Source organism: Capilliphycus salinus ALCB114379 (assembly GCF_047276495.1).
GTDB lineage: Bacteria > Cyanobacteriota > Cyanobacteriia > Cyanobacteriales > Microcoleaceae > Capilliphycus > Capilliphycus salinus.
Map to the genome: position 1 here is coordinate 5923811 of NZ_CP178543.1, position 57671 is coordinate 5981481.

Genomic DNA, 57671 nt, shown 5'->3' on the forward strand with positions numbered 1-57671 from the left:
GCCAACCTCAGCGAAGCGAACTTGAGCGAAGCCAACCTCTGGAAAGCCGATTTTCGGGGGGTTTACCTCAAAGGTACGATCGTCGATCTCGAAACCAGTTGGGACTCAAAATGGAAATTGGTTTGGCAGATCCTCAACCAACGGGTGACGGGTCTCGATCTCGGAGAAGCCGATCTGCGAGAAAGCAATTTATGGAAAGCCGATCTGAGTACGGCGAATTTGATCAATGCCGATCTCTGGGGGGCTGACCTGCGAGAAGCTAATCTCAGCGGAGCCGATCTGTGGGGGGTGAACCTGGGTGAAGCCGATCTCAGCCAAGCGAATTTGGAGGGAGCCGATCTCTGGAGGGCGAACTTGGGCGGTGCCGATCTCAGTTATGCGAATTTCACTCAAGCCAACCTCACCGAAGCCAACCTGCGGGGGACTCAAATTTTGGGGACGAATTTTGAGGGTTCAACCCTGACCGCAGCTTGTATTGAAGATTGGGATCTCAATAGTGCAACAAATCTTAATCAGGTGAGTTGTGAGTATGTTTATTTAAAAGACGATCGACAAGAGCGGTGTCCCCGCGATCTCAATAAAACCTTTGCCGTTGGAGAATTTACTAAACTCTTTCAACCGAGCTTAGAAACCGTTGACCTCACCTTTCAAGCCGGAATTGATTGGCAAGCTTTTTACCTGTCGTTTGAAGCGTTACAAAATGAATATGGAAGCGAAAACCTCTCAATTTTCGCCCTGGAGATGAATCGAGACCACCAGTTAATTATCCGTTTTAAAGTCTCACCTTTTATCGATAAATCCGAGTTTGATATTATTGCTAATCAATTATATAATCAACGGTTAAGTTCTATCGAAAAAAAACATCACGCCCATCAAAAGTTGGAAGCAAAACAGCGAGAACAAGCTCTCAAAAAAAATGCAAATCTTGTAGAAGTGATCCGTAAACTTGCATCAGATGCAGATAATATGAGTATAATAGAATTAAAGGAAGCGCAATGATAAAAATTTAAAGATTTTGTCAAGGGGGTAACAGTTCGGACAATCCAACCCCTTGACTGACCAGGGTTTTAATCCTCTATTTATTCGGAGAATCACAAAAGCCTCAACTTCAACCCAATCATTAGAAAGAGGCAATAGAAGTTTTATCCGGATAGGTGAAACAAATAGCACTATTCCCAGTTAGGGGGAAATCTCAACCATAGAGATTTAATCCGGATAATCGGAGCAAGCATCTTACCATTTTTTATTACCAATTGACTCTAAGGAGGACAAGAGTTTGAGTGCTGAATCCGCGAAACTAGAGATCTTAACTCAACAATTAGAAACCCTCTGTCAGCAATTTGCGAGCGGTGATGTCATTCTCAGCAATTCAGCTAAAGAAGGAAAACTGCACATCTGTAACGGTCATCTCCTTTATGCCACGAGTGATTTTCATCGGGTGCGACGTTGGCATCGGGCGCTCAAGAAAAATAGCCCCAACTGGAAACCCCAACCCCACTCCGTCTCGTTTGATAGCGAGAAACCTTGGGAATATCAACTTCTCTATCAAGGGGTTGCTAACGAACAGCTTACTCTGACTCAAGCTAAAAGCATTATCGGCTATGTCACCTTAGAAATCTTATTTTCTCTGCTGCACTGCACGGATATGGTTTCTAAAGCCCAACCCTCCCCGGAAGCGACATCAAACGTCTCCTTGGGTTTGGGGTTGTCTTACAGCGAACTTGAACCCGTACTCAGCAAAGGATCGCAACTGCGCGCGCAGTGGGAAGCGGCCGGCTTGGGTTCAATGAACCCAACAGAAGCGCCGATTTTGAGAAAACCGGTTCACTCCCAAACCCTATCGGGATGGGATAAATACCTCAACGGCAAATTTACCCTGTGGGATATCTCCCTGCGTCTGGGAAAATCGATCACTTCGGTGACTCGCGCCTTACTCCCGTTGATCAAAAAAGGGTTGGTGCAGTTGCGTGCAGTTCCCGATCTCCCCGCTCCCACCTTCAACCTGAGAACCGCCAGTTGGGAGTCTACTCCGGGTGAGTCGGAAACCGGATCTATCCAACCCAATCAACAAAAGCCTTTAATTGCTTGTATTGATGATAGTCCGGTGGTGTTTCAGGTGATGAAAAATATCCTCGAACCTGCGGGCTATCAAGTGGTGGGACTCCAAGATCCGGTGCAGGCGATCGCCCAAGTCGCAAGGTACAAACCCGACTTAATTTTTCTGGATTTGGTGATGCCGGATGCGAATGGTTATACAATCTGTCAGTTTTTGCGGAAGGCCCCCATATTCAAAAACACGCCCGTGATTATTCTCACCAGCCGAGATAATGTCATCGATCGCAGTCGCACAAAACTGATTGGTGCATCGGGATTTTTAGGTAAACCACCCGATCCGGAGGAAACTTTAAAAACCGTTCGTCGATTTCTCTTGCGATCTTCTGATTCAGTTGAGGAGGAAAATAACTACGGACTGGAAATTAGCAATAACTTTGAACTGGGAGTCGGTGAATTTTAGATCGGATCAATCTGCGAAAAAGGCGTAACATCGGACGACCAGTAAATGAGAGATTTTTCAAATGCCAGCCAGCATCAACACAACAATAAAATCCGTCTGGGCGATCTTTAATTTAATCTTCAATATCCACCGATATTCTCATAACTGACCTCCCTTGTTTTGAGTCGATTTAGGGTAAACAACTGACTGCATCTACTCAATTCTTTAGAGTTAGGGCAGCAAAACTTAGGAGAGATTGGGCGAGGGAAACTCGTGTCTAAATCACCGATTAAGCCGAAAGAGCTACAGGGGTTGCTCTATCAACTTTGTGCGAACATTTGTGTTCTAGCAGTTCTCTAGCGGCGAGTGGATTTTCCATCCTCCTGAGACGAGACTACATCAGAACTAATTTTTAGCAAAAAATAGGTCATACGAGGTTCAAAAATGGCTCACATTTTAGTTGTAGAAGATAGCAACACCGAAGCAAAAATTTTAACTGAATGTTTACAAAAATCCGGCTTTAATGTTTTGAGTGTTACCACCGCCGAAGCCGCCAAAGCCGTTTTAGCCAAACAGAATTTTGATGCGATTCTTTTGGATGTTGTTTTACCCGGACAAAGTGGCTTTGGTTTGTGCCGCGAACTGAAAAAACAGGAAAAAACCGCAGAAATTCCGATTATCATCTGCTCCAGCAAATCCGAAAATTTTGATAAAAACTGGGGCTTAAAACAGGGCGCATCCGCCTATATTTGTAAGCCAATTAACCGGGAAGAAATTATCAGCACCCTCAAAAAACTGATCCGATAGGGCGAAATTTTTTTAAAGAATATCAAGTGAGAAAATCCGAAAAATTTGTGTTTCATTCTGACTTCTTATGGCGGAAATCTCTACTTTTCTAGAAACTGAAAACTTTCTCAGTTTCTCGATCGCACCCAATTTCAAAGCGATGTTACCCACCAAACAATTAGTTGAAATTATCAACATCGCCCCCCATGAAATTGTACCGATTCCTCAAATGTCCGAGGCGGTGGTTGGTGTTTTTCCCTGGCAAGGGGAAGTATTATGGGCGCTCGATCTCAGCTATTGGATGGGATTCGACCCCTTGCTAACATCCAAGTTGAAATCATCGAGTTGTAGCATATTAAAAGTCAAAATTCAAGGAAAAAATATAGGCTTTTTAATTGAACAAGTCGGGCAAATTATCAGTTGTGAACCTCAAAAAATCCAATCCTATCCCGTAGATTTACCCCAATCGGTTGCCAACAATCCGGCTAGAACAAGCTGTATAAAAGGCTCTTGGATCAATTCTCAGGGCGAACGTTTATTCGTCTTCGATGCGGCTTCATTTCCCGGTTTATAAAATTGAATAACCCGAAAACTTCTTGATTTTTAACGTCTTTGTTTGAATTCCCCCTATTAACCCATTAACCATGACAGCTTCACCTTTATATCCAACCAATTCTAACAACTCCTCAAATAATAACTCCAACTCCTTATACTCCGAAAACGGACTCTCATCCAAGTCTCAATCCAACGGAAAAGATAACTCAGCCATTATACCCGTTGTCATCGATACAGAAGCCCAATCGGTTTATGCTCCCCAACAGCGGGGACTCAAAGCCAAAACCACCGCCCTATCGCAAGAATTAAGCACCTTACGCTCAAATATCGAGTATCGGATCAATCAACTCCAAGGCCTGATCGAAAAAGAAGGGGCCGCGGCCGAACGCGCCGAACTGATCAACCTGATCACCTCGCGAATGCGGGAATTTCTCAGCGTCGAAAGCATTTGTCAAACCGTCGTAGAAGACGCCCGCGCCGCCCTGCAAAGCGATCGCGTCGTCGTCTATCGCTTCGATCCGTCCTGGAAAGGCACCATTACTGCCGAATCCGTCGATCCCCAATGGCCTTCAGCAATTGGGGCGGAAATCGCCGATCCCTGTTTTGCCGATCGCTATGTAGAATTCTACCAGAAAGGCCGGGTCAAAGCCACCCCGAACATCTACGAGGCGGGACTCACCGACTGTCATATCGCCCAACTCGAACCCTTCGCCGTCCAAGCCAACCTCGTCGCCCCCATCCTCGTCAAAACCGCAGACAACCCCACCGGCTACCTCTACGGCTTATTTATCGCCCATCAATGCAGCCAGCCTCGGGTGTGGGTAGAAGCGGAAATCGAATTTTTCCGGCAACTGGCGACTCAAATCGGTTACGCCATTGACCAAGCCCTGCTGCTGCAAAAACAACAATCCATCACCCGACAAGCCCAACAACTCAACTATATTAACGCTCAAATCCGCAAATCCTTTGAAGTTGAGGAGATTTTAGCCACTGCTGTCGAAGAAACCCGGGCGGCTTTGGCCAGCGATCGCGTTTTAGTCTACGAATTCGATCCCAACTGGAAAGGCACCGTGATCGCCGAGTCTGTCGATAGTAAATGGCCCACCGCCTTGGGCGCTTTAATCGACGATCCTTGCTTTGCCCAACGCTATATTCAGCCCTATCTGCGGGGACGGGTTGCCGCCACCGAAAACATTTTTGAGGCGGGATTAACCGAATGTTACCTCAATCAACTCGCCCCCTTTGGGGTGAAAGCCAATCTGGTAGCCCCGATTTTGGTCAACCGGAAGTTAATGGGATTGCTGATCGCTCACCAGTGTTCGGCGCCGAGAGCCTGGACAGAATTGGAAATTGATCTGATGCAGAAAGTGGCGGTACAGTTGGGATATGCGCTCGATCAAGCTTATCTCCTCGAACAACAACAAGCCACCGCCAAAAAAGCCCGACTGCTCAACGAAATCACCACTCAATTTCGCAACTCCTACAGCCCGGAAGAAGTTTTTGATTTACTGGTTGAAGAAACGCGAGATGCACTGAAAGCCGATCGGGTGATTATTTACCAATTTAGTCCGGATTGGGAAGGGAAAGTTGTTGCCGAATCGGTTGAGAGTAAATGGCCGATTATTTTAGGGAAACAAATTGCCGATCCTTGCTTTGCCAAAAGCTACGTTAAGCCCTATTTTCGAGGTCGGGTCAGCACGGTTGAAGATTTTCAAGACTCGGGACACGCCGAATGTTATGCTCAAATGCTCGAACCTTGGGGAGTGAAAGCAAATATTGTTGCTCCGATTATTGCCGAAACTAAACTGCACGGATTGTTGATCGTTCATCAGTGTTCCGGGCCGCGCAAATGGAGCGAGTCAGATATTAATTTTACCAAACAATTGGCGATTCAAGTCGGTCTGGCGCTCGACCAAGCTTTATTATTACAAAAACAGCAGGATGCGGCTGAACAAGCCCGCCGTTTAAATATCATTAGTTCTCGAATTCGCGAGTCTCTCAATTACAATGATATTTTGAGTACGGCTGTTGAAGAAACTAAAGAGACGCTTGGGGTGGATCGGGTAGTTGTTAATCAATTTAATCCGAATTGGACGGGAACAATTGTCGCTGAATCGGTGAATGCGGAACTAACAAAAACGATTGGATTACCCGTTGATGATTTTTGTTTGGCAGAAAACTACATTAAACCTTATTATCGAGGACGGGTTAAAGTTGTCAATGATGTTCATGCGGGCGAATTGAGCGAATGTCAAGTCGGCCAGATGGAAACCTACGAAGTCAAAGCGATGGTTGTCGCGCCGATTATTGCCAAACAAAAATTACACGGGTTATTAATTGTTCATCAATGTTCGGAGACTCGTCAGTGGAAGTCTCACGAAATTGAGCTAGTTCGGCAGATTGCGATTCAAATTGGCTACGCTTTGGATCAGGCTTTCTTACTGGAAGAACAACGGGCTGCGACTCAACAAGCACGGGTTTTGAGTCAGATTAGTTCTCGGATTCGGGAATCACTCAATTCCGAACAAATTTTTCGGACAACCGTTGAAGAATCTTTATCTTTGATGCAAGCCGATCGCGTGGTTGTCTATCGGTTTGATGAAAATTGGGAGGGGGAAATTTCTCACGAAGCGGTTAAACCGGGTTGGTTGAAAATCATTGAAATGGAAACGGATGTTCCTTGTTTTCCGGCTGAATATGTCGAATCTTACCGCAAAGGCAGAATACAAGTTACCGAAAATATTGCGACGGCTCAATTGAGTCATTGTCATAAAGAACAGCTTCAAAAATGGCAAGTTCAAGCGAATATTGTGGCGCCGATTGTTGTCAATCAAAAACTTTATGGTTTGTTGGGTGTGCATGAATGTTCTCATCCGAGACAATGGACGGCAGCCGAAGTTGAAGCGTTTAAACAAGTGGCGTTGCAAGTCGGTTATGCACTCGAACAAGCGCAATTGTTGACTCAAATTCAACAAGCCAGTCAGTTTGCAGAAGCGGCGCGAATTCAACAACAACAGGAAAAAGAACAGTTACAAGAACAAATTGAGGCGTTTTTGAGTGATATTGAAGAATCGTTTAATGGAGATTTGACGGTTCGGGCGCGAGTTTCTGAAGGGGTAATGGGAACGGTTGCTGACTTTTTTAATGCTACCATTGAGAGTTTACAACGCTTGGTTTTACAAGTTCAATCTGGGGCGAATGTGGTGACGTCTACCGCAGTTGGAAGCGAACAGGATATTCAACAGCTTTCTAATGATGCCCTGCGCCAAGCTGAGGCGATTAATAATGCTCTCAATCAAATTCAAATTATGGCTAATTCGATTCGCGCTGTGGCTGAAAATGCTCAGTCCGCTCAAACAAAAGTGCGTTCGGCTTCTGAGATTTTGCGCCAGGGTGATGCGGCGATGAATGACACCGTTGAGAGTATTTTATCGATTCAAAAAACGGTTTATATTACCGCTCGAAAAGTTAAGAATTTGGGAGAGGCGAGTACCAAGATTTCTCGGGTGGTAAATTTGATTAATGAGTTTGCCAATCAAACGCATATTTTAGCCTTGAATGCTTCCGTTGAAAGTACGCGGGTTGCTGAGGATGGTCAGGGTTTTGCAACGGTGGCGACTGAGGTGAGAACGTTGGCGGAACAATCGGCGGGAGCGACTCAAGAAATTGAACAAATTGTTGAGGAAATTCAAGCCGAAACGAATGAAGTTGTTCGGGCGATGAAAGTCGGTTTAAAGCGGGTAATGATGGGAACTCAGTTGGTGAAAGAAACTCGTCAAACGTTGACAGAATTGGTTGAGGTGAGTCATTCAATTCGCGAGTTAGTTGAACAAATTGCTGATTCTTCTAATCAACAAGCTCAAACTTCTGGAGAACTTTCTGAGACGATTAAAGAAGTTGCTGGAATTGCGCGTTCGACTTCCGAACAATCCCTGCAAGTGGCGAATTCTTTTACTCGTTTGTTGAATGTTGCGGGTGAATTACAAACTGGGGTTTCTCAGTTTAAAGTCGAAAGCAACATCGGGAATAGTTAACTTTTGGTTTCCGGGAAATATCCTGTAAGAGCGGGTTGATTACAGTTTACAGTTATCAGTTAACAGTGACCAAGTACCGTGCTACTGATAACTGTAATTCCGTTCTTTTTATAAATCGTCAATCCGTCTAATTTTAATCTATTTAAACTTAAAATGTCAACGATTACCCAAGATCAATCTTACGAATTTTTTGTTCAAGAATCCTTAGAACTGTTACAAAGTCTTGAACAGGGATTAATGACCCTTTCTCAATCCCACGATATTCAAAAACTTCACGGACTGATGCGTGCGGCTCATTCAATTAAAGGCGGCGCCGCTTGTGTTGGGTTGATGGGAATTCAAGAAATTGCTCATCAATTGGAAAATGGAATTCGAGCGTTATATCCAGAAGATACGGTTTTTGATCTGGAATTAGAAGATTTACTTTTACAAGCTTTTGATTGTTTACGAGAGCCAATTCTTGAACAAATTGAAACCGGTTCCTGCGACGAAGAAACGGCAATAAATCGTGCCAAACCGATTTTTGAAAACCTCGAAGCAAAACTCGGAATTCCCCTCGAAGAAGCGGTAGAACTTCCCGAAGTTCCGATGGAAAGTGATATGACGCTGTTTATTTTTGACAAAGAAGTTCCCGCCAGTTTGCGTCGTATTCAAGAGATTTTAGCTTCTCCTCCGGCTAATTTGCAAGAAGAACTTCAAGCTCAATTTGAGGTTTTAGCAACGCTTGGGAGTATGTTAAACTTATCTGGATTTACGGAAATCGCTCAAACGACTATCGAGGCGTTACAACGTTATCCAGATTTATATTCAGAGATTACAAAACTTGCGTTAACTGACCTTTGGAGCGGACAAAAAGCTGTTTTAGAAGGCGACCGCATTGAAGGTGGAAAAGTCAGTCAGGCGTTAATTGAGTTTAGCAAAAATCAAACCCCAAAAGAAAAGATTAAAACCGAAGAAGTTCAACAGTTAAATGAGGTTGATTTTCCAGAATCTTCGCTAACCGAACTTCCAGACGTTCCCGAAGAAGATATTTTTGTCGAAGAAATTCCAGAGTTGAATCCTTCCGAATTCCGCGAAGTTTTATTACAAGCGTTTGATAGTTTGCGAGTTCCGCTTTTAGAGCAAGTAGAATCCGGTACTTTACCGAATTTAGATGCTATCAATCAGATTAAACCGATTTTACAAAAACTCGAAATTCAACTCGGATTTTCTCTAGAAAATACCTCAGAATTGAGCGAAGTTTCTGTTTTATATCGTCACCTGGAGACTGAAACAAACGACGAAGAACAACTTGATTCAAACGGTTCTCAAGTTACACCTAAATCTAATTTTACCGCCGAACTACAAACCCAGATCGAAATGTTTGCTACTCTGGGGAATATGTTAAATTTACCTCGGTTTAATGCGATCGCAGAAACCGCTTTAGAAGCTTTGGAAACCGATCCCTTATCTCATCTAAAAATTGGTGTATTCGCCTTAGCTGAGTTTTGGAGAGAACAAAAAGTTATACTGACGAATAGAAGTTCAAAAGTTGCAGAAGTTGAAGAAGTTGCAGAAGTTGCAGAAATTGAAGAAGTTGAAGAAGTTGCAGAAGTTGAAGAAGTTGCAGAAGTTGAAGAAATTAAAGAAGTTAAAGAAGTTTCAAAAGAAGTCTCTCGCACTCCCGTTGCTTCTCCTGTTTCTCCTCAAATTTCCTTGGGGGTGCGTGTAGATGTCAGTCGGTTAGATTTAATTAACAATTTAGTGGGGGAACTCGCCACCCAAGACAATAGTTTTCTCTTGCATAATCAAAAATCTCAAACCGCTTTAGAACGCTTAGAAACCCTGCGGGAACAGTTGCGAAAGTCTTTGGTAAAATCCCAAAATTATACGGATTTTTATCGTTCTAATTCGCGAGAAAATCCCGAAGAATACCGACAAGTCTCTAAATCAATTAACCTGTTAGTTCAAAAGACTTTAGAAGAACTCGATCAAGTGCGAGAGGTTCTGTATGATATGAAATGGTTGACCCTTCAAAGTCAGCAAATCATTAAAAAACGACAACAAACCCTACAAAAAGTACAAAAACATCTCACAGAAACTCGAATGTTACCTGTGGAATCACTTTTAAATCGATTTCCCCGGATGATTCGAGATTTATCAATTCGCAAGCAAAAACAAGTCAAACTCGAACTAACCGGGAAAAATACATTAGTTGATAAAGCCGTTTTAGAGAAGTTATACGATCCGTTAGTTCACCTGGTCAGAAATGCGTTCGATCATGGAATTGAAGAAGCAGAAGTTCGTCAGTCTCAAGGAAAACCTGAGGAGGGAAAAATAGAAATTAAAGCCTATCAACAGGGAAACTATACCTATGTAGAAGTTAAAGATGATGGTCAAGGAATTAATTTAGAAAAAATCCGTTCAAAAGCCATTGCTAAAGGGATTATTTCCAGTAAAGAAGCCGAACGACTTTCTAAAAATCAAATCTATGAATTTTTGTTTTATCCTGATTTTTCAACTCGGGAAAAAGTGAGTGATTTATCCGGTCGAGGAGTCGGTTTGGAAGCGGTTCGGACTCAAATTGAATCTTTAAAAGGATTTATTAGCATTCAGTCAGAACTCGGAAAAGGAACAACATTTACCCTTCGTTTACCTTGGACGTTAACAATTACCAAGTTATTAGTTTTTGAAATTTCAGAACGTTTATTTGCGATTCCTCTAGATACCTTAGCCGGAATTGTTTCCGCTACTCCCCAAGAAATTATCACGGAAAATCAACAATCCTTTTATAACTGGTACGGTCAGAAAATACCGTTAGTTCAGTCAATTTTCTTGAATTACAATTATTCAAGCCAACTAAGAATTTCAGAAAAATACAATCAGTTAAACGATTCAAAAACAAGTAATTTCAGCGCAAATAAAAACTCAATTCTATTATTAATCTCCCAAGGACTGGAGACGGTTTGTTTAAAAATAGACCAAGTTTTAATGGAACAAAACTTAACAATTAAACCCTTTGGAAAAATCTTGACACCGCCCTCCTATTTCTACGGTTGTACAATTTTGGGGGATGGTCGTTTAGTTCCTGTAATTGATAGTCCAGAGTTATTAACCTATTGGAATCAACGACAATCTTCGATTAGTCAGCTTAAAATCTTACCCCACAGACAAGCATCTAAACCCGCTAAAAAATCAACAGTCTTGGTGATTGATGATTCGATTACAACCCGTCAATCCTTGTCTAGAATGTTAGAAAAAGAAGGATATGAAGTTCTACAAGCCAACAATGGAAAAGAAGGATTAATTCGACTCGAACAGCATCAGAAAGTCAAGATTGTTATCTGTGATTTAGAAATGCCAGAAATGAACGGATTTGAATTTTTAACTCACTGTCGCCGCCAATTTAACACCGATGTCCTTCCGGTTTTAATTCTCACTTCTCGGAATAATGACCGTCACCGTCAACTCGCCAAACAACTCGGCTCAAATGACTATATTACTAAACCCTGGAATGAAAAAGAATTAATGCTAATTTTGCAGAAACACCTAGAAATGAGTCAAGTTTAATCAATTAAACTTTCAGCAATTCTTTTTCTAGCTTTTACAGCTTGAAAATTGAGTAGTTTTCAGCAGTCGCGATCGCGCTCACATCAACAAACCCCTTTAACAAAAATTACGGGGTTTCTAGCGTCTTTAGACTCTAACACCATTTCTTTATAATCATGCAACTTTTTATGATCCCCCCGGCTTCGCCACCCATCCACCCCCCTTTTTAAGGGGGGATCAAGGGGGGATTGGGGGATTAAGGGGGGATCAATTAGATGCAGCTTCATAAAGAATTGGTATAACACGGGGGAAGGGACCAAAAAAACCCTTCACCCCTATATATTCATCTGCCAAAATGTGATACACTAAGCTGAATTCCTGAAACTTGAGTTTATAAAAAACAGACTTGATGTCAGGGAATATCCAATTCTCAGGAATACCCGCTCACAAAAAAACGTGACGGGATTGAGATCCGTCATTATTCATCATCAGTTGTGATTGAAAAATGTTCTCTAGATATAAGTTATTTACAGGGACTCGGCATCGATATCTGGTGATTTTTTTAGCAATTGCCATTATTTTGGGTGTCGTTTTTCGTTTTCTAGAACTGGATCGGAAGGTTTTCTGGCACGATGAAGTCTTCACAAACCTGAGAACTTCTGGCTACACTCTCAGCCAAATTTATCCCCAATTTTTCAACAATCAAATTATTGCAGCCCCCGAACTTTTAAAGTATCAAACGATTAAACCCGAAAGCACCTTTCAAGATACGATTAATTCTTTAATCACCGACGATCCTCAGCATTCGCCGCTTTACTATCTTCTCGCTCGGGGTTGGATGTCAATCTTTGGAAGTTCGGTGACAGCCTCTCGTTTTTTACCCGCATTATTGAGTTTATTTTCCTTGCCTTTAATGTATGCTTTAGCGTGGGAACTTTTTGGTTCTCATTTCACCGCTTTACTCGCCACAGCCTTTTTATCTTTATCTCCCGTTGAAATTCTCTACGCTCAAACCGCACGACAATATAGTTTACTCACTGTTTTTATTCTTTGTAGCAGTTATTTACTCCTGAAATCAATTCGTTCGACCGGTTGGTTTTTTTGGGGACTTTATAGTTTAGCTTGCGCGTTAGGATTCTATACTCATCCTTTTTTTGGTTTAACTTTTATCGCTCAAGGCGCTTATATTTTGCTTCTGAGTTCTTCAATTCAGTCGAAAAAATACCCCCCCCGTTTACTTTTAAAATTTATCCTCGCTTCGGCGATCAGTTTTATTTTATTTAGTCCTTGGATTTATGTCATTCTCTCCAATCTTCAAAGAGCATTAAACACAACCAGTTGGACAAAAAGTCCAATGACATTTTTAAACTTGAGCAAATATTGGATGCTGAGTTTTACGTCAGTTTTTATCGATATTGATTTTGGATTTAATAACCCCTGGACTTACCTATTAAGATTCCCTTTTCTCATTCTAATACTCGTCAGTTTGTATCAAGTTTGTCTCAAAACACCCCCCCTGACTCGACAATTTATCCTCACCTGTATTTTCGTACCTTTTATCATTTTAGTTTTACCCGATTTGTTACTCGGAGGTCAACGATCTGCTGTAACTCGCTATCTCTTTTCTTGCTTTCCCGGTATCCTACTCGCCGTAACTTATTTATTTGCAACTCATATCAATAGCGGCAGATTTTCATTAGTTGATGGGGTCCGTTTGTGGCGAGGAATGTTAGCAGTTTGTCTAACTTTGAGTCTCATTTCTTGTAGTTTGAGCGCCTATTCAAAAACCTGGTGGTCTAAAAGTACAAGTTATTGGAATCCAGAAATAGCCAGCCAAGTTAATCGGGTTAATTCTCCTTATATTATCACCGATCAAGGAGAACATTACATCAATTTTGGAGAAACAATATCCCTGAGTTATTTACTGGATCAAGACGTAAAATTTATCTTGATGAGTCAAAAACCTGAGTTATCTGTCATTCCCAAAAATGCAACCCTTTTTGCTTTGCGACCCTCAACTCCCCTGCTAGAAACCCTCGCACAGAAAGGATATCAATTAGAATCGATCTTAGAACCGGGAGGACTTTGGAAACTGCGTCGATAATCAACTTATACCATGTCTGGTTGATTAATGGGTGTTGGTGGAGGCGGGGCGGGTTTTTTTAATTTAATAGTGGGTGTCAGAGAGGATTTAGAACCCGCCCCTACATAATTCTAATCGATTCATCGGAGATTATATTAAACTTTCATCATCCATTCTTGCTTCTCATCTCAACATTTGAGAAGAAACATAAAGCAATTGTTTGAGATTTTTGTCGAAAACTACATTTTCTGACAGCAGATCAAGTAAGATCAAAATAGGGATTAAGACAAAATGGGGGGTTCTATGTCAGCATCTAATCGGTCTTCAGAAGACATTATTAAACAATTTCAGACTCTACAAAATCAACTCCGTCAGCAAGCCTCAGTTCCCGATGGACTCAGTTTAGATGATTACGATGTTTTGGTGATTCCTTCTTTGTCTCTCGACCAACAACAACTGAAGAAAATTCCCGGCGTTCATCAGTACGAAGAACGGTTGCTGTTTTCCTTAATTCGCTTGCGAAACCCCCGAATGCGGCTGATTTATGTCACCTCTCAACCCATCCATCCGAGTGTGATTGATTATTATTTACATTTAATGCCCGGAATTCCATTTTCTCACGCTCGCGATCGCCTATTACTCTTTTCAACCTACGATGCTTCTCCCCTGTCTCTGTGCGAAAAAATTCTCAAACGTCCCCGTTTAATCGAACGAATTGCTAATGCTTTACGTCCGAAACAATCTTACATGGTTTGCTACAATTCTACAGCCAGAGAACGGGAACTTTCGGTTAAATTAGGAATTCCTTTATTAGCTTGCGATCCCGATTTGCTTTACTGGGGAACCAAAAGCGGAAGTCGGCAAATTTTTTCCGAGTGTAATATCCCTCATCCCGATGGCAGTTCTTTAGTTTTTTCAGTAGAAGATTTAGTCGAAGCCACAACAGATTTGTGGGAACGTCAGCCCCAATTAACTCGGGTCGTTGTTAAACTCAATGAAGGATTTTCCGGCGAAGGAAACGGACTGTTAGATTTGCCAAAAACTCCGAAAATCTCCCGATCAGAACGTTTAAACCTAATTCGCGATCGCCTCCCCACTTTGCGGTTTCAAGCCCCCCATGAAACTTGGGAAAAATTCAGCGATCGCATTCTAGATTTAGGGGCAATTGTAGAAGCCTTTATCGAAGGAAACCTCAAGCGATCGCCGAGCGTTCAATGTCTAATTCATCCCAACGGAAAAGTCGAAATTCTCTCAACTCACGACCAAATTCTGGGCGGCCCAGACGGTCAAATTTTTCAAGGATGTCGATTTCCGGCCGATGAAGCGTACCGACTGCGTTTGCAGGAAATGGGAGAAAAAGTCGGAATTAATTTGGCTCAAAAAGGCGCTTTAGAACGATTTGCTTTAGATTTTATTACCGTTAAAGACAACTTAGATTCTAGCAAATGGGAGATTTACGCCATAGAAATCAACCTGCGTCGGGGCGGAACAACTCACCCTTTTATGACCTTGAAACTGTTAACCAATGGATGTTATAATCAGCAAACCGGATTATTTTATAGCCGGCAAGGAAAACCCAAATTTTACATCGCTTCCGACAATTTAACCCATCCCCACTATCAAGGATTACTGCCCGATGATTTAATGGATATTGTCGCCGATCACGGCTTACATTTTGATAATAGTACCGAAACCGGAACCGTATTTCACCTAATGGGATGTTTATCAGAATTTGGCAAACTCGGATTAACTTGTATTGGAAACAGTCCGCAACAAGCCCAAGAAATTTATAACCAAGTCGTTGAAGTTTTAGATCGAGAAACCCAATAGATTAACCCCTCAATTCATCCGGCCCAAACCCTAAATGAATGACTCATCAGGGGATAATTTTAAAATAGAAAATCATTTAGGATGGTAATGATTGCACTCCGAACAAGGGCCACTCGGATTAACCGCACAGAGTAAAAAAGCCGAACCCGCATTATATCGACAAGTTTTTTGCTTATCTATTTTTTTCGATAAAATGCGCTGACGCTGTTCGTGATATTCTAGAAAACGTTTAATCTGATGGTAGGATTGCAACCGCATCCGGTTCATACCGATATTATTGCTCATCTTTAGATCTCTCCCATAATTGGCAACCCGGTGAGCATCTACGCCGATTGATCTGGGATCAATCAAGTTAGGGTAAATTTTAACATTTTTTTAGACTAGAGTTGGATTCAGACCGAATTCAATCAAATTTCGCCTCAGACGGCTAAAAATCAAATTCATCGTCCGAGTCTCACTCGATGTGAGTCCTATCCGGACAAGCCCCGAAAAACTGGTTTAATGGAGTGATGGTATTGTTTCACCGAATACGTTTTGAATCAGTCCCTTCGGCGAAGATTCAATTGAGTATATTAAACTATCCATTAAAACTTAAAAACAGGTCTTGCAAACCACAAGATCCCAATATTCGGGGTCAAACCCGTCTGTAGCGAGGGCTGCAATCCTCAAAAGTAGGGTAACTTAAATCAAAAGTTAATCAAACTTTTAACCCTCTATTTCAACGATTACCCTAACATTTGATCATATCATATGTTGCGAATTTCTATTCCCGAGCAACTTTCAAAACAGTTCAAAATCATCGCCGCCCAAATCCTGCAACCCCAATCACCGAGACGCTTTGCCATTATCGAAGCCTGTCTGATCGGTGTCGTCTCAGGACTGGCGGCCTTTTTCTTGCGAGAAGGAGCCGGATGGTTGGGTTCATTGCGCGTGTACGGCTCCCTAAACGCCCCCGTGCCGATTTGGGTCTTTTTACCGGGTGTCGGCTTAATTGGCGGCTTTCTCACCGGATTTCTCGTCGAACGATTTGCCCCCGAAACCACCGGAAGCGGAGTTCCCCAAGTCAAAGCCGCTTTAAGCGGAATGCCCATTTCTCTCGATTTTCGAGTCGCCGTCTCCAAACTCCTGGGAACGATGTTTACAATGGGTTCCGGCTTCACCCTCGGACGTCAGGGGCCAACCGTTCAAATCGGCGCCGCCCTAGCCGGTTGGATCGGGCGTTGGGTGCCAACTTCCCCCAACTACAGCCGCCAAATCATCGCCTGCGGTGCCGCCGCCGGGTTAGCAGCCGGCTTCAACGCTCCCATTGCGGGGGTTTTATTTGTCGTCGAAGACCTACTCCACGATGTTTCCGGGATCACCCTCGGCCCTGCGATTATCGCCTCCTTCATCGGGGCGGTCGTTTCCCGGTTGTTAGAAGGACAAAACCCCGACTTTGAACCCCCATCGCCGGAACTCCTCGAACTTTCCTATCAACAGTGGTTAATTGAACCGGGCGAAATCCCGTTTTACATCATTTTGGGCATTCTAGCCGGTATCCTTGGAACCCTGTTTAGCCGAGGAATCGTTTCTTCCCTAAAATTCAGCCGAAAAACCTTTCCGTTGGGACTCCCCGTCCGCATGGCATTGGCCGGGTTTTTGTGCGGGTTAATTGTCTCGGTTTTACCGATTCAATTTCGCAATAATGCCGGTTTGCGGGAATTCCTCCTGAGTGGGGAACTCAATCTGAAAATCACCGCCCTGGCCTTTATCGCTCACTTTGTCCTCACCACCATTGCAGCCAGTTCTTCGGCACCCGGAGGTTTATTTGCTCCTTCCCTGGTTTTAGGAGCGGCTTTGGGTAAATTGATCGGCATTTGGGAATATAGCTTATTTCATTTAGAATCGCCCACAACCTACGCCTATGCCGGAATGGGCGCTTTCTTTTGTGCGGTGTCTCGAACGCCGATCACTGCGGTTGTGATTGTTTTTGAAATTACCCGAGATTTTAACTTAGTTTTACAACTGATGATTTGTTCAGTTGTGGCTTATTTTGTCGCCGATAAAGTTGATAAACGTTCCCTTTACGATCGCCTTTTAAAATTAAACGGTATTGAGTTAAAAGATGATCAACTCGATCGCGAAGCCTTGAGTAAATTACTCGCCCGAGATGTCATGCAGCCATCGGTTGAAAGCTTATCGAGTCAGTTAACCCTTTTAGACGTCAGACAAGAGTTTTCTCGCTCCCAACATCGCGGTTTTCCCGTCGTTGAAAACGGCAAACTTGTCGGAATAGTTACCCAAAGAGATTTGAGTAACGCCAGTCAGCAGAGTTTACCCGAGGATACGCCGTTATACAAATTTATGACGCCAAAACCGATTACGGTCAAGCCCGATGACACCCTAACTCAAGTTCTTTATTTGTTAGGTAAATACAAACCCAGTCGTTTACCCGTTGTCGAAGGCCGTCATTTGGTTGGGATTATTACCCGCAGTGATATTATTAAAGCTGAGTTGGGTGTTCTTAGCGGTGAAGATCGACAAGTTGGGTTACATCCGGAACCTTCCTATGTGGTTTATCAAACCCGAGCGCCTCAAGTCGGTAAAGGACGGATGTTGGTTTCGCTTTATAACCCGCAAACCGCTTCTTCCCTGTTGGAAATTGCCGCCGCGATCGCCCGCGAACGCAATTATGAGATAGAATGCTTAAACGTCATTACCATTCCCCGCCACCGTTCGCCCAGCGAAACGCCCGTTAAATTAACCAAAAGTCGGCGTTTGATGCGACAAGCCGAACAAATGGGGCGAGCCTGGAAAATTCCTCTCCATACTCAGGTCCGAGTTACAAATGATGTCGCTCAAGCCATTCTCGAAACCGCTAAAGAGCGACATATTGATTTAATTCTCATGGGTTGGCAGGGGAAATCTAGCACCAGCGATCGCATTTTTGGTAATGTCGTAGATGTGATTATTCGAGCCTGTAGCTGTGAGGTGGTGTTGGTTAAATGGCCCCATATGGTCGATCCTTTTAATACCAAGCGAAAATTGCGCTTACATTCTCTTTTGGGTTGGCAACGCTGGTTAGTTCCCATACGCGATGATGCCAATAAATCGGTTGCCGTTCAACTGTTACCCGCTTTAACTAATTTGAGTCATCAACCCGAAATTCGCTTATTAAAAGTGATGAATAAAAGCATTTCTGTTAGCGAAAAACGAGCTTGGGAGCAGACGTCTCAGGAGTTAAGTTCTTTGTTGAATTCTCGGGTGAGAATGACGGCCGTGACTTCCGAATTTGTTCCCGAAGCCGTGATTGATTTTGCTTATCGAGAACATTGTGATGTTGTCGTTTTGGGTGCCAGCCGCGAAGGAATGCTCAAACAAGTTATTCAAGGCAATATTCCCGAAGCGATCGCCCGCTACTGTGATTGTACTGTCATTTTGGTTCGTCCCGCAATGGGTCATTCCGCCGAGTAAACCTTTACAGTCACTCATTACCAGTCACCCTCCGGGTTCGCAGTCGCTCCTTGATGGAAGCCACCAAGACCGCGCTGCGAACCCGTCACCAGTTTTTCAGTTTTTCAATTAACAGTAATCAGTGACCAGTTTTTACAGCTTACAGTCATCCCTTTTGCCTATTGCCTTTCTCCTATTGCCTTTCTCCTATTGCCTTTCCCCTTTCCCCTTTCCCCTTTCCCCTTTTCCCTTTCCCCTTTCCCCTTTCCCCTTTTCCCTTTCCCCTTTTCCCTTTTCCCTTTTCCCTTTTCCCTTTCCCCTGTTGCCTTCTTCTGCCTTCTGAACATCTACTTTCATGGTTCATTTTAAGGTCGATTTTGAATATTTCAATTCTTTCGCCGATATTACATTAAGTTTGGCGAAAACTTTGTTTCAATTCGGTGTTCCGGTTTCAATAGAACCGTCGAAACTTTCTCGGGATGCGATCAAAGTTATCGACAGTGAAGAAAAAGAAATGTTGGAATATTGGATGAAACAATCCCCCTCAGAACTGTTTCAATTAAAATGGTCTCATTACTGGCAGACCACCCGAGATATTAAGCTTCAAGGTCATGTGAATTTAGAGTTATTTGCCATTAACTATGAATTCGCTCGCAACGACCAACCCGACGATGATTGGATTGCATCAACCCGGAATAATTCTTATCATAAATTGGCGGTGAGTCACTATTGTAAACAGATTTTATTACAGGCGGGATGTTCTGAATCAGAAGTTTCGGTTTTACCCTTGGCAGCCAATCCCATCTTATTAAAGTCTTCCCCCCTAGAAGTTCAAGTCAATTCAAAAAAATCACCGGAGATTAAACGCTTTCTTCATTTAACTAATTCTTGGGATTTATATCGCTTTGGAACCGATGTATTTTTGCCTTTGTTTTGTGAGGAGTTTCAGGGAAATCCTCGGGTGATGCTGATTATAAAAGATGGGGGGAGCAACAATCCGACTTTGGCTAAAATGATCGAAAGCTTGAGCGCCAAGTACGGCAGAAAAATGCCCTCGATTTATATCCTCAGAAGACTCCTGAATAAAAGCGATTTAGCCAAATTATATTTATTATCAGATGTCCTAGTTGCTCCCTTTCGGGGCGAAGGATTTGCCATTAAAATTCTCGATGCTTTCGCCGCAGGTTTACCCGTGATTATGCCCCTTTATGGCGGCCCAACTGAATATGCAAATCCTAGTAATTGTTATCCGATTGAATACGATTTAGTTCCTTTGGGAAACTGTTATGATACTCAGTATTTTAAACCGCAAAATTCCCCCCATTGGGCCGAACCGAATCGAGAATCTTTAAGACAACAATTACATCGGGTTCTCGAAGATGAAAATCAAGCTTTAGTTCGTCAAAACGCTAAAAAAACCGCCCAACAATTTTCTTGGGAAAATAGCGCGAAAAAACTCTTAGCCTTAATGAGAAAATTATGTTAAACCGCCTAAAATCTCAAGATTTTATTCCCTTCAGTCACCCCTCGCTCTTGACAACAACCCAAATCCAAGGTTATACTAAACTCGGGGGAAGTATATAAACAACCCCCATAGACCGGAACGAACAGAAACAGAACATCGTTTAGAAAAAGGGTAAATCCCTCCTTGGAGGTGGAATCCTTCTTTACATAGCAGAGTTAAGCGTTGGGTTAAAAAATCAGGTTGGGTTGCTTTCCAGGAGCCAGAGGTCGAACTGGCAACACCTTATCTGATTCGATTGAGAAAAACATCAGAAAACCTAAAAACAGGTCAATTTTTTATGAGTGTCTAACATGAGAACATGAAAATTTCTGCAATCTTGAGAGGTTGCTGAAATTTGGTGTTCTCTTTTTCAAAATCCTATTGTCAGAATTTAGGAAATTTGTGAGAAGCTAATCAATTAGCTAACTTTTGTATTTATACAAATTTCAAACTAAATTCACCCAAATTTCTATTTCCAAAATTCCCGAAAAACCGGGAGAAAAAACAGGTTCTTGATTCACTAAAAATTCAAGAGCCAAACCGATTATTGAACCAATTCTGCAAACCATTCGTCAAATCGAATGAAATTTATGTTGTTAGCAAACTTAACGAGACGGTCTTACCAAAAAGCAACAGATCGAAGTACGATTGCGGCTTTAGTCAATACCTGTGCGACTTACGATCGCCTAGACGAAGACGTATCATTAGCGGAATTTCAACTGATTCTGAATTGCCCAGAATTAGAACGAAATTGTGATACCTACTTCATCGAAAATTATAACGGTCAACTCATCGGTTTAGCCCTAATCGAACATAAAGAATCAACCGAACAAATAAACGGTAACTTGTGGATATTCGTGCATCCAGAAGTGCGACATCAAGGGTTAGAAGCCGAATTAATTCAATGGAGTGAAAAACACCTGCAACACCTGGGAAGACAAAAACATCGACCCGTCAGACTTTTAACCGATAGCCGAGACGATCAAGTAGATCGGGCGGTATTATTTAACCAACAAGGCTTTCAAATTAAACGAGAATTCTTAACCTTAGAGCGATCGCTAAATCAACCCTTACCCGTGATCGAACTTCCCGAAGGATTTCAGTTATCTTATCTGAAAAATCAAGACCAAATTCCCGCTTGGGTGGAGATGTTTAATCAATCTTTCGTCGATCACTGGAACCACCACGATATTACCGCAGAAACCGTCAAATATTGGCATACCCTCCCCGATTATCAACCGGAATTAGACATCATTGCGATCGCCCCCGACGGCACCTTTGCGGCGATGTGTAGCTGTCGTCTGAAACCTCAACCCCACGCCAAAGCCTACACCGGCTGGATCGAATGGTTGGGGACTCGACGGGGTTTCCGCAGAATGGGGTTAGGACGGGCGATGTTATTTGCGGGAATGCGTCAATTACAACAAGCCGGCATCGATACCGTTAAACTGAGTGTAGACTCTCAAAGCCTCACCGGTGCCAATCACCTGTATGAGTCGGTCGGGTTTCGTCCGGTAGAAACGGTTTTATCGTGGGTTAAACCCGTCGCCGCATAACATTCAACTTAACACTCTAGGGGCGGGTTTTGTAGAGACATCTGTTAGTTAGAAATAACCTCAATAAAACCGCCCCCCAGTGAACAGTTATACTTCAGTTCCCATCAAAATATTAATAGCCACATTGAACCCCGTTTCGTTTAAAAAACAGTTCAAATCACACCTTGGGGCGCATGGCAATGCGCCCCCACAAAACCGTAAAATTTAATTAAAAACCCGGCTTCTCTTTAAAAACCGGGTTTTTGGAATGTAACTCACGCGATCGCCGTTGAAAGCCGTTTCGTTTAAAAAATAGTTCAAATCACACCTTGGGGCGTAAGGGCGCAAGCCTTGCGCCCCTACAAAACGGGAAAAATGGAAAAAATGGGTTTATTTTTCCGCCGGTTTAACGAACTTACTCCCCCTCGGCCAACCCAACAGTTGCAAACGATAAAATTCGTTAGGAAACAGCGCAAAAATGTATTTAAAAATCTTGAAACTAAACGGTTCGTCGTAGGTTCCCACCCACTGTTTACTTCTTTCGATCCAGTTGACAATGGTTTCGGCAACGTGATCGGCTGAAGGTGCAGAATTAACCCGGTTTTCGCGAATTTTATAGGCTTTTTCGTTCAAACGGTTCACCGGCGCCCAAGCTAACGGCCCCGCAATTACCCCCGGACGGTACAACCGCAACCGAATCATTTTATCACTCGAATAATAAACGATCGGTCCGACACCCGAAAAATAATAATGAAGGGCAATTTTTCCCGAATGATAAACCGGCCCGAAACAGGACGGACTCCCATCAGCAATAGAACCAATTGCAATCACATCCAACGGCCGATCGCGCTTGTGTCTGGCGGCTTCTACGGCGACGACGGCAGGCCAAGTATAGTTAACCCGGTTCATCGACTCCACCAATTCTACCAGAGGAACTCCCCCCTCTCCCACTTCCGTTTCAATTTGACCCGCATTTAAAATCACCACATCGGGATCGTAACTAAACAACTTCTGTGCATCTTCGATCGTTTCTTGGGGAGAAATGCACAACTCGCTGTAGCCTTCCCCCTGAAAGTCTAGCTGACGGGTGACTCCAACCACATGGGCGCCTTGTTGCAGATAAACCTTTCCCAACGCACTCCCCAACGTTCCCGAAATTCCAGTAATTACAACCGTTTTTTTCATGGTTTAACAACTCTCCTTGATGACTTCTGAGACACGCAAAGCATTCGCCATAATCGTTAAAGCCGGACTCACCCCCAAAGAATTGGGCATAAATCCCCCATCTACCACAAACACGTTATCATGGTCGTGCAAACGGCAATCGGGGTCAAGTACGCTCGTTTGCGGATCGGTACCAAAACGGGTGGTTCCGGCTTGGTGGGAGGTATGAACTTCGTCTTTATCCCCCGTTACCCCGTAGGTGAAAACGGCGCCGGCCTGACGGAAGACGGTTCTCAGTTGTCGCATATAATATTTGGAACGGTAGACGTCGTAGGGATGGAAGCGGTGAGTTAGGCGAATTTCTCCATTTTGACCCAGTTCGACGCGGTTTTCGCTTTGCGGTATATCTTCGACTAAGCCGGTTATAACTAACATTCGTTTTAGCAGAAAACGGGCGATCGCGGTGGGAAGGGGAAAGGGAAGTTCTGCTTGGATCGAAAGCGGTCCGGGAACGGGGACGGTTTGGGCGAGTCCGAGTTTGTGGGGAAATTCTGAAGAACCGAGGTAGAGATCGGTGAAGCCGAGTTGTTTGATCAAAGTGTCGGCGCCGCCCGTTTCCCCGACAAAAAAGCCCGCTGCAAGGGCGCCGCAGTGAAACATATAGTTTCGCCCCACTTGGTCGCTACGTCCGGTTAAGCCCGATTTTAGCAGGATGACGGGACTCCCGATCGCGCCGGCGGAGAGGATGTAAACTTTAGCGGTGAGTTGTTCAATGTTACCGGTTTGGCGATCGCGTAGTTCAACTCCGGTGACTTTTCCTTGAGGGTTGGTCACGAGGCGATCGGCTTCGGTGAGAGTTTTTAGCTGTAAATTGCCATTTTCAACCAGTTTATCAATTAACCGAACGGTTGTAGAGGCTCTGGCGTCGTTGGGACAGTAAAAGCCGGGACAGCTTGGACACCGCAAACAGCGATTAAAATCAATTCCAAACGGTAAATGAAACGGGGTAAAACCTGCGGTTTGGATGGCTTTTTCCAGGTGTTGGTTGATGGGGGCTAAAGCGGGAACGTCGCAGGGATAACCGTTGCTTGGGGTTTCTACGTTGGGAATTTGAGTCGGGGCGCCGCTGACTTGAAATAATTGTTCGGCTTTATCATAGTAGGGGGCGAGATCGTCGTAAGCGATCGGCCAGTCCCAGAGATGACGGGGAAGCCATTCGCTGTAATATTTACCGGGATGGAAGTCATAGCGGCTAGGACGCATGAGAACGCCGCCATAAAGGGAAGTTCCGCCTCCAAGTATACCGGAAATGTGTAAGCGGGTTTGGCGTCCGTTGACTTCAATATTGCGATCGTCGAAGGCTTCTTTGTCGATCAACATTCGGCGTTCGTCCTGGAAGGCGGTTGAGTCGGAAAATCTTGATCCGCGTTCAACTAAGAGAACCCGTTTTCCGGCGCTGGCTAACGCAAATGCAACCGTTCCGCCTCCTGCACCGCTACCAATAATTATTGCATCAAAATCGTAACCCACGCTGTTCTCCGAATGTAGGATTATTCAAATAAGAGATAAGGTAACAAAAAAATACTTTTTCCGGCCTCAAACTCTGATGCGTCTCTTTGCAAACGGTTGGGGGGTTTCTCAGGATTTTTGCACCGAATAATAACAAACACTGGTGAGGAGGGGAGCGAAAAACTGTCCCCTGTTCGATTAGAATAACAAACATTGGGCGTAGGGGCGTTTGGCTAAACGCCCTTATTAGTCGGCGCCCCTACAACAAAATACTCGGAAATGAATCAAGATGAACTGAACCCGAATACAGGTCTGAGCTATGCTAACATTTAGAGTTCGATTACAAACACCTGAATTGTTATGGCTTCGATCGCCCGTAAGAACCTATTTGAAGATCTTCCCCGTTTTATTGCAGCCCAGGCCGGTATTATGTTTGCTGTCAGTCTGGTAACGATTCAAAACGGGATTCTCAACGGGTTTGTTAAGTCTTCTTCGCTGCTAATTGATAACTCCAATGCTGAACTGTGGGTCGCTTCAAAAGATATGATTCACATGGAGTTAACGATGCCTTTGCCGTTAGAATATATGGTGCAAGCCCGTGAGGTTAAAGGGGTAAAACGGGCCGAAGCGCTGATTTTTCGCAGTGCGCGTTGGCGCGATCCCTCGGGTCAAATTCATGCGGTGACGGTTGTTGGTTCGACGCCGGAGGGAACGTTATTTTCGCCCTGGAACGTGGTTCAAGGGGACATTAACAGCCTCAAAGAACCCTACGGCGTGATTATCGACGAAAACAATTTAGAATCTTTGGGCGTGACTGAACTGGGAGAGGCGGCGACGTTGGGCGGTTTGGAGGCGCGTTTGGTGGGGGTGACGCAAGGGACTCAACCCATTATTAATAATAAGTTAATTTTTACTTCCTTAAAAAATGCTAACGCTTATGTTAACGCCCGCTTACAAACTAGCACCCGTTGTAAGTTGGAACAGGGGGATTTAAAATGTGTCAATATCTTCGATGATACGAACCCCGCAGAGAAACAAGTCCTTTCTTCGGCGCCCAAACAGTTAACGCTAACCGATCCGATCTCGTTTGTGTTGATAGAAGTCGAACCGGGTCAGGATATTGATGAACTCAGACAACGCCTGGAGGAAGCTTTACCCAACGTTAAGACCTATACAACCGAAGAAATGTCTGATCGCACCCAAACCTATTGGAAGCAGCGGACGGGTATTGGTTTTATTCTCAGTTTGGGCGCTGCGGTGGGTATTTTGGTCGGGATGATCGTGGTGGCACAAATTCTTTATGCTTCCGTCTCCGATCACTTGAAGGAGTTTGGGACGCTCAAAGCGATGGGAGCGCCCGATAAGGTGATATATAGTGTTATTTTAGAACAGTCGCTTTGGATGGCGTTGCTGGGCTATATTCCGGGGATGGCGTTGTGTATGGGGGTGACAACTTGGGCTTCGGCGAGTCAGGGGATCTTAATTTTGATTACGCCGACTTCTGCTGTAATGGTCTTTGGGCTAACGGTGATTATGTGTGCGGGATCGGCGATTTTTGCCATTCAGAAGGTGACTCAGGTCGATCCGGCGATCGTATTTAAAGCCTAGCCGATCGCAAATGATGGGTTGGAGGAATTGGGCATTTTTGAGTTTCGACTGTAGATTAGGAGAAGTGAGGGTTTTCACGCAAAGTTTCTCCAACTGTCTTGAAAGAGGCTTGAATTGATGAGGATTAGCCTATACTGCGATAATTCGCTGATAGTAGCATTGAAGTCAGTCCCCGGCATCCTGCGGGAGTGAATATTTCTCTGTGAAACAACAACGCTCCTTGGACAGAAGCAAGGCTTGCTCCAAAGGAGTATAAAATCAAACTAGAATTGAAGTGATAATCTGCTTGGCAATTATCGCAAGAAGTCTTAGTCCGGCCTGCAATTTATGCCCATACCAGACGACAATAAAAATATGATAGGTTCAAAAATGAACTGGGCTAAACTCAAAAGAACCCCCACTCAGACGATGAATGGTTCAGTTCATACCCCCGTTAAGCCCGTTGCTATTGAGGGCTTGGGAGTGGAAATGACCTATCACTCAGGACGCCAAAGTTTTAAGGTTCTCAAAGGGATTGACTTGCAGGTGCAACAGGGTGATATTCAACTGTTGATGGGGCCTAGCGGTTCGGGAAAGACGACCTTACTTTCCATTCTGGCGGGACTTCTCACCCCCACCGGTGGACAGGTTATTCTCCGGAATGAAGATATTACTAAAATGTCCCGTTCTCAGTTGGCCCGTTTCCGCCTTCACAATATTGGGTTTATTTTTCAGGGGTTTAACTTGTTTCCCGCTTTGAATGCGATCGAAAATATTGAAGTTGCTCTTAATATTAAGGGGATTAAGGGGAGCAAAGCTCGCGATCAAGCCGAACATTTACTCTCACAGGTCGGTTTGGGAGAAAAGGGTAAACATCTCCCTCGCGACTTATCCGGGGGACAAAAGCAACGGGTGGCGATCGCCAGGGCGTTGGCCGGACATCCGCCTCTGATTATGGCAGATGAACCCACCGCAGCGCTAGACTCGAGTAGCGGCCGAGCGGTAATTGACTTGCTCAAAGGATTGGCGAAAGAAGAAGGTGCGACCGTTTTGATGGTAACGCACGACCCCCGTATTGTAGACGTTGCCGATCGCATTCTCGATCTTGAAGATGGCATGATCAAACAAGAATAAGTTCAAGCAAGTTTCGGAGTCAGAATGTTTTAAGTTTGCCTTTCTCTATTGGTTAAGCTTGTCTTTATCGGGCTGAATTGTGTGAGTTAGGAGCTTGAACTATTTCCATGAATCTCGATCCGGCAACGATGTCTTTAATGGTCAGTGTTGCTTCGATGCTGCACTCTACCATTTTAATTTTTTTCTTTTTGTTAGCCAATCAATATCGGGGAATTGGTATTTACGCCGCAGGAACTATTTTTTCTTCCCTCGGTTTTCTTTGTTTTCTGTTGCGATCGCTTCAACCCGAGTTCCTGTTTTTGCGGTTTGTTGGAAATTTATTCACCGTTTTTGCCCGGATTTTTTACGCCGTAGCAATTGGTAAGTTTGTCGGCAAAAAACCCCCTTATTTTTTCTGGATATTTGCGGGGACAGTTTTTGCCATTTCTCAGGTTTATTTGGTTTATATTAACAGCAATTACTTCTGGAGAAATTGTAGCATTTGTTTTTCAGTTGCGATCGCCTATTGTGTGGCAATTTACAATTTAATTAAAGGTCAAACCGCCGGATTTTCTACCTCGGCTTACTTTACGGCGATCGCGTTGGGCGGAGAATCGGCAATTTTAATGTTTCGGATCGTCGCCATGATATTTTTTCCAGTCAACGCTTTATTTGAATCCAATGTTATCAATACCGCCACATTGGGGTCAACCTTTGCGTTTGATTACTTGCGAAATGCCGGATTTATGATGATGATCGGCCAGCGGCTTTATCAAGACCTGAATAATTTGGCAAATAACGACTTTTTAACCAACACGTTGAACCGCAGGGCGATGCAAAAATATTTAAAGCAAGAAGTCTCCAAATGCAGCCGCCATCACCGCGAATTTTCATTAATTTTATTGGATATCGACCGCTTTAAACTGATTAACGATACCTACGGTCACGAGGGGGGCGATCTGGTTTTAAAACATATTTCTGACCTGATCGCAGACAACCTTCGCTCCTACGATTTCTTGAGTCGTTGGGGAGGGGAAGAATTTTTAATTTTGCTCCCCGAAACCTCATTAAATGAAGCCGTTGATGTCGCCGAAAGATTGAGAATTGCCGTAGAAAATCAACCCGCAGCCAACGGTTCTATTCCCTATACCATCAGTTTGGGAGTCGGAACCTGGGAGCGAAAAAATAAGTCAATTGAAGAATTAATTATCGCAGTAGATGAAGCCCTATATCAAGCCAAAAAGCAAGGACGGAATCGAGTTGTTGCGTTGAATGAAACTTCAAGTTCGGCGGATGAATTGCCGTTCTAAAAGGGGCGGGGGAAAGTTGCTATACTGGTTTGATGAAGGAGCTTATACATCACCCGCTCGGCCAGGAGTGAGTTCAGCAGGAACATCAACCTACCCATTGATTGATTAAACGATAAACTTAGATTACTCACATTTTCCGGGATGGGTTTGTTGAGATGGGTATGCAATAGTAATGTTGCCTGAACTTCGAGGCGACAAAATACGTCTACAGATTTAAGACAGGATATCAATTCCATCCCAGGCGGTTTCAAAGCCTGCATTGCTCCCGATTTTCACACCCGTTGACTATGTTTAAATCTTTTTCATTTCTACAGCGACGTTCTTCTCGTCCTTGGTTTTATCCCCTAATTTCGATTACCGTTGCTTTTAGTATATGGATTAGTTCAGCCCCCGCAACTCAAGCGATTTCTTGGCGAGATTTAATTTTACGAGGGATTCAAGTTATTCAACTGACAACCCTTTCCAATCAGCAAGAAGTGGCACTGGGCCGTCAAATTAACGAACAATTAACGAAGGAAGTTAAAATCCTTCGCAACCCCGAAGCCACACAATATATTAATCAAATTGGTCAGCGTTTAGCCCAAACTAGCGAACGTTCCAATATTCCCTATACGTTTCAAGTGGTGAATGATTCGAGTATTAATGCTTTTGCGACAATGGGGGGTTTTGTTTATGTCAATAAAGGGTTAATTGAAGCGGCAGATAATGAAGCGGAATTAGCCAGCGTCATCGCCCACGAAATTGGTCATATTGTTGGGCGTCATTCTGTTGAACAAATGCGTCAAATGGCCGTCGCCCAAGGGGTAGCCTCAGCGGCCGGACTCGATGAAAGTCTGGCGATCCAAATTGGGGTAGAATTAGCCCTCAGACGCCCCAACAGTCGTAAAGCCGAATACGAAGCCGATCAGTTTGGCATTACCAACCTCGGAAAAGCCGGCTATGACCAAAGGGGGGCGGTTGACTTTATGAAAAAACTGCTTCAGGGGGGTTCGGTTCCCACGATTTTAAGCACCCATCCCGCCACAAATGACCGTATTTCCGCTCTGGAAGCGATGATTAATCCCACCTACGCCGATAACGGTTCGGGGATGGATAACGCGGCTTACAGCGCGAAAATTCAGCGTCTATTCTCTTAAAAATTAGTGAAGGTACTCCCGAGAAGCCCGGTTTCTTTGAGAAGATCTTCGCCAATTTTTCTAACGGGTTGGTGGGTGAGAGCAAAAGTTTCTAATTTCAGCCGTTCAGTTATCGGGACTCACCTACCCGACAACTAGCCTAGAAGCCCGGTTTCTCAAAGAAATCGGGTTTTTTTGCTGAATGTCTGTATAAACTCGATCTGTTCAAAAAATGGCTCAAAAGATAGACTACTATTAGACTGGTATTTTTATAGAGTAGAGTAAGAGTATATTCCTATGTTGCTTACCCACTCCCGAGGGGCGAATCGCCTTCGCACCTCACCTGACTTTTAGAGAAGGATTTCTCCTTTTGAACCCTTAAATGTACCTGTCGAAAATTGTATTGGATTTGGAGACTTATAAAATATGATAGCTTCTCTTGAGGCTCCCCAACGAGTGAGTCCACAAAATTTTAATTCTCTTAAACAACTTGTCCGATCAATTACTTTTGCTCAGGATCAGTTTTGTTTAATTTTAGCCTGTTGTAACCGGATTGAACTGCGAAGTCAGATGATCGATCAGTTACATCAATTGTCCCCGGTTCAGTTTGAAGAATTGTGTTTAAAGAGTTCCACCGAAACCCTTTATGGTACCCTTGCCGAACATTTTAACTCCTATTCGCCCGATGCGGTCATGGTTTATGGGTTTGAGTCGGTTGGTCATCTGCGGGAACTTTTGATCGCAACCAACTATGTTCGGGAGGAATTTTGTAAGTTTCAGTTTCCGGTTGTTCTCTGGGTCAATGACGACGTGATGAAGCAATTTGTTCGCCTGATTCCTGATTTTTTTAGTTGGGCTTCGACGGGTATTGAGTTTGCGGATGAATTCTAATTTTTTGAGTCCCCCGACTCGATTTTTATCCTCACCCCCCCCGAATAAATCTTCGGGATATCTTCTCGCTGTATTATGATTTTTGTTAAAAGTTGACTTAATATTCTTCTTGGGGTTCAAGGGGGGTGCTAAACTAAGAAAATGAAAAGAAGTTATTTTATCGCCATTGATAATTTAGACTTGCCTCAATCAAGGTGGTCAGGATTTCTCGTTCAGTTAGAAGGAGGTGGTCGCAGTTTATCAGATCGAGAAAAAGCCAGACAAATTATCGAGGATTTGTGGACGGAAGGAAAACTTCCCCAACACTACTTTATTAACGGATTCAGCGAGGATAATATTATCATGCCCAGAACCAAAAAAGAACCCGATCGCGAACTTTTACCCATCGAAGAAGCGGGAAATCGTTTGATTGAATTAATTGAGTTGGTCGCGCTCAAAGCCCAAGCTCAACAAGAATATAGCACAATTTCTTCGATGGTGGAAAAGATTTTTACGGGTCGAGAAAACGAATTAACCTCAGAAGAAATCGCCCAAGCCCAAGATAGCAAGACCGTTAGAAATATTATTTCCAGTCTCACCAAAGCCATTGCAGATGTCGAACTCACTCGCAAAGAATGCGCCGAACAGTCGGAACTGATTATGGGGATTATCCAAATGGGTCAGGGGGGAAATTACGGCCTAAAATCAACGTCAGAAGTCATCAAAGAAACCGAAGATTCAACCCCATCGGATAACAAGAATAATAGCGCCAAAACCGCAAAAGCTGCGGCTAAGTAAGGGATTTTTAAGGAATTAGATCCCCCATTATCCCCCGCCCCCGTGACCCCCAAAATTGGGGGTAAGAGGGGGACTTTTAACATTACCCCCCTTATTAAGGCAGAAGGGGGGAAGGGTGGGATCAATATTAAGGGGGGAAGGCGGACTTTTAATATTACCCCCCTTATTAAGGCAGAAGGGGGGATCAATATTAAGGGGGGAAGGCGGACTTTTAATATTACCCCCCTTATTAAGGGGGGAAGGGGGGGATCAATATTAAGGGGAAAACAAGGGATAAATGGGGATTAAGTATTGAAGTATTTCGCCACCGGATGATAAGTCATAATCGCCGTTGTTGACTGTTCGGGATACAACTGTTCGCTTTCATCCATATACATCGAAATTCGATCAGTTTTTAGCAACTCCAACTGCTTGTATTGATCCTGCATATTCGGACAAGCCGGATACCCAAAACTATAGCGAGAACCCCGATAACGTTGTCGCAAAATATCCTTAATATTGTCCGCATCTTCGCCGCCAAAACCCAACTCTTGACGAACTTTTGCGTGTAGCCATTCCGCCATTGCTTCTGCGGTTTGTACCGCCATCCCGTGAAAATAGAGATAGTTGGTATAATCATCTCCCGCAAACAATTTTTGAGCGACATCTGTAGCAATTTGTCCGACGGTTACGGCGTGCATGGGGAACACATCAATATGTCCGCTTTCTTTAGGTGCAAAAAAGTCCGCAATACACAACCGTTTTCCAGAAGCTTGACGGGGAAACTCAATCATTTCAACGGGTTCTGTCGGTTTTCCGTCGCCAGAAATCATCACTTCCGGGTCATAAATTAACAATTTATTCCCTTCCGCCTGACAGGGGAAATATCCATAAACCGCCTGAGGATGTAAGAGATTTTCCTCAAGAATTCGCCGTTTCCATTCGTGCAAAATCGGATAAACCGTCTCCGCTAAAAAGGCGTCATATTCTTCGCGAGATTGGTCTTTGGGTTTGCGAAATTGCCACTGTCCAACAAACAACGCTTGTAAATCTAAATACCAGAAAACCTCATCTAACGGAATATCTTCCGGTTGCAGAACTTTTGTCCCCCAAAATGGCGGTGTCGGACGTTCGATATCAACCTCAACCACTTCCGAACGACGGGTATCAACTTCTACGGGTTGGGCGGGTTGTTTGTCTTTTTCCTCTGAGTCTGACTTCTCGGAAGTTGTGGTTTCTGACTTAATTTTTCCATTACCAAAGACATCATTTTCCTTGGCGTATTCTTCTAGAAAACCCTGGAAATCATCCCATTTACCCGAATGTTTTGCAGGCATTAATCGGTCCATAAAGTTGAGGTCAGAAAAGGCATCTTTCCCGTAAACCACCTTACCTTTATAAGCGTTTTGACAGTCATCATAAACAAATTTGGGCGTTAAGGCGGCACCCCCCAAAATCACCGGAACCGAAATTCCTTCTTTGTTAAAGGCTTCTAAATTATCCTTCATAAATGCGGTTGATTTTACCAACAAGCCACTCATGGCGATACAGTCGGCATTGTGTTCGCGGTAGGCGGAAATAATATTATCAACCGGCTGTTTAATTCCCAGGTTAACCACCTTGTAACCGTTGTTCGACAAGATAATATCCACCAAGTTTTTACCAATATCGTGAACGTCACCTTTTACGGTTGCAATTAGGAACGTTCCTTTACCGCTACTATTAGAGTCTTCTTTCTCCATGTAGGGTTCTAAATACGCCACAGCCGCTTTCATGGTTTGGGCGGATTGTAACACAAACGGAAGCTGCATTTGACCCGAACCAAACAATTCTCCGACGACTTTCATTCCATCCAATAAGTAAATATTGATGATGTCGAGGGGATGATATTTTTCTAAGGCTACGGCTAAAGCATCTTCTAAACCAATCCGTTCGCCGTCGATAATATGCTGTTTGAGACGTTCTTCGATGGGCAGATTTTCGGTAGAGGCGCGGTCTTTTTTGGTGGTTTTTCCTTCAAACAGTTGGGTTAATTTGGTTAACGGGTCGTAAACACAAACATCGCCTTCAAACTGGCGTTCATCATAGATTAAATGGCGACAAACGTCTTGATGTTCGGGTTCAATTTTTGCCAGGGGTAAAATCTTACTGGCGCTAACAATAGCTGAATCTAAACCCACCGCCATACATTCGTGTAAAAACACCGAATTCAACACTTGACGTGCCGCCGGATTTAACCCAAAGGAAATATTAGAAACGCCCAAAACAATGTGACATCCGGGTAATTCTTCTCGAATTCTGCGAATAGATTCAACCGTTGCTTTTCCGTTTTCTCGGTCTTCTTCAATCCCTGTAGAAATGGGCAAAGCTAAGGTATCAAAAAAGATTTCTTGGGCGGGAATTCCATAATTAATCGCATCGTTATAAGCCCGTTTTGCGATTTCAAATTTTTTCTCTGCGGTTCGCGCCATTCCCTCCTCATCAATGGTACCGACGACAACACCCGCCCCGAATTTTTTCGCCAATTCTAACACTTTTAAAAAGCGTTCTTCGCCGTCTTCGTAGTTGGTAGAATTAAGCAAACATTTTCCGCCGGCAACCTTTAAACCGGCTTCCATTTTTTGCCATTCTGTCGAGTCCAACATCAGGGGTAAATTGACATTGGTAACGAGACGAGAAACCAATTCGTGCATATCCCGCACGCCGTCGCGTCCAACATAATCGACGTTCACATCGAGAATTTGCGCCCCTTCTTTGACCTGAGATTTTGCTAATGCAACCAAACCATCCCAGTCTTCAGCATTTAGTAAATCCCGACATTTTTTGGAACCGCTAGCGTTAAGACGTTCGCCGATAATTAAGAATGAATTTTCTTGTTCGTAGGTTTGGGTTCCATAAATAGAAGCCGCAGAAGGGATTATTTGCGGTTGGCGTTGTTTGGGTTTTAAAGTTGTTGCAATTTCAGCTAAGGCTTTAATATGATCCGGGCGAGTTCCGCAGCAACCGCCAATAACTTGAACGCCCAAATCTTCAATAAAGTGCATCAACGCCATTTTTAATTCTACGGGCGTTAATTTGTAGTGGGCTTGTCCGCCAACGTTTTCCGGTAAACCGGCGTTGGGAATACAAGAAACCACGAAAGGTGAATTTTCGCTCAAGTAGCGAATATGCTCTTTCATTAAATCAGGCCCGGTCGCACAATTGAGTCCTAAAATATCAATTTGATAGGGTTCTAAAATCGTGAGGGCGGCGCTAATTTCTGACCCGACTAACATCGTCCCAAAGGCTTCCATTGTCACCGAAACCATGATCGGACGGCGTTCGCCTTTTTTCTGAAAAATGTTTTCAATTCCATTCAGGGCGGCTTTAATTTGTAGCACATCCTGACAGGTTTCTACGATGAATAAATCAACGCCCCCGTCAAATAATCCCTCGGCTTGTTGAGTAAAAGCGGTTTCTAAGGTATCATAATCAATATGTCCTAATGTGGGGAGTTTTGTACCCGGCCCCATCGAACCCGCCACAAATCTCGGTTTTTCGGGTGTAGAATATTCGGCGGTGACGGCTTTGGCGAGTTGGGCGGCGGTTTTGTTGAGATAATAGGCTTGGTCTGCGAGATCGTATTCGGCCAAAACGATGGAAGTTCCCCCGAAAGTGTCGGTTTCGATCACGTCGGCGCCCGCTTCGAGAAAGCCTCGGTGAACGGTTTTGACGGCTTCGGGTTTGGTGTGGACTAGATATTCGTTACATCCCTCGTATTCTTTCCCGCCAAAATCTTCTGCGGTGAGGTTTTGAACTTGTAAGTTTGTTCCCATCGCACCGTCGAAGACAAGCACGGGACGTTCGGGACTGTGGAGGCGATCGAGGAATAGACTTTTCATTGGCAGTTTAAAATCGGGTGAGGATTAGACGAAATCGGTTTTAGTAAGGTAACTATAACTATTTTGCAAGACTTTAACAGTGAGCATAGACGATTTGGCGATCGACAGTCAACTCGGTTTTCCCTCCCCTCGAATGATCTCACCCCGCAAATTCCGGGAAAATATCCCTTTGCTATTCCTTCTCAATTGGTCGCAATCGCTTTACAAAAGCTTTATAAATTATCAAAATTAATTTTGTTCTTCCTCGAACGGCGATCGGGAGCGAATTGAATAATTCTATTGATTTTGATGGGTTTTAGCTTAAAATTATCAAGATTGTGTAAAGTTTATTGGAAATTCGGTTTATTTTCAATCAAAAAAATTGATTTTATATTTTTAATTTAAGAAAGTTATTAGTTGTAAATGAGTCCGTTATTGGGTAATAAATAATAAAAATAAAAATTGGTGAATATTTTGTTTACAAATCACTAAACCGAATCGTAAATGGGGAAATTCCTCTGTTTTTCTCAACTTAGATAAAATCTAAATTAAACTGCAAATTAAGTCTGGTTTTAGCCAAGTTGGGTATCCGATTTTATTTCGTTTTCCCGAAAATTACCGAGAACAGCAACAGGCTAAGATCGCCTCTCTCCGAAAAAATACTTAAGATTCAGAGCCAATCCCGGATTAAATATACATAAAAACCAAACAAACTGGAAGGGTTTTCAATCGGATTTACTGTTAAGTTATTCCAGAAATTTACCATTGTTCTCGAATAAAAGGTTATACTACTGATCAGTGGTCGCATCAATTTTTATTTGCTTTTCTTTAGGTTTCCCCCATGTTATATCCAGATTTTGAAACTCATCCCCGTTTAATTTTTGTCGTAGAGGATAACTTATCCCACCGAAAAATGATTGGTTTTGAAATGGAAAGTCTGGGATATCGTGTGGTTCAACTCGGGGATGGACAACAGTGTTTTGAGCAATGTCCTATTCTAAAACCGGATATGATTTTACTGGATGCTATTTTACCCCAAATAGATGGTTTTACTTGTTGCGCTCAACTCAAACAAACCTTGGGTGAAAATTGTCCGCCCGTGCTAATGATTACCGCTCTCGATGATGAGAAATCCGTCGATCGCGCTTTTTCGGTGGGAGCTACCGATTACATTACCAAACCCATTCATTGGCCCGTATTGCGTCAGCGAATTCGTCGAATTTTACAAACCCAATGGGCGATGAAAGAACTAAAAAAACAAGTCGAGCGATCGCGAACTTTGACCGAACAATTAGAAATCGCCAATCAAAAATTAGAACAAATTGCCGCTTTAGATAGTTTAACCCAAATTGCCAACCGCCGTCGATTCGATCAAAGTTTACATTCCGAATGGAAAAGACTCGCCCGAGAACGTCTTCCCCTGTCCTTAATTTTATGTGATGTTGATTTTTTTAAAGCCTATAACGACACCTACGGACATCGAGCGGGTGATTTATGTTTGCAGCAAGTCGCCCAAACCATTTGTGAAAATGTTAAGCGTCCGGCTGATTTGGTGGCGCGTTATGGGGGCGAAGAATTTGCGATTGTTTTACCGAATACTCATCTCAAAGGAGGGGTTAAAGTTGCCGAAGATATTCGCAATTCTCTCCACGCGGCTCAGATCGAACATCCCAATTCTCGGGTGAGTAATTTCGTCACTTTAAGCTTGGGAGTCGCCAGTTTAATTCCCAATCATTACTTATCAGAAGATTTTTTGATTGGAGAAGCGGATCGAGCCTTGTACGAAGCGAAAAAATCGGGGCGCGATCGAGTGGTTTTCAGAATCTAGAAAATCATCTAGCAAATCCTCAAATCATTGATAAAATTCAAATAAATTTGTCAAGTGCGGATAGGGTAAAGAAAACCGTCCGTTTGATAGATCGATTTGGGGTCTCCAGTTCGCTAGAGTTAAAGAAAGTAAAGGGTTAGTAAAGGGAAAGGTAAAGTCGATGTCTAGTCAACCTCAAGGAAATAATTATGATGGTGTAGAAGTTCCCCAAATTCCCGCACGGCTGTTATTGGTTGATGATGAACCGGGACTGCGAGAAGCCGTACAAGCTTACTTAGAAGATAGCGATTTTATTGTTGATGTGGCAAGTAATGCTCGCGAAGGTTGGGAACTGTTACAACAAAATTTACCCGACTTGGTGATCAGTGATATTATGATGCCAGAAGTTGATGGTTATCAGTTCCTCAAACAAATGCGCGAAGATCCCCAGTTTAAAGCTTTACCTGTGGTTTTTTTAACCGCTAAGGGGATGACAACCGATCGCATTCAAGGTTATCAAGCCGGTTGTGATGCTTATATTTCTAAACCGTTCGATCCCGAAGAATTAGTGGTTATTGTTAAAAATTTACTCGAACGTCGGGCGGTTGCGAATGCAAATAGTTCCGATGGAAATCCTGATATTGCAGCTTTAGCCGGTCAAATTGCTCGGATTGAAAATATGCTAAAAGGTAAAAGTGGCATCTCTCCAACTCCGGCACCAATTAAGATAGATTTGACGCCTCGCGAACAAAGTGTTTTAGATTTGGTGGCTAAAGGATTGATGAATAAAGAAATTGCCCGTCGTTTAGAAACCAGTGTTCGGAATGTTGAAAAATATGTGAGCCGTTTGTTTACGAAAACTGGAACAAATAGCCGCACGGAGTTAGTTCGTTATGCTTTAGAACACGGTTTAACTCAGTAGTTAAGAGGAAATAGTCGAAAGTTGGATTTGTAGGGGCGCGCCTCCGAATTGATTTATCATTCCCCCGAGACAACTGATATAAACCCGCCTCTACATTACTGGTGAGGCGCTGACGGGTTGGGGCGGGTTTATGTGAGTTATTTCTGGGAAAACAGACATTGAGGCAAAACCCGCCCCTACATTACTGATAACTGATAACTGATAACTGATAACTGTAAACTGTAAAACCCGCCTTTACAACTGTTTTTTATCGCTATCATTTTACCAAATAACCGTTAAATCTAATACAAATCCAGGTAAAACATTTTCACCCGATAAGCTTTGGGGATTTTCTTTAATTTCAACTTCTTGATTCGGGCGATAAATTTCGACTTGTTTGTTTTTCGGATCGATTAACCAACCCAATTTTGCTCCATTATCTCGATATTCTTTCATTTTGTCTTGCAGGGTTTTGAGGCGATCGCTGGCTGACCTTAATTCGACCACAAAATCAGGACATAATGGTATAAATTTTTCTCGTTGTTCGGAGGTTAAACTCTCCCAACGTTCACTTTCAATCCAAGACGCATCGGGAGATCGATCCGCACCATTGGGAAGTTTAAAGCCTGTAGAAGAATCAAAAGCTTCACCCAGATTAGTTTGACTCCTCCAAATTTCGAGTTGAGTCGCTATTTTAATACTGCGTCTTCCTGTATTTCCTCCCGTTGGTGACATAATCACTAAAACTCCTGATGCTGTGCGTTCAAATTTAAAGTCTCGATTTTTTTGACAAAGATCAAAAAATTGTTCGTCGCTTAAATCAATCATTAATTCCAGAGGAGTAGGTAAGTTAATCGTCGTTGGGTTCATAAACGAATTCCTCTATCAATATGGGTTTAATTTTAACTTAAAAAAACTGATAACTGATAACTGATAACTGTAAAACCCGCCCCGGTCAGAAGATCCGATCGCATTTTGACTGAGAATTAAAGAAAATTTCGGAACCCGCCCTAAGATTGATGTTCGAGTTGATGTTCGAGATGACGAATTTATAAATGGTGTTTTTTTAGGATTTATAGAGTTAATTCGATTTTTGAAGAAAACTTACAGATATTTAAGATTCATTTTCACTTCTAGCCATTAGATGAGGTGATTTGTTAGCTTAGAAGTAGAATTCCTTCAAGCATACATAACATTCCATTATGAAAACTTCAAAACCGTCTTTCTGGGAAAGGGAATCTTTGAGCAGAACCTTTCTTATGCTTGTGTTTTTGATTGCATTTCTAATGATGATGAGCATGGGAGGTGGAAGCTAAAACAGTAGATGCCCCAAAAGTTTAGCCTGTTAATACCGTTCTCTCTGCCGTTGATGATCCATCCCTTTGACAGATAGTCAGTGGTCAGTTTCAACGATGACTGACCACACATCAAGAATAATCGATTGATTGCATCGTCTCCCCACATAAACTCCCTCAAACTCTTAGCCTAAAGACGTAAGAGGAGGTTACGCCCGTGAGTATCGGTACCGCAGGTGTGCAGAAGTCCATAGCGATTGGCCAACTGTTTGACTTCTTCGGTAATATCCGGTGTGGGTCGCCAAGGTTTCGTATGGCGATAACTGTAGTAAACTTCCACCCCATCAACCCCCAAACGAGCCGCTTCGGGAATTAACGCCTTAGCCGGAGAGCGATAACGAGCCGGATGAGCCAAAACCGCCAAACCCCCCGCTTGATGAATGGCGGCAATCACATTTTCGGCCCGGTAATTGGAACCTTTGACCGAATGACCCTGAAGATAGGGCTGCAAACAGAGGGCTTGGGGATTGAAAGCGTAGGCGAGAATATGCACCTCGACATTGAGTAAACCCGCATTAATTTCTACCCCCGTCCACAGGATGGGAGCGGTAGAACTATTTTCGGGATGACTCGCTTTCCACGCTTGCAAGCAACGTTGCGCTTCCGTATACCCTTGGGTTGTATGATGGTCTGTAATCGCCAATCCTTTCAGACCGATGGCGATCGCTTGTTCGATCAGTTGATTGGGCTGAAGCTGTCCATCCGACTTAACGGTGTGCATATGAAAGTTATAGGAAGACGGACAGCTACTAATGTCAATTGTTCGGAAGACGTGCTGAAGTGCAGTTGGGTTTTGAGCCATTGCACCCGATGAGAATTGTTGATCTGCGTTTCCTCTCGGAGGAGAGATCCGATCCGATGAAGCAGAAGCCGGAGCCAGGTTAACAAACATGGTAATAGAGATAGCTATACTTAATAAACTGTTACTTCAGTTTACTGTATCTAATTTGCCCTAGAATAGTTCGGGGTTAACACTAAAACTTCAAATTACAAGATTAGAAATTTTTATCAGCAAAACCGAGCAATTTTACTTATCATTTGTCGAGGAATTGTTTATCATTAAAAGTTTATTGTTAACCTCGCCTGTTCTAGGGGGATCGGGGTGAACATGGTAGACCCGTTGGAAAGAAACGCATTCGTCAGACTACCAGATGTAATCTCAACGTGATCGCGGTTCACCATGCTCTTACCTACCCGATCCTATGCGTTAGCACCGTTGCGATAGGCAAAAGCCAAGTCTAAAAGTTTTGCCCAGCGCTTCTGAACTTGCTTCGGCGTGCATTTGAGGGCTTTAGCAATCTCTTTTTCGCCCTTTTGCTCCCGCTTGAGTTGTAACAATTGGCGTTGATTAGCCGACAGCTTGCTTTGAAAATCTTCCCATTGGCTGGTGGTCATCCCGAGTTTTTGATCCAAGTCTGCACCCAACCATTCATGGACTAATTTCCAATTGGTGGAACGGGCAAACTTTTCGACATGATACTTAAACCGTTGTTGGAGATAATCGCGCTGACGGGCGGTTAAACCGAGAACTTTGTCAATATCACTGGCTTGCATATCCTGTAATTTTAGCATTAAATAATCCACACAGTCAGTTTGGTCTTGAGATTGGAGATATTCAACCAACTCGGCGATCACCCGTTGACGCAAGACCGCATCGGCCGGGTCAACCGCTTCGGAAACCATTTGTTCGCGGACTTGCTGCATGGCAGAAGAACGGCTTTGGGCTTCGGCTTCTTCGGTTTTTCCCCCTTCAACGGCCAGTTCGATATCAATGGAAGTTTCCGGGGGTTGACCTTTGGCAAAGCCTTGGGCGCGAAGAACAATCAAACGTTGGCGGTTGCGACCCGGCAAACCAATTTGACGCTTGGCATACTGTTCGGTAAATGCCATGTACTCGGACAGTTCCAACTTGGTGTGAGGGGTGTAATCTTCGGCCATGTTGTGTTCCCGACGGAAGGCTCGCAACGACTCGATATAAAATCCTTGTAGGAAGTCTTCAATTAAGTTGTAACGAGCTTGGAAATTGAGTTGAGCGGCAAACGCGGCGATATGACGGTAAACCATAGCTGCCAAAGTCGAATGCAGTTCAACCCGACCTTGCTGAGAACCGAGTTTGTAATATTGCAGGCACTTTTGCAGGCGATGACGGGCTAAATTAAGCTGCCAAGTGCGAACTTCTCCGGAGGTTTGGATGCGCTTGCTGTGTACGCAAATGCGTTCGACTTCTAAGGCAATTCGCATCATTACATCCCGACCGCTGGCGGGTCTCATTTCCAGAGTTGTAGACAATTCTTCTAAGAGAATATCTGCTACAGTTTGAGCATCCAGTTCTTGATCGACGGAGAAGTTATTTCCAGCTTGAACATCGGAAGTTTGATAGGCGTTGGTAGCGGGGTTAACGGATTGGGTGTTGGCAAACATTTTCTCTAACCTCAGGTAATGCACCATTTGCATAACGCAAAGAGTGAAGGGCAGTCGTAGGAGGTGATTTCTTGTGGATGTCCTGAATCAACTCTCTACACTTTGAATAGTAGAAGCAGACCAAATAGCATAGGCACTGCAATGTTCCACTCTCTGAGGTAACTGCATAAGCCTAGAGTTCAAGCGCGATCACGTTGATGCAATTGTTGGAGTCTTTTTACCCTGAAACCTTTACTATATAAGCGTTTGACATCATTAACGCCCGGTAAAATCGCTCAAGTTTCACTCAGCAATCTTTATTATTAGAGTAGACAATTACCCAACTGGTTCCCTTTGGCAGATGTAGAGATAGCCATTTACAGTCACCAGTCACCAGTCACCAGTGTTATCAGTTTTTCAGTTTTCAGTTTTACTGTTACCAGTGACCAGGTGTTAGGTGTCAGGTGTCGGGTGTCGGGTGTCAGGTGTCAGGTTTCGGGTGTCGGGTGTCAGATTTGTAGGGGCGGGTTCTGCCTAAATGTCTGTTTTCCCAGAAATAACTTACATAAACCCGCCCCCTCCTCAGAATTCGTCAAAAGTCACGCATTCAAAAGTTTAGAATTCCCCGTTGCCTTTTGCAAGAACGCTGCGATTGCCTTCCTATTGCCGGTCTAATTGCGGGCGACGCCTTCACTGCGGGCGGTATGAGCAACAGCACCGGCTACGGCGATCGCGACTCGCGGATCGAACACCGAGGGGATAATGTGTTCGCGATCCAAGTCTGAGGGATTCACCAAACCTGCGATCGCAATGGCCGCTTCTAAATACATTTTAGTGGTCAATGTGGTCGCCCGACAGTCGAGAGCGCCGCGAAAAATCCCCGGAAACGCCAAAACGTTGTTAATTTGGTTGGGATAGTCACTGCGTCCGGTTGCCATCACCGCCACATCTTCGGTGATCAACTCGGGTTGAATTTCGGGTATCGGGTTGGCCATCGCAAACACAATCGGGTCTTTTGCCATTGAACGAACCATCTCAGGAGTCACCACGCCGGGAACACTTACGCCCATAAATACATCTGTATCTTTCATCGCATCTGCGAGAGAACCGGACATTTCTACAGCAAATTCTTGTTTTTGCGGGTTGAGATCCGATCGCTCTTTCGACAAAATCCCCTTAGAGTCGCACATGATGATATGACAAACCCCCGCTTCTTTCAACAAACGGGCGATCGCCACGCCTGCGGCCCCCGCACCGTTAATCACAATCCGAACCTCTTCAATGGATTTTTTCACCAGTTTTAGGGCGTTAAACAAGGCCGCCAAACTGACAATTGCCGTCCCGTGTTGGTCGTCGTGAAAAATGGGAATATCGAGGATTTCTCGCAGTTTGGCTTCGATTTCAAAGCAACGGGGTGCGGCGATATCTTCTAGGTTAACCCCCCCAAAAACCGGAGCCAAATATTTCACCGTTTCGATAATGGCGTTGGTGTCTTGAGTATCCAGACAAATGGGAAACGCATCAATTCCGCCAAATTCTTTAAACAGCATCGCCTTACCTTCCATCACCGGTAAAGCACCGCCCGGACCTAAATTTCCCAACCCCAAAACCGCACTGCCATCGGTAACAATAGCAACAGTATTTTGTTTAATGGTTAGGTTATAGAGTTGTTGCGGATCATCGGCGATCGCCCGACAAATTCGACCCACTCCGGGTGTATAAGCCATTGCCAAATCATCTTGAGATTTGAGGGGAATTTTGCTCTCTATACGAATTTTACCCTTGCGGTGAAGATTAAACGTGCGATCGTAAACCGAAACAACCGTTAAGTCGGGTAATTCTTTAACCGCCTGGACAATTTTATCGGCGTGTTCGCTACTATAGGCATTAACAGTAATCTCGCGAATTGTAGTGTGGCGAGTATACTCAACCAAATCAATTTGTCCTAAGTTCCCCCCAACACCCGCAATGGCTTGGGTAACGCCAGCTAACATTCCGGCTTTGTTGGGAAGTTCGATGCGAATGGTAACGCTATAACTGGGATTGGGTGTTAGATTAGCCATGTTCGTTTACTGTTCATTGATATTGCGATCGCCAATCAGTTGTCAGAAAAGAATTGCCTTCCCTGGTGGGTTCTAGCCCCAAGCTGTCCGATCAATTCTTCGCGATCGCTATAGTTATTATTCAGTCAAAAGTATGCCGAACTGATTAATCGTTGCATTTAATTTGGATTTCTAGCAAAATCCTCTCTTGGAACCCGCTATTTTCGCCCCGTCATCGCCATGACATCGTTAACGCTCAGTTGGAGATTCGTGTTATTATCGGGCAGAATATCGGCACCCGAACAAATTATCGGAAGATCATCGCCCTGCCAAACCCATATTTGCTGACGAGTCAGATCAATTAACCACGCCAGTTGGGTTCCGTTACCGAGACAGTGGAGAATTTTGTTTTGTAAGTCTAAGGTGCTTTGGTCGGGTGAACGAATTTCAATCAACCAATCCGGCGCCCCGTTAAATGGCCCATCTTCATCGGGAAGGCACTCGCAGCTAATAATAACAATATCCGGTACTGGGGAGAAAGGGGGTACAATGCAGCGCAACTCCTGCACGGCTTCAAATTGCTCGGTGCGATCGTTGATATAATTGACTAAATTCCGTTGTAAGCGCGAGTGAAAAAGCGTTGGCATGGGTTTTTGAACCGCTCGCCCATCAATTAATTCCCACGCCGGAGATGACTCAATATTCGGTTGAGTCAGAAACTCTGCAAGCGGAATTTGTTGGATCGATTGGCGCATATTTATACAGTTATCAGTTATCAGGTTTCAGGTATCCTGTAGGGGCGGGTTCCGAATTAATTTATCATCTCCGACAGACAACTTGTATAAACCCGCCCCCTTACAGTCACCAGTCACCCTTCGGGAACGTCCGTTGCTAAGATTGCAAACTTTGCTCTATGCGCGAACTTCGCTCGCGACTATTCCGCCAAGTCAGCACTGCCGAACCCGTCACCAGCGCGCTCCTTGCGACCCGGCGGAATAGTCGGTAGCAAAGTTTGTAAGAGAGTCAGAGCGTGTTTTCAGTTAGCAGTTATCGGTAACCTCACGACTTCTGACTTCGCGCCTTCTGACTTCTGATGACTCCGGGGCGGGTTTATGTAAGTTTTGCATGGGAAGACATACATCTGAGTCGAACCCGCCCCTACATCACTGGTCACTGGTCACTGTTCACTGTAAACTGTTTTAACTCCACATTCCCACCGGATGAATTTGTCGTCTTAACGGGGGTGGAAGTTCTTCGGGGTTAACCGTTTCGTTGTAGGGTATCGGTATTGTTGGGAATTGGGGGACGGCGATTGGCCCTTGTGGGGGAACTTGCGGGATAGAAATTTCTGAAGAAATAAACTCCAAACGAACCTTAACTTTTCCTTTTTTCCAGGGTTGACCCGGACTCAATAAATCGCATTCTAAGCCATCACCAAAGATATATTCTTCTTCTAATTTAGCCTGCATCATTGCCAGAAATTCGCTAACTTTGAAGGTGCATTGAAACATTAATGCACTCGAACCTGTGTGCAGAACATCGTCATTACTAATAATATGAATTGGGTTATTCATTTGGTTTTACCGTTGAAGTTTATGGAAAAGGAAAACGGTTTTTTTGCTCGATAATTCCGTTTTCCTGTGTTATAATTCTAGTTAAAAAAACCAACCGTAGGAATGTAAACCTTTACCTAAAAGATTAACGCCCAAGTAACAAATCCAAACCACTAAAAATCCGGTTGCAGCTAAGATTGCCGGTTTGCGTCCTTGCCATCCTCGGGTAATTCGAGCGTGTAAATAAGCAGCAAAGACCAGCCAAGTAATTAACGCCCAAGTTTCTTTCGGGTCCCAACTCCAGTAAGAACCCCAAGCTTCATTTGCCCAAACCGCTCCGGCGATAATACCAATGGTGAGTAAAGGAAATCCCAGTCCGATAATTCGATAACTAATATTATCAATGGTTTCGGCTAAATTCAAGCGTTGAGGTGATAATAAAGCCGTAGAATTGCTGTTAATCTGGTCGGAATTGACCAACTCTAACACGGCAGTTGTTCCTTTGCCATTCGTAGGAGTAGAAAGTTCAGCAGTGGCATCATTAACAACGGCTTGACTTGCAGTTGTGGCTAATTCCGGCGAACGGTTTAACTGATAGTGATGATTTCGAGAAATGCGGGTTCCCAGCGAACTGCCACTCAATGAAATTTCTTGTCCCCGTGTAATCACCAAAAACGCGATCGCTAACAATGAACCTACCATTAAAGTAGCATAACTGAGCATCATCACGCTAACGTGCATCATCAGCCAGTTAGACTTGAGGGCGGGAACCAAAGGTTCGGACACTTGCATCTCGGCGGGTAAGGTTAAAGCCGCAAATGCACTAATTCCCATCGCTACGGGGGCGGTGACGACGCCGACCAGCCGACTCCGACTCATATTTTCGGCAACCAGGTGAATGGTTGTAATTCCCCAGGTGAGGAAAAATAGCGACTCGTAGAGGTTACTGATGGGAAAGTAACCGGCTTCTATCCATCGGGCGGCCAGTAACGCGGCGATACACAGGTTGGCGATGGTCATGGTTGCGGTTCCCAACGGTTGCAACACAGGAATCCGAGGAAATGCAGCACCAACCCAGTAGATTAGCATACTGGCAAACAAGATCGCAAACGAAAGGTTATCTAACCCATTTTGCAGGGTAACTAAATCCATTCAGTGTTCTCCTCTAGAATTAACCGATCAAAGCATACTCTTTTAATCCTAGCGACTCGCGCTAACCCTGCGTCAACTAAATTTTTTTACGCCCCGCAGCCGGTCTCAAAAATCTTCGGGGAAACTGTGTTAACGCAGTGTTAGGCATTCGACAATCATTTAAAATTTTTTCCGACAAATGTCTCCCAGTCCGTTTTTTTCTCAATTTTGGGCGGTGGATGAGACTTTCTCTAGCGAGCAAATCTCAACTAATTAGCATAACTCAACTTGGGTTTGAGGGGAAGCAAGGGTTCCGGTTCCCCGATAGTGTTGGAATTGTAGAATTTTTGGTTAATCTCTGTCTCAAGCCAGATGTTTTTTCAGCTATTCAACGGTTTAATTATTCATAAATTGAAAAACTTTATTTGTTTGAGGAAACAGTAATATGGCTTACGAAACTTTAGAACAGTTACCGGAAACGGTTAAATCTCAACTGCCTCGCGGCGCCCAACAGATTTTTTTAGCTGCTTTTAATAGTGCTTCTTCTGATGGTTTGAGTGAAGATGCTGCTTCTCAACTCGCCTGGAATTCTGTAAAAACTCAATACGAACAAAGTTCACAAGGTGAGTGGACTACTATTCATAAAGGTGGGGCGAATATGTCATCAACCGGTACGATGCCCGCGTCTTAATTGGGATTTTAAATCTGGAGATTAAAAAAACCCGGTTTCTGAGAGAAACCGGGTTTTATGGGGTGTACCTTACGCCTTGAATCAACCCTATATTTAAGGATTTGATATTATTTTCGGGTAAAATTGTTTATTCTAATCAGGTTTCAACAAAAATCATGTTAGATGAACAGTTTTCAACTCAATTCGCCGAAGATTTAATTTTCCCTTGGAACCAACAGGATTTAGATAAAAAATTATCCCAAGTTTTAGGAAATAAAACGGGAACTTTACAAGGGAAATCAAACCTCAAAGCCCACTTTGATAAAGGTCTACAAGCATATCCCCAATTCAACTTTGAATTATTAGACGTTTTGCGGATAATGCACAGTATTGTCCTTTATAAAATTAACCCCAAAGGTACAAAAACAGCCGAATATATGGAAATCGGTTCAACGGATAAAATTGTCAAAGTTGTTGCTAACTCTAGCTAAAAACCACCGCTTCCAAACTTCTCAATTATTATTGCGTTTGATTTTGCGAACGGGATAAACTCCGACGGGGATTAACTTGATAAACCTTTCGCCATTCCCCGACCGTTTTCTTGCCTATTTCATAGCGAATAGATTGACCATTTTCTAAAATTAAAGTAACCAACTGATTCTTTTCCGGTTGGGAGACGAGAAACGCTTTTAAATCTTCAGAAACTTCTCCGCCTTCATATCTAATCACTTCGCCTCTGAGGTTAAACTCTATCGCTTGAATGGGAAGAAATTCTGATTTTTCCACATAAACCGGTTCAATATCTGTATAGGGAACTTGTTGAGTAACCGTTTTATATTTCCACCGACAGCGACGGGGAGATTCACAAACATATTCATCGGGAACTTGTTGTTGAACTTGCCGATATCGGGTTACGGTTCGAGTTCCCGTTTGTTCTTGCCAAATCCGTTTATAAGTCATATAAATCCCGTCTTCGCACCAACTCGATGTAATATGATTTCCCTCGGGATTATGTCGGTCGTGAACACAAGTTCCAGAGGTCGAAAACTGCACTCTCGACCAATTCACATTATCCCGATATTCCACCAACGAAGGAGAAACAGCCAGACTCAGTGAAGCCCCAATTCCAGTTAAAATAAAAGAAAAAACACTAACCTGTAAAGTCCGAAAAAATCCCGATTTGAATCTCATTTTAACCCCCTCCAGAAATCAGCCAGACAAAACTTGCAATTACCTTTTCTATCTACGACAATATATGTCCGGGACAGTTAAACTTATGCAGTCAAAACGCCATTTTGCGATAAAATTAATTCTATGATGAACCAACCGACCAGCCACCCTATCCCCCCCCACACCTGGAACCGTCCTATCGGTCTGGGTTGGGAGAAACCCTACACTGTCCGTTACGGAAGCAACCTCGATGATGGCCCCTGGCATGGGATGCCGTTGGGAGGCTTCGGGGCGGGTTGTATTGGTCGTTCATCGCGGGGAGATTTTAACCTGTGGCACCTCGATGGCGGCGAACATATTTTCCGCAGTTTACCCGCCTGCCAGTTTAGTATTTTTGAAGAAGTTAACGGCAAAACTCAAGCTTATGCCCTTTGTACCGAACCCCCAGAAGACGGAAGTTTATCCGCTTGGAATTGGTATCCAGCATCTTCTAACGCACAGAAAACCGGCACTTATCACGCCCTTTATCCCCGCAGTTGGTTCGTTTATGAAAATGTATTTAAAGCCCAATTAAGTTGCGAACAATTTTCGCCAGTTTGGGCAAATAACTATCAAGAAACCAGTTATCCTATCGCCGTTTTTGAATGGCTAGCCCACAACCCCACAGATGAACCCATTACTCTCAGTATTCTGTTAACTTGGCAAAATACAATCGGTTGGTTTACCAACGCTTTGGAACGGCCGAAAGTTCAAGTTCGAGATGATGGCAGTCCGGTTTACGAATATCAACCCCGGTGGGGAAATAGTATCGGAAATTTTAATTGTTTAGTTGACGATTTTCATCGGGTTGGTTGTCTCATGTCGCGCCTGAGTGCCAGCGAAGAAATCCGCGAAGGCGAAGGACAAATGGCAATTGCAACGATTACAAATCCCGCTGTAGAAGTCTATTATCAAACCTGTTGGAATGTGGCGGGAACGGGTGAGGAAGTTTGGCGTTATTTTGCCCTTGATGGTTCTTTATTAGATGAAGAAAACGAACATCCCGCCACCGAAGGCGAACAAATTGGCGTGGCTTTGGCGGTTAAGTTTACAATACGACCCGGAAAAACGCGGAAAATTCCCTTTTTCTTGGCTTGGGATTTGCCCGTTACCGAGTTTGAATCCGGGGTTTGTTATTATCGCCGCTACACGGATTTTTTTGGACGAAATGGTAAGAATGCTTGGTCGATGATTCGCACGGCGATGAAGCATTCTGATGTTTGGTTGGATAATATTAAAGAGTGGCAAAATCCGATTCTAAACCGCCAAGATTTGCCCTCCTGGTTTAAGATGGCGCTGTTTAACGAGTTGTATTTGTTGACCGATGGCGGGACGCTTTGGAGTGCGGCGGATGAGAATAATCCTAAAGGTCTGTTTGCGGTTTTAGAGTGTATTGATTATCGCTGGTATGAAAGCTTAGATGTTCGGTTATATGGGTCGTTTGCGTTGCTTTTATTGTGGCCGGAGTTGGAAAAATCGGTGCTGTTAGCGTTTGCCCGTGCGATTTCTAAAGGGGATAAAACACCCCGAATTATCGGTTATAATCAAGCGGAGGCAATTCGCAAAGCAACGGGCGCAACTCCCCACGATTTGGGTGCCCCAAACGAACATCCTTGGGAGAAAACCAATTATACTAGCTATCAAGATTGTAATCTTTGGAAGGATTTACCTTGTGATTTTGTGTTGCAAGTTTATCGGGATTTTCTGTTAACGGGAAGTGAGGATTACGAGTTTTTAAAAGAGTGTTGGTTGGCGATAGTTCAAACGCTGGATTATCTCAAAACTTTTGATAAAGATGGGGACGGGATTCCCGAAAATAGCGGCGCACCCGACCAAACGTTTGATGATTGGAAATTGCGGGGGGTTAGCGCCTACTGTGGCGGGTTGTGGTTGGCGGCGTTGGAGGCGGCGATAGAAATCGGAAAATGTTTGGATAAAACAGATTTTTCGGATAATGTTTCTCCGTCTATTTCTGAGACGATTTCCACCTACGAAAGTTGGTTGGAACAAGCAAAACCGATTTATCAAAATTTGTGGAACGGTCAATATTTTCGGCTTGATAGCGAAAGCGGTTCCGATGTGGTGATGGCAGATCAACTTTGCGGTCAATTTTATGCTAAACTGTTAGAATTGCCGGATATTGTTACTACAGATAAAACCATTTCGGCGTTAAAAACGATTTATCAATCTTGTTTTCAAAATTTCTCTCAAGGTCAACTGGGGGCGGCAAATGGTGTTAGAATAAATGGAGAACCGGTTAATCCGAATGATACCCATCCGTTGGAGGTTTGGACGGGGATTAATTTCGGTTTGGCTGCCTTTTTTATTCAGATGGGAATGAGAGAAGAAGGGTTTAATTTGGCGGAAGTTGTGGTCAAACAAGTTTATGAAAATGGCTTGCAATTTAGAACCCCAGAAGCTATTACCGCTAACGGAACGTTTCGGGCGAGTCATTATCTCCGGGCGATGGCAATTTGGGCGATTTATTATGTCTTTAGTCAAACAGATAATTGAAAATAAATTGTTGAAAAAACCCGGTTTTTAACTTCTACCTCCCGACTCAAAAAACCCGGTTTCTTCTATCGCACCCGAAAAATTAGCGATATGTATTGTTGAAAAAACCCGGTTTTTAACTTCTACCTCCCGACTCAAAAAACCCGGTTTCTTCTATCGCACCCGAAAAATTAGCGATATGTATTGTTGAAAAAACCCAGTTTTTAACTTTTACCTCCCGACTCAAAAAACCCGGTTTCTTTTACCGCACGCGAAAAATTAGCGATGTATATTGTTTAAGAAACCGGGTTTTTAACTTGTACCTCATATTCTGTTAAGAATCATTTGCCGGCCCAACCGCTTCTATCGCCGCTTCCAAAGCAATTTCTAAATGAGTCCAGTGAGTGCCACCCTGACAAAACACAATGTAGGGTTCTCTCAACGGTCCGTCGGCCGATAATTCCGAAGTGCTACCATCAATAAACGTGCCACCAGCCATCACTAATTGACTCTCATACCCCGGCATTTCCGCCGGAACGGGGTCCAGATAGGAACCCACCGGAGAATACTTCTGTAAAGCCCGACAGAAGGCGATTAACTTTTTAGGCGTTCCCAACTCAATCGCCTGAATAACATCCCGACGGGGTTCTAAAGGTAAAGGATTAACCCGATAACCCAACTGATCAAAAACATAGGCGAGTAAATGGTTTCCTTTCATCGCTTCGCCGACCATTTGCGGCGCCAAAAATAAGCCTTGAAATAATAGGCGATTTTGATCGAAAGTAGCCCCCCCGCTACTGCCAATTCCGGGGGCCGTCAGCCGACAGGTGGCCGCTTCTACCAACTCAGCCCGTCCTGCGACATATCCCCCCGCAGGTGCAATGGTACCACCGGGATTTTTAATTAACGAACCCGCCATTAAATCCGCGCCGACCGCAGTGGGTTCTTGGGTTTCGATAAATTCCCCATAGCAGTTGTCCACAAAACAAACAGTATTGGGATTTTGTTGTTTAACAATATGGACAATTTTTTCAATTTCAGCAATTGATAAACTTGAACGCCAGGAATAGCCGCAAGAACGCTGAATCAGGACCAAGCGGGTTTTATTGGTAATACCAATTTTAAGATTTTCCCAATCAATATTTCTATCCGATGTCAGATCGATTTGACGGTAAGAAATGCCATACTCTATAAGGGAACCTTGGCTTTTGCCTCGCAAACCGATGACTTCTTCTAGAGTGTCATAGGGAGCGCCAGCAACAGCCAACATTTCGTCTCCCGGACGCAAAACCCCAAACAAGGAACAGGCGATCGCGTGAGTCCCGGAAACAAACTGGACTCGGACAGCAGCAGCTTCGGCACCCATGATTTCGGCAAAGACGCGATCGAGCGTTTGACGGCCCAAGTCATCGTGGCCATAGCCCGTCACTCCGGCAAAATGGTGGGTTCCGACTCGATGGTGTCGAAAGGCATCTAAAACTCGTTTGAGATTTTGCTTGACCTGAGCGTCGATTCCGGAAAAAATCGTAAATAGTGCCTGTTTTGCGGCTTCTAACGTTAAAATGCTACTGCTCATCACTGAACTCGCTTTTGGTGTGAGTCGTGCTTAATTATGACGCAAATCGGACAGACTCGTACACAAAGACTACTTTTTCATGACAATTGCAACTTCACAAAAATTCAATCCCGATTGGAAGATAATTATCTATATGGTACTTCTCCATATCGGCGCACTTTTTGCACTACTTCCGAGTAACTTTAGTTGGGCCGCCGTTGGAGTTGCCCTGTTCTTACACTGGGTAACAGGGGGCGTGGGAATTACTCTGGGTTTCCATCGCCTGGTGACTCATCGCAGTTTTGAAACCCCCAAATGGCTGGAATATTTTCTGGTGTTCTGCGGTGCTTTAGCCTGTCAGGGTGGGCCGATTGATTGGGTCGGTTTACACCGGGTCCATCACCTCCACTCCGACCACGAGTTAGATCCCCACGATTCTAATAAGGGGTTTTGGTGGAGTCACATGGGTTGGATGCTGTGCGAGCATCCCGCCAAAGCGGAAATTCCCCGCATGACCAAAGATATCAACGAAGATCCCGTTTACCTGTTTTTCCAAAACTATTTCGTTCTGGTTCAGGTTGCTTTAGGGGTTCTGCTGTATCTCTTGGGCGGCTGGCCTTTTGTGGTTTGGGGCATTTTTGTGCGGGTTGTCGCCGTGTTCCACTGCACTTGGTTGGTTAACAGTGCAACCCATAAGTTTGGATACCGCACCTTTGATTGTGATGATGCTTCCACCAACTGTTGGTGGGTGGCGGTGTTAACCTATGGTGAAGGTTGGCATAATAACCATCATGCCTATCAGTATTCGGCTCGTCACGGTTTGCAATGGTGGGAAGTTGATCTGACCTGGATGACGATTCAACTTTTACAAGCTTTGGGTTTGGCGAAAAAGGTTAAGTTGGCTTCTAAATAAGCCGAACTCGTCAGACTGAGTTGAACAGAAGCCAAGGTTGGGAGATGGGGACAATTGAATCGAATGTTAATCGGAATTGCTCGTTTCCCCTCCTCCCTTGGGGTTTTTTTATGTTTTGTCTTTTCCCTAAAAGTTGGGGTTTCCCTGCACGATGTATTTGGCTGTTGTCAGACTTTCTAAGCCAATTAATCCCCGTCTGTAGCCCACTTGATTCGACATTCCGAGAAAAATGGCATCCCCTCGATTTTGATGCCGGGAAAAGCGCGGAGAGGCGTTGATGAATGTTAAGGCGCTGTTGACATCTAGGGCAAATTGGCGGCTCTCGCTGTAGGATTCGGTCGCCAAACAGTTACTATGACCGCTACTGTATTCGTTCATCCAGGCGATCGCTTCTTCCAGGCTGTCTACCCCCCGAAACGCAATGGTTTTATTCAGATAGGGTTGTGACCATTCTGAGGGTTGGGCGAGGGCTAATTCTGGAAATTGTTTAACTAAGAGTTCGTCTCCTCGGAGTTCAAATCCTTCTTCTCGCAGGTTATTCCACAGTCTGACTAAGGATGAACTTTTTTGGTTGGGATCGATCAAGACTTTCTCAATGGCGTTTACCGGGTCGGGTTTGCTTTGATGGCTATCGAGAATCATCCATCGGACCATCTCCACTTTGGCGGTGGCTGACCAATACAGATAGCAGTTTCCCATCGCCGATCGCAACACCGGAACCGTAGACTGGGCGACGACTTGATGGACCAGATGGGGCCTGCCGTAGGGAATGATCAGGTTAATGTATTGATCTTGAGTCACCAAGTCTTGAATGGGTGCAACTTGATCGGTCGGAAACACTTCCAATGAACCGACCGGCATTCCTTCGTCCTCGATCGCCGACTGCAAAGCATCCGCGATCACTTGGTTGGAATAGTTCGCCTCGCTCGCCCCGAGTAAAATTAAACTGTTTGCCGTTTTCATGCACAGTCCCGCCGCAATTGCTCCCAACTCGGGAAAGGCTTCGTAAACTAGACCTACAACTCCAATTGGAATCAGTTGATAGTAGGTTTGGCCCTGTTCTAGTTGATAGGACGCTCCAATTACCCGCCCGATGGGATCGGGGAGTTCTCCCAAGCGCTTCAAAATCTGCACGGTGGTTTCCAACCTTTCCGGGGTCAGCTTTAACCACTCGCTCACGCATTCTGAAACCCCCAATTCTCGGCTGGCTTCCAAGTCTAGGGTGTTTGCTTCTAAGATATCGTTTTGTCTTTTTCTAATCGCTTCTGCCATCGCCCGCAATGCCCGACTGCGATGTTCTCCTTTGGTCTTGGCCAGTTCTCTGCTGGCGGCATAGGCTCGACGAATGGGGTTCGTCGGCGGGGGTGAAGCACTAAAATCATCAATTCTCATCGAAGCTCAACGTCTGTAAGCTAGCCAGACCATCAGTGCGGGCAACATTGCCAACATGATGGCGACCATTGCCCAAAGTATAATATTCGGTCCTGGCGAATACAATGCCAAAGGTAGCCAGATCACCAACGGCACCAAGAGCATTCCCAACGCGAGGGGAAGATAGTGCGCTCTTAACCCCGGACTTGACCGGTTCCATTGATGACCTGTCCAACGCCATGCTTGTTTATAGGGATAGTGAGTTGAGAGTTGTTCTAGGGAATAACCGCTCTCATCCACTACAAAGATTTGCTGACAGCGATCGCAGCCAAAGGCTTCTGTCAGGGTGATCGGGACTAAATGACCCTTGCGCCGACAGGGGCAGGGATAGTCACCATTTAAGTCGATTTTCTGGGCTTTCTGAGGTGGCACAAGCAGTTATCAAATAAATAAAGCGTTTGAGTATGACGGATTTTCCAATACTTACTTAATGGATCATACTTACTAACTCTCAGTTGTCAATTTCTTCATCTCTAAAATTTTAGATTTCTATTGACTCTGACCGGAAGTTCGGTGACTGACCCGTTTTTTTTGATCTCCGGTTTTCGTGCGACCAACTCTATCCAAGTTTATTTTCCAGTTTACACCTTTACCCCCTTGATGGGTCGGTTTGCTCACCGGATTTTTTCTTGACTTTTAAAAGCGGGTGACGCGATTCGAACGCGCGACATCAACCTTGGCAAGGTTGCGCTCTACCACTGAGCTACACCCGCAACTTAGCTTCACTCTTTCTAGGATTCCATATTCATCTCAGTTTGTCAAGGGGTTTTCTGGAAAAATTTGGAGAAAATTTTCACTGGAGAACAAATCTAGGGTTGCTCTTGTTTATTTTGGGCCGTTTGCGGCGCGATCGCCCGATTCGGACTGGCCGATAACATTCCCCCAGATGAACCGGAAGAATGATTTCCGTAACCCTCGACCGACATCGCTTTAACCTGTCGCATCAGACTCGCCATTTCCAGGGCATTCATCGCATATTCCCATCCCTTGTTACTCTTGATTCCCGCCCGTTCTAGAGCTTGCTGCATGGTGTCGGTGGTCAAAATCCCGAAGATCACCGGAGTCCCCGTCTGAAATCCCGTTGCTGCAATCCCTTTGGAGACTTCAGCCGCCACATAATCAAAGTGGGGGGTTTGTCCTTTTATCACCGCTCCCAAGCAAATAATCGCATCGTAGCGACCGCTCAGGGCCAACTGATGGGCGACCATCGGAATCTCAAAACTCCCCGGAACCCAAACATAATCGACTTGTGTTCCTTGAGGATCGGGATCGACCCCGTGTCGTTTGAGACAATCTTGACACCCTTCTAACAACTTGGTGGTAATTAAATCATTAAAGCGACCAATGGCGATCGCGAACTTCAAAGAGTCGGTTTGGGTAAAATTTCCTTCAAAAACTGCCATGCTGATGATTTGTGAATTTGATCTCAATTCGGGTCAGAGGTTAATCCTACAGTAACCATTGGTCTAACCGAGTTTAACCCCCAACCCGACCGAATCGATTAAACTACCAAATAGTTTAATAAGCCCACCAAAAGAACCAAAGCAATCCAAAGACCCGAACCAATAAACAATAAAGGCTTAGATTGACTCCAGTTTTGAGGGGAAGCATAAGCAACCGGAACCCCTACGACCATCACAAACGAGAGAATGACCAAGGCGGCTAAAAAGAATTGAAACAGAATTGTTAACATTGTGTTCTCCCAAACGAACAAGTCACGAATAACAACCAGCCACGAGAGTTGATACAAAGCTTAAACTAACTCTCATATAGTTAAGCTACCAGAAATTGCCCCTTCTCGGGAACCATTGCGATCGCATCCCAACCCATCGAGACTTCCTCAAAGCTTTTTCCACTTCGCTGAAAACATCTTATAAGATCGACTTGAAGCGTCCTCAAACGGACTAATCCCCCAGTTCAGTTCTTTGAGCGGCTTGGGCGACCGGTTCTACATCATCGTCAGCCAATTGTTGTAGAGTTGCTTGTGCTTCAGCCGTCGCCCCCAGATGAACCAAGGCTTGAGCCACCCGATGGCGAATTTGCCAGTCCGGGTTAGAAGCAAACGGAAGCAATAACGGGATAGCCCGGGGATCTCCGAGTTCTCCCATCGCCCCAATTGCCACCGTTCGGATCAAATCATTATCGCCTTGGAGGGCATCTTCTAGCAATTCAAATCCCCGAGGATCGCCGAGTTCTCCCAATGCCGCGACAATACTGAGTTTAATCAACCATTCCGAAGTCTGGTGATAAACTTGGTGCAACTCATCATAGGCTTCCCGCAATTTTAGCGCTCCGATCGCATCGGCGGCGGCGGCTTTCACATCAGCTTCTGGGTCTTTCAGCAAGCATTCCCGTAACAGTTGCAAAGCCCGGGAGCGATCTTGTTCACCCAAACTTGAAAGTTGGCTGACTGCGGCATACCGGACTCGGGTATCGCGATCGACGACTGCGGGTTGAATCAATTCAAAAGCCGTTTTGGGTTCAAGCTGGCGTAATTGATTCACCCCCCGTAAGCGATCGCCCAAATCTTCTGAACTGAGCAATTGTTGAACGGATTCCGGAGTAATGCTCATGTTGTTAAAGCTTTCTTATAGGAGGTTTGTTATGATCAATTCCAGGATTGATTTTAGATTTAAAATCCTACCATCAACAAGTTCCAATAGCCAGGGTTGTTAAGTTTATTTTCGCATCCTAGATTGTCAAGATCGCGATCGCCAGCCATTAACCTTCTGCCATCGTGCGGATAATATCTCCACAGGACAGAATACCAATCACCTTCCCCTGTTCGTCTAATACGGGTAATTGATGGACTCGCTTTTCATTGAGCAAACGTGCGGCATCCGAAAGGGATTTATTCGGGGTAATTGTGGCGATGGGTTCTTTGGTCATCACTTCTTCGACGGTTTCGCCCAAAGCCTTGTGAAGTTCTTTTTCGTAACGGGCGGGACTTTCGAGAAAAATCACACTATCGAGAACGGTAATATAAGCCGGAGGAGTTACCCCGCTTTCCTGCCAGATGATATCTGTAACAGATATCATACCGACTAACTTGCCTCCATCATTAACGACGGGTAAGCCGCTAATCTGGTGTTCTGCTAAAATCTTGATGGCTTCTTTGAGAGGCA

The 57671-nt window shown here is 44.2% G+C and carries 45 protein-coding genes and 1 tRNA gene (2 of these 46 running past the window's edge); 24 read left to right on the forward strand and 22 right to left on the reverse strand.

The annotated features are described in order from the left end of the window. From ACL6C3_RS23990 to ACL6C3_RS24025, 8 genes are all read left to right on the forward strand, one after another. A protein-coding gene (locus tag ACL6C3_RS23990; RefSeq protein ID WP_413161767.1) for a pentapeptide repeat-containing protein crosses the window boundary here: on the forward strand, positions 1–999 show its 3' portion. It extends 354 nt beyond the left edge of the window; 999 of the gene's 1353 nt are visible here — the last part of the coding sequence; its start codon lies beyond the left edge, outside the window; its stop codon occupies positions 997–999. 277 nt (positions 1000–1276) lie between these two features. After that, positions 1277–2515, forward strand: coding sequence for a response regulator (locus ACL6C3_RS23995; RefSeq protein WP_413161768.1), 1239 nt, complete (start codon positions 1277–1279; stop codon positions 2513–2515). Positions 2516–2938: 423 nt separating this feature from the next. Beyond that, the gene (locus ACL6C3_RS24000) at positions 2939–3301 is read left to right on the forward strand and encodes a response regulator transcription factor (RefSeq protein ID WP_413161769.1); all 363 of its coding nucleotides are present in this window, start codon (positions 2939–2941) and stop codon (positions 3299–3301) included. Between the two features lie 67 nt (positions 3302–3368). Further along, positions 3369–3854 carry a chemotaxis protein CheW gene (locus ACL6C3_RS24005; protein WP_413161771.1) on the forward strand — a complete coding sequence of 162 codons (486 nt, stop codon included), beginning with the start codon at positions 3369–3371 and terminating at the stop codon, positions 3852–3854. Between the two features lie 70 nt (positions 3855–3924). Next, positions 3925–7869, forward strand: a complete 3945-nt coding sequence (locus ACL6C3_RS24010) for a GAF domain-containing protein (RefSeq protein WP_413161772.1) — start codon at positions 3925–3927, stop codon at positions 7867–7869. Between the two features lie 153 nt (positions 7870–8022). Then, positions 8023–11418, forward strand: coding sequence for a response regulator (locus tag ACL6C3_RS24015; protein WP_413161773.1), 3396 nt, complete (start codon positions 8023–8025; stop codon positions 11416–11418). A gap of 484 nt (positions 11419–11902) precedes the next feature. Further along, the gene (locus tag ACL6C3_RS24020) at positions 11903–13501 is read left to right on the forward strand and encodes a glycosyltransferase family 39 protein (protein WP_413161775.1); all 1599 of its coding nucleotides are present in this window, start codon (positions 11903–11905) and stop codon (positions 13499–13501) included. Between the two features lie 282 nt (positions 13502–13783). Beyond that, positions 13784–15310 carry a peptide ligase PGM1-related protein gene (locus ACL6C3_RS24025; RefSeq protein WP_413161777.1) on the forward strand — a complete coding sequence of 509 codons (1527 nt, stop codon included), beginning with the start codon at positions 13784–13786 and terminating at the stop codon, positions 15308–15310. Positions 15311–15382: 72 nt separating this feature from the next. Here ACL6C3_RS24025 and ACL6C3_RS24030 read toward each other — a convergent pair whose 3' ends face one another. Beyond that, positions 15383–15595, reverse strand: a complete 213-nt coding sequence (locus ACL6C3_RS24030) for a DUF6464 family protein (RefSeq protein WP_413161780.1) — start codon at positions 15593–15595, stop codon at positions 15383–15385. 465 nt (positions 15596–16060) lie between these two features. Between ACL6C3_RS24030 and ACL6C3_RS24035 the strand changes: the two genes are divergently transcribed. Next, positions 16061–18763 carry a chloride channel protein gene (locus ACL6C3_RS24035; protein ID WP_413161782.1) on the forward strand — a complete coding sequence of 901 codons (2703 nt, stop codon included), beginning with the start codon at positions 16061–16063 and terminating at the stop codon, positions 18761–18763. 186 nt (positions 18764–18949) lie between these two features. On the opposite strand, the gene ACL6C3_RS24040 is transcribed toward ACL6C3_RS24035, so the two are convergent. Further along, positions 18950–19099, reverse strand: coding sequence for a hypothetical protein (locus ACL6C3_RS24040; protein WP_413161784.1), 150 nt, complete (start codon positions 19097–19099; stop codon positions 18950–18952). Here ACL6C3_RS24040 and ACL6C3_RS24045 point away from each other — a divergent pair. Continuing rightward, positions 19098–20228, forward strand: a complete 1131-nt coding sequence (locus tag ACL6C3_RS24045; protein WP_413161787.1) for a glycosyltransferase family 4 protein — start codon at positions 19098–19100, stop codon at positions 20226–20228. The genes ACL6C3_RS24040 and ACL6C3_RS24045 overlap by 2 nt on opposite strands. A gap of 608 nt (positions 20229–20836) precedes the next feature. After that, complete coding sequence (locus ACL6C3_RS24050) at positions 20837–21802, forward strand: GNAT family N-acetyltransferase (protein WP_413161789.1); 966 nt, start codon at positions 20837–20839, stop codon at positions 21800–21802. A gap of 369 nt (positions 21803–22171) precedes the next feature. Here the strand turns inward: ACL6C3_RS24050 and ACL6C3_RS24055 are convergent, their stop codons facing one another. Beyond that, a complete protein-coding gene (locus ACL6C3_RS24055) occupies positions 22172–22966 on the reverse strand; it encodes an NAD-dependent epimerase/dehydratase family protein (RefSeq protein WP_413161791.1) in 795 nt (264 codons plus the stop codon). A 3-nt stretch (positions 22967–22969) separates the two neighbouring features. Further along, complete coding sequence (locus tag ACL6C3_RS24060; protein WP_413161793.1) at positions 22970–24475, reverse strand: GMC family oxidoreductase; 1506 nt, start codon at positions 24473–24475, stop codon at positions 22970–22972. A 339-nt stretch (positions 24476–24814) separates the two neighbouring features. Here ACL6C3_RS24060 and ACL6C3_RS24065 point away from each other — a divergent pair, with 339 nt between their 5' ends. From ACL6C3_RS24065 to ACL6C3_RS24090, 6 genes are all read left to right on the forward strand, one after another. Then, a complete protein-coding gene (locus ACL6C3_RS24065; protein WP_413161796.1) occupies positions 24815–26062 on the forward strand; it encodes an FtsX-like permease family protein in 1248 nt (415 codons plus the stop codon). A gap of 354 nt (positions 26063–26416) precedes the next feature. Continuing rightward, positions 26417–27175: an ABC transporter ATP-binding protein gene (locus ACL6C3_RS24070; RefSeq protein WP_413161798.1), complete on the forward strand. Its 759-nt coding sequence runs from the start codon at positions 26417–26419 to the stop codon at positions 27173–27175. Between the two features lie 107 nt (positions 27176–27282). After that, entirely contained in the window at positions 27283–28464 is a 1182-nt protein-coding gene (locus ACL6C3_RS24075) for a GGDEF domain-containing protein (RefSeq protein ID WP_413161801.1), read from the forward strand. Between the two features lie 287 nt (positions 28465–28751). Further along, positions 28752–29600 carry a M48 family metallopeptidase gene (locus tag ACL6C3_RS24080; RefSeq protein ID WP_413161803.1) on the forward strand — a complete coding sequence of 283 codons (849 nt, stop codon included), beginning with the start codon at positions 28752–28754 and terminating at the stop codon, positions 29598–29600. Positions 29601–30005: 405 nt separating this feature from the next. Further along, positions 30006–30470 carry a hypothetical protein gene (locus tag ACL6C3_RS24085; protein ID WP_413161806.1) on the forward strand — a complete coding sequence of 155 codons (465 nt, stop codon included), beginning with the start codon at positions 30006–30008 and terminating at the stop codon, positions 30468–30470. A 141-nt stretch (positions 30471–30611) separates the two neighbouring features. Beyond that, a complete protein-coding gene (locus ACL6C3_RS24090) occupies positions 30612–31247 on the forward strand; it encodes a hypothetical protein (RefSeq protein WP_413161808.1) in 636 nt (211 codons plus the stop codon). A 284-nt stretch (positions 31248–31531) separates the two neighbouring features. On the opposite strand, the gene metH is transcribed toward ACL6C3_RS24090, so the two are convergent. Continuing rightward, positions 31532–35107, reverse strand: a complete 3576-nt coding sequence (metH, locus tag ACL6C3_RS24095; protein ID WP_413161810.1) for a methionine synthase — start codon at positions 35105–35107, stop codon at positions 31532–31534. 63 nt (positions 35108–35170) lie between these two features. Between metH and ACL6C3_RS24100 the strand changes: the two genes are divergently transcribed. From ACL6C3_RS24100 to ACL6C3_RS24110, 3 genes are all read left to right on the forward strand, one after another. Then, positions 35171–35377: a hypothetical protein gene (locus tag ACL6C3_RS24100; protein ID WP_413161813.1), complete on the forward strand. Its 207-nt coding sequence runs from the start codon at positions 35171–35173 to the stop codon at positions 35375–35377. Between the two features lie 550 nt (positions 35378–35927). Continuing rightward, the gene (locus ACL6C3_RS24105; protein ID WP_413161816.1) at positions 35928–36914 is read left to right on the forward strand and encodes a diguanylate cyclase; all 987 of its coding nucleotides are present in this window, start codon (positions 35928–35930) and stop codon (positions 36912–36914) included. 160 nt (positions 36915–37074) lie between these two features. Continuing rightward, entirely contained in the window at positions 37075–37815 is a 741-nt protein-coding gene (locus ACL6C3_RS24110) for a response regulator (protein WP_413161817.1), read from the forward strand. A 261-nt stretch (positions 37816–38076) separates the two neighbouring features. Here ACL6C3_RS24110 and ACL6C3_RS24115 read toward each other — a convergent pair whose 3' ends face one another. From ACL6C3_RS24115 to ccsB, 7 genes are all read right to left on the reverse strand, one after another. Further along, positions 38077–38664: a Uma2 family endonuclease gene (locus ACL6C3_RS24115; RefSeq protein ID WP_413161820.1), complete on the reverse strand. Its 588-nt coding sequence runs from the start codon at positions 38662–38664 to the stop codon at positions 38077–38079. A 615-nt stretch (positions 38665–39279) separates the two neighbouring features. Then, positions 39280–40041 (reverse strand): PHP domain-containing protein, encoded by a 762-nt coding sequence (locus ACL6C3_RS24120; RefSeq protein ID WP_413161823.1) that lies wholly within the window; start codon positions 40039–40041, stop codon positions 39280–39282. 308 nt (positions 40042–40349) lie between these two features. Then, positions 40350–41570 (reverse strand): HetZ-related protein, encoded by a 1221-nt coding sequence (locus ACL6C3_RS24125; protein ID WP_413161826.1) that lies wholly within the window; start codon positions 41568–41570, stop codon positions 40350–40352. A gap of 650 nt (positions 41571–42220) precedes the next feature. After that, the gene (locus tag ACL6C3_RS24130) at positions 42221–43612 is read right to left on the reverse strand and encodes a malic enzyme-like NAD(P)-binding protein (RefSeq protein ID WP_413161827.1); all 1392 of its coding nucleotides are present in this window, start codon (positions 43610–43612) and stop codon (positions 42221–42223) included. A gap of 197 nt (positions 43613–43809) precedes the next feature. After that, positions 43810–44346 (reverse strand): Uma2 family endonuclease, encoded by a 537-nt coding sequence (locus tag ACL6C3_RS24135; protein ID WP_413161829.1) that lies wholly within the window; start codon positions 44344–44346, stop codon positions 43810–43812. A gap of 444 nt (positions 44347–44790) precedes the next feature. Continuing rightward, entirely contained in the window at positions 44791–45165 is a 375-nt protein-coding gene (locus tag ACL6C3_RS24140; RefSeq protein WP_413161830.1) for a KGK family protein, read from the reverse strand. A gap of 81 nt (positions 45166–45246) precedes the next feature. Continuing rightward, complete coding sequence (ccsB, locus tag ACL6C3_RS24145; RefSeq protein ID WP_413161832.1) at positions 45247–46296, reverse strand: c-type cytochrome biogenesis protein CcsB; 1050 nt, start codon at positions 46294–46296, stop codon at positions 45247–45249. Positions 46297–46720: 424 nt separating this feature from the next. On the opposite strand from ccsB, the gene ACL6C3_RS24150 reads away from it, so the two are divergent. Further along, a complete protein-coding gene (locus ACL6C3_RS24150) occupies positions 46721–46966 on the forward strand; it encodes a ChaB family protein (RefSeq protein WP_413161834.1) in 246 nt (81 codons plus the stop codon). A gap of 155 nt (positions 46967–47121) precedes the next feature. Further along, positions 47122–47436, forward strand: a complete 315-nt coding sequence (locus ACL6C3_RS24155; RefSeq protein ID WP_413161837.1) for a nuclear transport factor 2 family protein — start codon at positions 47122–47124, stop codon at positions 47434–47436. Positions 47437–47464: 28 nt separating this feature from the next. Here ACL6C3_RS24155 and ACL6C3_RS24160 read toward each other — a convergent pair whose 3' ends face one another. Beyond that, positions 47465–48136 (reverse strand): hypothetical protein, encoded by a 672-nt coding sequence (locus tag ACL6C3_RS24160; RefSeq protein WP_413161838.1) that lies wholly within the window; start codon positions 48134–48136, stop codon positions 47465–47467. A gap of 123 nt (positions 48137–48259) precedes the next feature. Here ACL6C3_RS24160 and ACL6C3_RS24165 point away from each other — a divergent pair, with 123 nt between their 5' ends. Then, the gene (locus ACL6C3_RS24165; protein WP_413161841.1) at positions 48260–50668 is read left to right on the forward strand and encodes a GH116 family glycosyl hydrolase; all 2409 of its coding nucleotides are present in this window, start codon (positions 48260–48262) and stop codon (positions 50666–50668) included. Between the two features lie 313 nt (positions 50669–50981). Here ACL6C3_RS24165 and ACL6C3_RS24170 read toward each other — a convergent pair whose 3' ends face one another. Then, a complete protein-coding gene (locus tag ACL6C3_RS24170; RefSeq protein WP_413161842.1) occupies positions 50982–52223 on the reverse strand; it encodes an aminotransferase class I/II-fold pyridoxal phosphate-dependent enzyme in 1242 nt (413 codons plus the stop codon). A 79-nt stretch (positions 52224–52302) separates the two neighbouring features. On the opposite strand from ACL6C3_RS24170, the gene ACL6C3_RS24175 reads away from it, so the two are divergent. Next, positions 52303–53115, forward strand: a complete 813-nt coding sequence (locus tag ACL6C3_RS24175; protein WP_413161845.1) for an acyl-CoA desaturase — start codon at positions 52303–52305, stop codon at positions 53113–53115. A 126-nt stretch (positions 53116–53241) separates the two neighbouring features. Here the strand turns inward: ACL6C3_RS24175 and ACL6C3_RS24180 are convergent, their stop codons facing one another. From ACL6C3_RS24180 to ACL6C3_RS24215, 8 genes are all read right to left on the reverse strand, one after another. Continuing rightward, a complete protein-coding gene (locus ACL6C3_RS24180) occupies positions 53242–54507 on the reverse strand; it encodes a glutamate-5-semialdehyde dehydrogenase (RefSeq protein ID WP_413161847.1) in 1266 nt (421 codons plus the stop codon). Between the two features lie 6 nt (positions 54508–54513). Then, a complete protein-coding gene (locus ACL6C3_RS24185) occupies positions 54514–54918 on the reverse strand; it encodes a hypothetical protein (RefSeq protein ID WP_413161849.1) in 405 nt (134 codons plus the stop codon). A gap of 117 nt (positions 54919–55035) precedes the next feature. Further along, positions 55036–55164: a hypothetical protein gene (locus ACL6C3_RS24190; protein ID WP_413161850.1), complete on the reverse strand. Its 129-nt coding sequence runs from the start codon at positions 55162–55164 to the stop codon at positions 55036–55038. 23 nt (positions 55165–55187) lie between these two features. Continuing rightward, positions 55188–55259: transfer RNA gene (locus ACL6C3_RS24195), tRNA-Gly, on the reverse strand. 96 nt (positions 55260–55355) lie between these two features. Beyond that, the gene (gene ribH, locus ACL6C3_RS24200; protein ID WP_413161853.1) at positions 55356–55949 is read right to left on the reverse strand and encodes a 6,7-dimethyl-8-ribityllumazine synthase; all 594 of its coding nucleotides are present in this window, start codon (positions 55947–55949) and stop codon (positions 55356–55358) included. 98 nt (positions 55950–56047) lie between these two features. Further along, positions 56048–56239: a photosystem II reaction center protein PsbZ gene (gene psbZ, locus ACL6C3_RS24205; RefSeq protein ID WP_413161855.1), complete on the reverse strand. Its 192-nt coding sequence runs from the start codon at positions 56237–56239 to the stop codon at positions 56048–56050. A 211-nt stretch (positions 56240–56450) separates the two neighbouring features. Beyond that, positions 56451–57119, reverse strand: coding sequence for a phycobilisome degradation protein NblB (gene nblB / locus ACL6C3_RS24210; RefSeq protein WP_413161857.1), 669 nt, complete (start codon positions 57117–57119; stop codon positions 56451–56453). Positions 57120–57267: 148 nt separating this feature from the next. Beyond that, on the reverse strand, positions 57268–57671 hold the 3' portion of the coding sequence (locus ACL6C3_RS24215; RefSeq protein WP_413161858.1) for a CBS domain-containing protein. Its footprint extends 58 nt past the window's final position; only the last 404 of its 462 coding nucleotides appear in the window; its start codon lies beyond the right edge, outside the window — the gene reads right to left on this strand; it ends in the stop codon at positions 57268–57270.

Excerpts from the sequence above, each read along its gene's own strand:
- ACL6C3_RS24000 (WP_413161769.1), top strand. The coding sequence starts at position 2,939 with ATGGCTCACATTTTAGTTGTAGAAGATAGCAACACCGAAGCAAAAATT.
- ACL6C3_RS24005 (WP_413161771.1), top strand. The coding sequence starts at position 3,369 with ATGGCGGAAATCTCTACTTTTCTAGAAACTGAAAACTTTCTCAGTTTC.
- ACL6C3_RS24010 (WP_413161772.1), top strand. The coding sequence starts at position 3,925 with ATGACAGCTTCACCTTTATATCCAACCAATTCTAACAACTCCTCAAAT.
- ACL6C3_RS24015 (WP_413161773.1), top strand. The coding sequence starts at position 8,023 with ATGTCAACGATTACCCAAGATCAATCTTACGAATTTTTTGTTCAAGAA.
- ACL6C3_RS24020 (WP_413161775.1), top strand. The coding sequence starts at position 11,903 with ATGTTCTCTAGATATAAGTTATTTACAGGGACTCGGCATCGATATCTG.
- ACL6C3_RS24025 (WP_413161777.1), top strand. The coding sequence starts at position 13,784 with ATGTCAGCATCTAATCGGTCTTCAGAAGACATTATTAAACAATTTCAG.
- ACL6C3_RS24030 (WP_413161780.1), bottom strand. The coding sequence starts at position 15,595 with ATGAGCAATAATATCGGTATGAACCGGATGCGGTTGCAATCCTACCAT.
- ACL6C3_RS24035 (WP_413161782.1), top strand. The coding sequence starts at position 16,061 with ATGTTGCGAATTTCTATTCCCGAGCAACTTTCAAAACAGTTCAAAATC.
- ACL6C3_RS24045 (WP_413161787.1), top strand. The coding sequence starts at position 19,098 with ATGGTTCATTTTAAGGTCGATTTTGAATATTTCAATTCTTTCGCCGAT.
- ACL6C3_RS24040 (WP_413161784.1), bottom strand. The coding sequence starts at position 19,099 with ATGAAAGTAGATGTTCAGAAGGCAGAAGAAGGCAACAGGGGAAAGGGA.
- ACL6C3_RS24050 (WP_413161789.1), top strand. The coding sequence starts at position 20,837 with ATGTTGTTAGCAAACTTAACGAGACGGTCTTACCAAAAAGCAACAGAT.
- ACL6C3_RS24055 (WP_413161791.1), bottom strand. The coding sequence starts at position 22,966 with ATGAAAAAAACGGTTGTAATTACTGGAATTTCGGGAACGTTGGGGAGT.
- ACL6C3_RS24065 (WP_413161796.1), top strand. The coding sequence starts at position 24,815 with ATGGCTTCGATCGCCCGTAAGAACCTATTTGAAGATCTTCCCCGTTTT.
- ACL6C3_RS24070 (WP_413161798.1), top strand. The coding sequence starts at position 26,417 with ATGATAGGTTCAAAAATGAACTGGGCTAAACTCAAAAGAACCCCCACT.
- ACL6C3_RS24075 (WP_413161801.1), top strand. The coding sequence starts at position 27,283 with ATGAATCTCGATCCGGCAACGATGTCTTTAATGGTCAGTGTTGCTTCG.
- ACL6C3_RS24080 (WP_413161803.1), top strand. The coding sequence starts at position 28,752 with ATGTTTAAATCTTTTTCATTTCTACAGCGACGTTCTTCTCGTCCTTGG.
- ACL6C3_RS24085 (WP_413161806.1), top strand. The coding sequence starts at position 30,006 with ATGATAGCTTCTCTTGAGGCTCCCCAACGAGTGAGTCCACAAAATTTT.
- ACL6C3_RS24090 (WP_413161808.1), top strand. The coding sequence starts at position 30,612 with ATGAAAAGAAGTTATTTTATCGCCATTGATAATTTAGACTTGCCTCAA.
- metH (WP_413161810.1), bottom strand. The coding sequence starts at position 35,107 with ATGAAAAGTCTATTCCTCGATCGCCTCCACAGTCCCGAACGTCCCGTG.
- ACL6C3_RS24105 (WP_413161816.1), top strand. The coding sequence starts at position 35,928 with ATGTTATATCCAGATTTTGAAACTCATCCCCGTTTAATTTTTGTCGTA.
- ACL6C3_RS24110 (WP_413161817.1), top strand. The coding sequence starts at position 37,075 with ATGTCTAGTCAACCTCAAGGAAATAATTATGATGGTGTAGAAGTTCCC.
- ACL6C3_RS24115 (WP_413161820.1), bottom strand. The coding sequence starts at position 38,664 with ATGAACCCAACGACGATTAACTTACCTACTCCTCTGGAATTAATGATT.
- ACL6C3_RS24120 (WP_413161823.1), bottom strand. The coding sequence starts at position 40,041 with ATGTTTGTTAACCTGGCTCCGGCTTCTGCTTCATCGGATCGGATCTCT.
- ACL6C3_RS24125 (WP_413161826.1), bottom strand. The coding sequence starts at position 41,570 with ATGTTTGCCAACACCCAATCCGTTAACCCCGCTACCAACGCCTATCAA.
- ACL6C3_RS24130 (WP_413161827.1), bottom strand. The coding sequence starts at position 43,612 with ATGGCTAATCTAACACCCAATCCCAGTTATAGCGTTACCATTCGCATC.
- ACL6C3_RS24135 (WP_413161829.1), bottom strand. The coding sequence starts at position 44,346 with ATGCGCCAATCGATCCAACAAATTCCGCTTGCAGAGTTTCTGACTCAA.
- ACL6C3_RS24140 (WP_413161830.1), bottom strand. The coding sequence starts at position 45,165 with ATGAATAACCCAATTCATATTATTAGTAATGACGATGTTCTGCACACA.
- ccsB (WP_413161832.1), bottom strand. The coding sequence starts at position 46,296 with ATGGATTTAGTTACCCTGCAAAATGGGTTAGATAACCTTTCGTTTGCG.
- ACL6C3_RS24150 (WP_413161834.1), top strand. The coding sequence starts at position 46,721 with ATGGCTTACGAAACTTTAGAACAGTTACCGGAAACGGTTAAATCTCAA.
- ACL6C3_RS24155 (WP_413161837.1), top strand. The coding sequence starts at position 47,122 with ATGTTAGATGAACAGTTTTCAACTCAATTCGCCGAAGATTTAATTTTC.
- ACL6C3_RS24160 (WP_413161838.1), bottom strand. The coding sequence starts at position 48,136 with ATGAGATTCAAATCGGGATTTTTTCGGACTTTACAGGTTAGTGTTTTT.
- ACL6C3_RS24165 (WP_413161841.1), top strand. The coding sequence starts at position 48,260 with ATGATGAACCAACCGACCAGCCACCCTATCCCCCCCCACACCTGGAAC.
- ACL6C3_RS24170 (WP_413161842.1), bottom strand. The coding sequence starts at position 52,223 with ATGAGCAGTAGCATTTTAACGTTAGAAGCCGCAAAACAGGCACTATTT.
- ACL6C3_RS24175 (WP_413161845.1), top strand. The coding sequence starts at position 52,303 with ATGACAATTGCAACTTCACAAAAATTCAATCCCGATTGGAAGATAATT.
- ACL6C3_RS24180 (WP_413161847.1), bottom strand. The coding sequence starts at position 54,507 with ATGAGAATTGATGATTTTAGTGCTTCACCCCCGCCGACGAACCCCATT.
- ribH (WP_413161853.1), bottom strand. The coding sequence starts at position 55,949 with ATGGCAGTTTTTGAAGGAAATTTTACCCAAACCGACTCTTTGAAGTTC.
- psbZ (WP_413161855.1), bottom strand. The coding sequence starts at position 56,239 with ATGTTAACAATTCTGTTTCAATTCTTTTTAGCCGCCTTGGTCATTCTC.
- nblB (WP_413161857.1), bottom strand. The coding sequence starts at position 57,119 with ATGAGCATTACTCCGGAATCCGTTCAACAATTGCTCAGTTCAGAAGAT.